This is a genomic window from Promicromonospora sp. NPDC050249 (assembly GCF_040656015.1).
Taxonomy (GTDB): Bacteria; Actinomycetota; Actinomycetes; order Actinomycetales; family Cellulomonadaceae; genus Promicromonospora.
Window position 1 is genome coordinate 54,458 of the sequence record NZ_JBFAKY010000025.1, and the last position, 42,593, is coordinate 97,050.

Here is a 42,593-nt window from a genome sequence, read left to right on the forward strand (position 1 = left end):
GGCACGGTCTCTCACGATGATGGCTCGCATCGTCATTCCTTCCAGAACTGTTTCAGGGTCGTCTCGGAGTCGCTGTCAGCTCGGCCACGGTGCGCCGATGATCCGCTCGACGGTCGTCGAGCGCTGAAAGCCGGGGATGAAGTGTTCGAGGATGTCGGCGTTCACGGTGCCGTTCGCCGTCTCGGGGCGGTGCCTGAGACCCTCGACGGTCGCCCGCAGGAACTCACGCTTGAAGTCCCCTCGCGGATGGGCAGCGACGATCTCCTCGACCTGGTCATGCTCGAGGGCGTCCAGGCCGAACCCGAGCACATCGGTCAGGACGCCGAGCTGCGTCATCGCGATCTCCGGGGCCATCCGGCCGGGAATGCCCGGTGTGGTGTGCAGTGCTATCGCCGTCCAGACCCTCTCCGCTGCACTTGCCGAGAACCCCCTGCGCAGGAGGAACTGGCGGGCATGGTCGGCGCCGTCGACCTCGAACCGCTGCTCGATCTCGGAGAAGGGCATCAGCAGGCCGACGTCGTGGAACATCGCCGCCACGTAGAGCAGCTCCGGGTCCAGATCCACACCGAGCCTGCGCGCGTGGAGCAGGCCGAAGAAGAAGACTCGCTGCGAGTGGTGATAGATCAGCGGGCTGGTCGCCTCCTGGGCGAGCACGGTCGCTTCAGCGACCGCTGCTGTCTCAGGGATCTCCAGCCAGGCGGTGAGCTCTGACATGGCCTCGTGCTCTCAGGATGTCGTTCCGTGGACCGTGTGTCCTGCCTCCATGCTGCCCCCTGGACACGGCCCGGCGCCGCCCTCGTCCGGCCAGGAATCCCTGATATCCGGACAGAGCATGTCGACGGCCATGTGCTACCAATGAACAGTGCCAACGCCCCTGCCCCACGACGTCGCGATCCTCGTCCATGACGGGGTGACGCTGCTGGACTTCGCCGGTCCCGCGCAGGCGTTCACCGAGGCGAACCGGCTGGGTGCGACCTACCGGACGACCCTGGTCTCACCAGCCGGCGCCGACGTCACGTCGAACATCGGCGTCCGGGTCGCCGTCGACGGTGCGGTGACCTCTCGACGTGTCGACACGTTGCTGGTCCCGGGCGCCGACATCTATCCCGGCGCCCCGGTCCCTCGTGATCTGGCGGATGCCGTCCGGAAGTCGGCGACAGCGGCCGGACGGGTCGTGTCGGTCTGTACCGGGGCGTTCATCCTCGCCGCCGCCGGACTCCTGGACGGCAAGCGCGCGACCACCCACTGGAAGGTCACGCACGAGCTCGCCGCCCGGTGCCCGACCTGCAGTGTCGAGCCCGACGCGATCTATGTCCGCGACGGCACCACGTACACATCGGCCGGGATAACCGCCGGTATCGACCTCGCGCTCGCACTCGTCGAGGAGGACCACGGACCTGACCTGGCCCGTGAGGTCGCCCGTGCCCTGGTCGTGTACATGCAACGAGCCGGCGGACAGTCCCAGTTCTCGGCACCACTGCACGGCCCGCCGCCACGCTCGCCGGCGCTGCGCACGGTCACCGACCTCGTCACCGCCAACCCAGGCGGGCAGTACTCCCTGGGCGACCTCGCGAAGCACCTCAACGTCAGCACCCGGCACCTGACACGCCTCTTCCACGACGAGCTGTCCACCACGCCCGGCCGCTACGTGGAGAACATCCGGTTCGACCTGGCCAGAGCCCTGCTCGATCAAGGACACACCGCTACCCGCGCCGCAGAGCTCGCCGGGTTCCCCAGCTACGAGAGCATGCGACGCGTCTTCGCCAGAAAGGTGTCGTCGAGCCCGGTCGCCTACCAGCGGCGGTTCGCCTCCGCATGGGGACCAGAGGGCCAACCCAGCATCCAGATTCAGGCCTAGGGAGAAGAACTCGGGCGTGCCGAGGAGCCGGAAGCGGACCAGCGACTCGCTCATAGCCGTTGCCGTGCCGGAGGGCACGGCAACCACGGGCTCGCCCGCGACATCGGGGGCCTCGTGCCCGGGAAAAGACTGAGGCCCTGACCAGTATTTCTACTGGTCAGGGCCTCATTTTGTAGCGGGGGCAGGATTTGAACCTGCGACCTCTGGAACTCGGCGTGCCCGAGATGTCCCGCTACGGAAAGGTCTGGAGTCGGCGGGATCTGCCTTGGTTTCTCGGGAGATATCCCAACTGACAGGGACGACGCTAGCGCAGCCTGGATGGAGGCGCTTGGGCGCGGCTGGTCCTGTCAGGACTGAATCTGTTGCGTTCTTGTTGCGGGGCTCGAATCGTGGTGGAGCCAGCCGACGCTGGCACCGGTGCCCACCAGGCCGTGATCCGCTCGGCCCTCCCGCGTAGGGCTTCGGGCGTCAGACGCCGTACAGGACGGTGGTGTCACCTTCGGTCCAGGCGTTGTCGACGGTGAGGTGCTGGATGACCCAGGCGTCATCCTGTCGCACGAGGTCGACGTTGTACCGGTTGGTCATCAGGACGTGGCGTGAGTGGTCACCACGCGGCAGGTGCTGGCAGGCCACGATGGCCTCCAGGCTCGCGGTGTCGCCGTCGACGCTGGCCCGCGGGTTGCTCACGGAGTGTGTCGTGTCCAGCTTGCTGAGCGAGTCGGCCAGGGCTGCGGCGATCGTTTCCTTGCCCTGCACCTCTGGGTAGTCGAAGCCGGCCTTCCTTGTGGCGGGCCCGAAGTCGGCCACGGCGTCCTCGGCGAACGCCGACGCGAGGAGGGCTCGGTCGCGCAGGTCGAGACCGGCCGCGTAGCGGTAGAGGGCTTCGACCACGGCGAGCTTGTCCGCTGTTGCCGTCGGGGTGGTGGTGCTGTCGATGACCGACATGACGCTTCCTTGTCTGACGATGCGATGTTGAGATCAACGTAACCCTCTAATCGACACCTGTCGAATAGGGTGTGTGTCGGAAGCGCTCGTGGAGAGGAACCTCATGTACGGTGCGGCTCATGGTGAGTGAACGGTCCGCGGTGGTTGGTGAGGACCCGCGGTTCACGCGCTCGCGAGAGGCGATCGCGGAGACGCTGGCCGACCTCATGCAGCGGACGGACACGTGCCCTTCGGTCTCCACACTGGCGGAGGCGGCTGGGATTCATCGGGCGACGTTCTACAACCACTTCGACTCGGTCGAGCACGCCGCTGTGCACGTGATCACGAGCGACTTCCGTGCCCTGCGGGCCCTCGATTTCGGTGATCGTCAGCTCGGCGCGGACCCGGCCTCGGTGGCGTTGGCGACACTGAACACGATGCTCGAGACCCTTCGGCGACGCAGAAGCCTTTTCCTGCTGGCTTCGACGTGGCAGTCACCCAGTGGACTGATGGGTATCGGGGATCTTCTCGTGGATCAGATCCGGAATTTTCGGCACGAGTTCGGCGGCGACGAGCAGCAGTCCGACGCCGACAGCGCGGTCGAAGACATCTACACGGCCTGCGGGATGAACGGCGTCCTGTCGGCCACGCTCGGGGACGGTCTCGACGGCAAGCCGGAGGAAATTGCTCGCCGCCTGTACGCCGCCCTGCCCGACTGGATGCAGCACCCGCGGACGGCGGCGCCATGACAAGCTCCCGGCCTGATCCTGCCGTCCGCCTGCTGGCCATCACGCTCGACTGCCCGGATCCAGTGAGGCTCGCGCAGTTCTACAGCGAAGCCCTCGACCTGCCCGTCACGGTGTCCACGCCTGGCTTCGTCCTGGTCGGCCGCGAGGGCTCGCCCGGGTTGGGCTTCTACCGTATGGACGACTACCGCCCACCGACCTGGCCGGACTCCGCCGTGCCGAAGCAAGTCCATCTCGACCTGGGCGTGGACGACCTGGACGCTGCCCAGGCCCGGCTCCTCGCTCTGGGGGCGGTCGAACCTGACGTGCAGCCACTGCCCCACAAGCGCCGGGTTCTGCTGGACCCCGCCGGCCACCCGTTCTGCATCACCCGCTGAGGACCGACCGAGCGCCACGCTGAGAATCGTGCCCGTGTCCGCTGGATCACACGACCAGCGCCGCTTTGCGGACCCGACCTGTCCTGGTCGGTCCATAACGTGCAGGTGAACCGGGAAAGGCCCGGCCTGCGAGAGGAACCTCAGCTATGAGCGGACGACTGCTGATCTACGGCGCGACCGGGTACACCGGTCGTCTAGTCGCGGAGCGGGCGGTGCAGATCGGTCTGGACGTGACGGTGGCCGGACGGGACGCCGGAAAGGTCCGCGAGCTGGCAGGCGTGCTGGGCGTCGCGTCTCGCGTGTTTGACGTCGATGACGCCGACGCGGTGCGCGACGCGCTGCAGGACGTCGACTGCGTGCTCAATGTCGCCGGACCGTTCCGGCACACGGCCCGCCAGCTGATGGACGCGGCCATCGAGGCCGGCGTGCACTATCTCGACACGACAGCGGAGTTCGACACCTTCGCGCTGGCTGAGTCCAAGGACGCCGAAGCGTCTCGTGCCGGCGTCATGATCATGTCCGGCACAGGTTGGGACGTGGTCCCGAGCGACAGCCTCGCCCTGCACACCGCCCGCCGGGTGCCTGGTGCCGAGAAGCTCACGATCGCGCTGCGCGTGACCGGCAGCTTCTCCCGTGGGTCGCTGGCCAGCTCTGCCGGAATCGAGGACCTGGGCACCCTGGTACGCAGGTCCGGAGAGCTAACCCGGCTCGACACGGCCACCACGCGGTCGTTCGACTTCGGCAACGGCCCGGAGGACTGCGTGCCGGTCCCGATGGGCGACCTGATCACGGGACTGAGGTCGACCGGCATCGGGAACATCGAGGTGTTCCTGGGCACCGACGCGGGCTTCCCCGACGTCGACCCCGCTGACGCCGGACCCACCGCGGATGAACGCACCCAGGGCCGCTACCTGGCCATCGCAGAGGTGACCGGCCGTGACGGCGGGGCGGCACGGTCGCTGATCGACACCCCCACCGGATACACGTTCACGCAGCTCAGCTCGGTGGAGATCGCGCGGCGGGTGCTCGACGGGCAGTTCACCGCCGGGTTCCAGAGTCCCGCCTCGGCCTACGGCCCGGAGCTGGCCACCAGCATTGCGGACACCACCATCGTCGACCTCTGACAGCAGCCCCGGGCGACGGCGCCTGCGCTATGGCCGGGGCGACGAGCTCGTCGCCCCGGCCGAGCCGTTGCTCTCGACCAGTGCCACGGCGCGTCGTCGCACCGCCTCGCGCACGGACTCCGGGGAGAGGACCGTCAGCGGAACCCCCAGGCGCATCAGGTACTCCCCGAGCGACTCCGCGTCCGTGCCGCCGATCCGCACGATCGTGGCGTGCGGCCCGTCCGGCTCATGCGTACCGGCCGTTGGCGGCACCGTGCGCATCGCGTCGTCGAGCGAAAGCGGCAGGCGCACGACGGCGTAGATCGGGTAGTCGCTGACGAGCATCTCGGCAACCATCCGTGCGGCGTCGGGCGGGTCCTGCAGGCGCACCACCCGGCCGGTGGGGTGGACGTCGACCACGCGGTCGGCGCGGAAGGTCCGCCAGGCTCCCTTGGCCACGTCCAAGGCCACGAGGTACCAGCGGTTCCCCGTGAAGACCAGGCGGTACGGATCGACGTCGCGCACCGTATCGGTCCCCTGCATGCTCCGGTAGGACAGCGTGATCCGCTCGCTGCGCCGGCAGACCTGTGCCAGCCCGGCGAGCATCCCGGGAGAGAGCGGCTGCCCGCAGACCCGCGTGGTGTGCTCGAAGACGTCGTCCATCGCGCCGAGCCGGGACGCCACCCGGGCCGGCAGCAGCTGGCGCAGCTTCAACAGCGCCGACAGCACCGCCTGGTCGTCGCCGAGCACCCTGGTCTGCGCGGCCTCGCGCAGCGCCACGCTGACGGCCAGCGCCTCCTCGTCGTCGAGCACGAGGGGCAGGTGGCTGCGGCTCTCCCGGAGCCGGTAGCCACCCCAGTGGCCTGGATCCGACTCGACGTCGTAGCCGAGGTCGCGCAGGCGGGCGACGTCGCGACGCACCGTGCGCTCCGTGACGTCCATGCGCTGCGCGAGCTCGCCGGCCGTCCAGCTCGTCCGCGACCACAGGAGGGACAGCAGCTGGAGCAGCCGCGAGGAGGTGCTGATCACAACTGTCCAGCATAGGAGCGGACCCGTGCTCGGCCGGGACGCGGGCGGCCGCGCGGGTCGCGCCGCCGTACGGGTACTCCAGGCGCTGCCTGGGTGCACCGCACCCAGGCAGGTACACCCCGGCTCGATGACGCGCCCGCGCGTAGCCTCGAACGCATGGCGACACGAGAGAACGCGTTCGGGGAGTTCCTCACCGCCCAGCGCGCCCGGGTCTCCCCGCAGGACGTCGGCCTGCCGACAGCCGGCTCCCGGCGGGTCAAGGGCCTGCGGCGGGAGGAGGTGGCCGTCCTGGCGGGGGTCAGTGCCGACTACTACGCACGCCTCGAGCAGGGGCGCGAGCGGACGCCGTCGGCCCAGGTCGTCGAGGCGATCTGCACCGCCCTTCAGCTCGGCCCGGACGCGCAGGCGCACGCGTTCCGGCTGGCCCGCCTGACACCGGCCACGCTGCCCACGAGCGACCGGGTGGGCCCGGACATGCTGCGCCTGCTCGACAGCATGCCGGACGTCGCCGCGTACGTCGTCAACCCAGCCTTCCGGATCCTGGCGACCAACCCCGTCGCCGGGGAGCTGCTCGGCACCGAGCAGGTAGCCCAGGGGGCCGTGCCCTACCTGTTCACCAACCCCGCCTCACGCAGGTACTTCATGGACTGGGAGCACATCGCGCGCGCCGCGGTCAGTGCGCTTCGTCTGGCGGTGGGATACAACCCCGTGCACCCGGAGGTGTCCGCACTGGTGACCCGGATGAAGGACGAGAGCCCGGACTTCGCGCGCCTGTGGCGGGACCACCGTGTGACCGGCCTGAGCGCGACGACCAAGCGCATCGACCACCCCGCCGTCGGGCAGCTGGAGCTGGTCTACCAGACGTTCGAGAGCCGGGACGCGCCGGGGCAGCAGCTCACGGTCGCCACCGCGGCGGCCGGGTCGCCCAGCGCTGACTCGCTCGCGCTGCTCGGCACCATCGCGGCCGACCGCGCGGCCTCCACGAAGCACGCCGACCCGAAGTAGGACGCCCTCTGCAACCAGGGTGTGGCACACCCCGGGAGCCACTGCCTTCTCCACCGTCCCGTGCACCGCAGGCTGGAGCCGTACCGGACCCCCGGTGCGCACCACCACGAGAGGGCACTTCGATGGCACAGATTCTGGAGATCACCACACTCCGCCCCGCCCCCGGGCTCACCCCCGAGGACTTCGTCACCGCGAACGCCGACATCGACGAATACCTGCGGCGGCAGCCCGGATTCCAGTGGCGGCGGATCACCGTCCGCGACGACGGCACCGTCGTCGACATCGTCGCCTACGACAGCATGGCCCACGCCCGGGCCGGCGCCGGCGGCATCACCAGCGAGATGGGCGACTCCCCCGTCCACGCCACGATCGACCACAGCAGCGTCGACTGGCAGCTGACCACCGTCCTGCACGGCGTCGAAGCCTCCGCCGTCGCGGGGAGCTGACCAGGTGTGACCGGGCGCTCCCTGCTTCCCGGACCGGACCTGTCCGGGAAGCGACCTAGCGTCGAAGCACGTTCACGACCGAGAGGAATCAACATGACCGGCATCAAGTCCCCGGACACAGGCAGTGGGGCCGAGCACGACGCGGCCCGGCTGACCCTGGCCGACGCCGACGCCACCGCGCTGGAGGTGCGTGCGCTGTACGAGCAGATCGAGCAGCGCATCCTGCAGCGCACCTGGACCCTGCCCGAGCTGGCGGTCGGGTTCACCAACGACGCCGCCTACGTGGGCCGCCTCGTCCTGGCCGCCGAGCGCACCTGGGACATCGCCGGCGACGTCGACGCCGAGCTCAAGCACAAGCTCGCCGAGTGCATGTGGTGGCTCTTCGTCCTGGCCGACAAGCTCGACGTCGACCTCCCCGCCGCCTACGCCGAGACCATGCAGAAGATAGGAGGTGGGCTCCGTGGCTGACGCGCTGCCCCTGACCGATCACTTCGCCGCGTCCGACGAGCCGGAGCTCGTCCGTTCGCCCGCGGCTCGCTACGTCTTCGTCACGGGAGCGGGAGCCCCGGGCGACGACGAGTACTACCGCAAGAAGGCGCTGATCGTCGACGTCGCCCGGGCGCTCGCCCCTGCGTCGTCGCCCGGTGCGTCGGAGCCGGTGGCCGAAGGCCAGTACTGGTACCCCGAGGGCTCGACGCCGGTCGGCATCGCGGACTTCTACAGCGTGAACCCCGTCTCGGAGCTGCACTACCGCCTCATGGCCGCCGTCGGAGCCACAGCCAGCGACGAGGACATCGCGGCTGCTCGTCTCGCGGCGGGGAGCCCTTCGGACACCGCGCAGGACCGGCTCGAGCTGTTCGACCTGCCCGAGGAGACCGCCGTCCAGGTGATGCACCACGGACCTTTCGCGGGCGAGCTCGCCACGCTCGACCGGCTCGGCCGGTTCGCCGAGCGGACCGGCGTGGCTCGCAACGGGCCCCACCGGGAGATGTACCTCGACGCCTACACCAGCGAGACCCCGCAGGACACGCTGCGCACGATCCTGCGGGATCCCGTGGCCTGACTGTCGCCGACCGCTGTCAGGCGGCCCGCTCCCGGTCCGAGCAGGCAGCGGTACCGACCACTACGGCCGGCACCGCTGCCCCAGTGTTGGCAACGGAAAGCTCCTGGGCTTCTCCTGGTGTCTGAACCCCTACGGGGTCGCACACACACCTTCCTCCCAGGCGCCTCGGGATGAACTCCGTGCGAGATGACACCCGCGCGGAGGCGGTACGAGGCGAGAATCTCGCATCCAGGGTGTGGCACTCCTAGGCAGCTGCGTCCTTCCCCGGCCGCTGCCGCGGCCGAAGACTCAGGGTTATGAACATCGTGATCATCACCGGCGGCAGCCGCGGCCTCGGCGCCGCTACCGCACTCGCCTGCGCCCGACGCGGCCTCGGCGTCATCATCACTTACAACAGCAACCCGGCCGCGGCCGCGGCCGTCGTCGACAAGATCAAGGCCGACGGTGGTAAGGCGGTAGCGCTGGAGCTCGACGTCACGGACACCACAACCTTCCCGGCCTTCGCCACGAGCGTCAGCAGCACTCTGCAGGAGACCTGGGGCCGGACCGACTTCGACTACCTGGTCAACAACGCCGGCTACGGCCTCTACAACCCCATCGCCACGGTCACCGAGGAGCAGTTCGACGGCCTGTTCCGCGTGCACCTCAAGGGCCCTTTCTTCCTCACCCAGACCCTGCTGCCCCTGATCACCGACGGCGGTCACATCGTCAACCTCGTCAGCGCGACAAGCCGCGTGGCGACCATCGGTGTCGCGCCGTACGCCAGCTTCAAGGGCGGCCTTGAGGTGCTGACCCGCTACATGGCCAAGGAGTTCGGCGACCGCCGGATCCGGGCCAACTCAGTCGCACCCGGCGCCATCCGCACCGAGCTGGGCGGCGGCCTGAACGACGAGTTCGAGGCGCAGCTGGCCGGCCGCACCGCACTGGGCCGGGTCGGCGAACCCGAAGAGGTCGGTGGTGTCATCGCGAGCCTGCTCTCCGACGACAACCGCTGGATCAACGCCCAGTCGATCGAAGTTTCCGGAGGGTTCGACATCTGATGCTCGACCGTGGCCTCTTGCGGGTCAGCCCTTCCGGGTGCTCGATCGCATTCACAGCGCGGTAGGAGTCGGCCCACGTCGTGCAGCGGTTTCACCACAAGCCCTCCAGGCACGACAGACCCTGCCTGGAGGGGAGATGGCCTAGCTCAGGCGCATCGGATCCGCCCTTCAGGAACTCACAGTCCCAGCGACCGGCTCGACGTGTTTGCCATCGCGTCCAACGGGCGGATGTAGTGCCGGACGAGCGTGGAGATCTCCTTGTGGCGGGTCTGGGCGGCGATCCTGTCCAATGGGACACCGGCAAGGGCGGCGGCCGTGGCGTGCCCGGCACGTAGCGAGTGCCCCGAGACCCGTTCGCTCTCGATCCCCGCAGCTGCAGCCCGAGTGCGGATGATGCACCTGACGGTGTGGCCGCTGATACGTTCGACGGTCGCGCGGCCGTTCGAGCGAACCCTGGTGAACACGTTCCCCGGCCTGGTCCCCCGCACGGCGATCCAATAGCGGAGCGCGGCCACCGGATCGGTCCCGGCGTTCACACCGCTGGCGACCGCGACCACCTGCCCCTCCGCATCTGGGTCTCCCTTGGACCGCCGGATGTTCAGCAGGACACCGTCTCGCACGAACAAGACATCGTCGAGCGCCATCTCCGCCAGTTCTGACCGGCGCAGGGCTGAAGCGAAGCCGAGCAGGAGCAGCGCCCGGTCCCGTGCGCCCGCCGCGGTGCGCTTGTCGATCTGATCGACGATGGACCGGATGTCCTCGGTCAGCAATGCACGGGCCTGCCGACGGGGCGCGACGCCGAGGATGCGTCGCAGGCCCCGTCGCACCCTCCCGACAGTCGGGTCTACGATCGGGTCCGGGACGCCGGCCCGCTGGTGCTCGTACCCGATCGCAGCACAGCACGCCGTGATCGTGGCGTTGGCCAGACCACGCTCTGCCCGCTCTGCCAGGTAGGCACACACCGTCGCCGGATCGGCAGGCAACGACGCCAGCCCACGGCCCGCGCACCATCTGACAAAGAGGCGCCAGGCCGAGGCGTACGAGGCCAGCGTCGACGGAGCGCGCTCAGCAGAGATCGCTGCCGCCACACGGGCTGCGTCCTCAGCCGTCAGGCCGGAAAAGCCGCGGCCGGTGTGGATCGGGACAGGTTCGAGAAGTGTCGTCATGCCCGAACTACTACGGGGCGGCCAGTGCGCTCGCACGCTACTTACGGAAAGTTGCGTTTCTGTTGCGGTGCTCAAGTTCTACAAACCTTTCAGGCCCGGAGATCCGCAGATCTCCGGGCCTGACTTTGTAGCGGGGGCAGGATTTGAACCTGCGACCTCTGGGTTATGAGCCCAGCGAGCTACCGAACTGCTCCACCCCGCGGCGGTAACCCCTACTTTACGCACGCCCGGGGGCTGAGTGCAAACCGGGTCGGGCGGTAGAGACGCAGGTCACAAGCGATCGAACCGATGCGGCCGTGGAACGATCATCCTCATGCCGACGGAGCTGAGCGCCACCACCCTGACTGCCGACCGGATCGTCCGTCTCACCGACCAGCTTGCCGCACTCCCCCACCTGCGACCGGACCCCCGCACCAACGCGCTCTTCGGCGAGCTGGTGCAGACGGTCCTCGCGGCGCCCGACCGTCAGGCCCTCGAGATCCTCGCGCACCCGGAGATCAAGGATCGCAAGGACGTCGTCCGCGAGCTCTCGGCACGCGGCGAGACCGCGCTCGAGCACACCTGGGCGGAGCGCATCACGACGGCGCCCGATCCGGTGTCCGCACTGGGCGAGTTCCCGTACCTCGACAACTATCACCGGCTCACCGCCCTCGAGGTGCGCCTGCTCACCCATTCGGGCGGCACACCGGCGTCCGTCGCAGTGCTCGGCTGCGGGCCGCTCCCCCTGAGCACGGTGGGGTACGCCGACGCGCTCGGCTGCCCCGTCGTCGGCCTGGACCGGGACCCCGTCGCGGTCGCCCTCGCCCGACGGGTCACCACGCGGATCGGAACCCCACAGGTCCGGTTCGAGCAGGCCGACGCCGCCGACGTCGACCTCGCGGCGCACGACGCGGTGGTGCTCGCCGCACTGGTAGGGGCGACGCCGTCCGCCAAGGCGGCGATCATTGCGCAGATGGCCGGCTCGATGCGGCCCGGCGCCATGCTGCTCGCGCGGAGCGCGCGCGGCCTGCGCACCCTCCTCTACCCGCCGGTGGACCTGCGTGCCATGCCCGGATTCGAGGTGCTGGAAGTGGTCCATCCCACCGACGACGTCGTCAACTCGGTGGTGGTGGCCCGCCGGCTCGGCCGAGCATGACAGAGGCTCCCCGGTGCGAGCACCGGGGAGCCTTCGTCATGGTGCGCTCAGAGCGCGTCGGCTGGTGTCAGCCCGCCGAGCCGCTCTGCGCTTCCTCGGCCGCTATCGCGTCCTCCAGCGCCTGCTGCAGGCGGTCCTGCGCCTCGCCGTAGGCGGCCCAGTCACCGTCACGCTGGGCGGCGTTGGCGTCCGCCATGGCGTCGGCTGCCTCCTGCAGTGCGGCGTCCAGCGACCCGGTGCCACCCGCGCCGGCGCCGCCGGTGGGTTCGCCGCTCGGCTCACCCGAGGATTCGCCCGACGGTTCGGGCGTCGGATCGGTACCCGGTTCGCCCTCACCTGTCGGCGGAGCGATCGGCGCCTCGTCCTCGGCCGTACCCGCGTCGCCCGCCTGGGCACCCGAGTCACCGCCGAACACCTGGTCCAGCGCCTCGTCGAGCGTGTCCGCGAACCCGATGTCGTCACCGAAGGCGACGAGCACCTTGCGCAGCAGCGGGAACTGCGTGCCACCTGTCGACTGGATGTACACGGGCTGCACGTACAGCAGACCACCACCGACCGGCAGGGTCAGCTGGTTGCCTCGCCGCACCGTGGACGCACCGATCTGCAGGATGTTCAGCTGCTCGGAGATCGTCGGGTTCGAGTCGAAGTTGTTCTGCACCTGACCGGGGCCGGGCACCGTCGTGTCTCGTGGCAGCTCCAGCAGGCGGAGCTTCCCGTAGTCCTCTGCCTTCTTGCCCGCCTCGTTCCCCGCATCGGCATCCACGGCGAGGAAGCCGGTGAGCACCTCGCGGTCCGTGTTACCGCCCGGGATGAAGGTGGACGTCAGCGAGAACGACGACTCCTCCTGCCCAGGCATCTTCAGCGTGAGGTAGTACGGCGGCTGGAGCGGCGCGGTGGCAGCGTCCGACACCGGGTCGGCCGGGTTGTTCCAGAAGTCCTGACCGGAGAAGAACTCGGCGGAGTCCGTCACGTGGTACTGGCTGAGCAGCGTGCGCTGCACCTTGAACAGGTCCTCGGGGTAGCGCACGTGGCTCATCAGGTCCGCGGAGATGTCCTCCATCGGCTTGACCGACGTCGGGAAGACGTTGGTCCAGGCCTTGAGGATCGGGTCCTCGGCGTCCCAGGCGTACAGGTCGACCGAACCGTCGTAGGCGTCGACCGTGGCCTTCACCGAGTTACGGATGTAGTTGACCTCCTCCGGCAGCTCGACCGGAGCGCCGGAGGCAGTGGTGAGCGTGTCCGCGACGGCCTCGTCGAGCGGCGTCGACGTGGAGTAGGGAACGGCGTCGCTGGTCGTGTACGCGTCGACTATCCACTTCACGCGACCGTCCACGACCGCCGGGTACACCCGGTTGTCGAGGGTGAGCCACGGAGCGACCTTGCTGACGCGCTGCTGCGGGTCACGGTCGTAGAGGATCTGCGACTCGCTCGTCACACGGTCGGAGAACAGGATCTGCTCCTCGCCGAACTTCAGCGCGTACAGCAGCTTGCTGCCGAACGAGCCGACCTCCGGGCCGGCGTCACCCGCGAAGGTCGTGTTGACCTGGCCGCCGTCGTCCGCGTCGTCGGCCTGGTAGTCGAGCTCCCAGGGGTCGCGGGGGTCACCCTCCGGCTTGCCGACGACCGAGTACGTCTGGGTGCTCGGGCTGAAGTAGATGCGCGGCTCGTACTCGCCCTCCATGTCGGTGATCGCACCCTGCGACGGGATGCCACCCTCGAAGAACGCAGGACGGCCGTCCGGGCCGGGCTGGTTGCCGTACGCGGCGACGACGCCGTAGCCGTGCGTGTACACGGTGTGGTCGTTGACCCAGTTGCGCTGGTCCTGACCGAGGCCGTCGAGGTTCAGCTCGCGCACCGCGATCACGGTGTCGCGGGACTCGCCGTCGATCTCGTAGCGGTCCACGGACAGCGAGTCGTTGAAGTTGTAGTACTGCTTGTTCTGCTGCAGCTGACGGAACGACGGCGACACGATCTGCGGGTCCAGCAGGCGGATCGAGGCCGCGGTGTCGGCGTCCGCACGCAGCGCACCCTCCTCCGCCTCCGTCGTGGCGTCGTACTGTTCCTTCTCGATGTCGTCGATGTCGAACGCCGTCAGCGTCGCGTCGATGTTGCGCTGGATGTACTCGGCCTCCAGCTCCTGCGCGTTCGGGTTCACCTGGAACCGCTGCACGACGGCGGGGTAGATGCCGCCGATGGCGATGGCGGACACGACCATGAGGCCGACGCCGATCGCCGGCAGGCGCCAGTCGCCACGGAACGCGGTGACGATGAACAGCGCGGCGACGAAGATCGCGACCACGGTGAGGATGCCCTTGGCAGGGATCACCGCGTGCACGTCGGCGTATGAGGCACCGTCGAACCGGTCGCCCGCGTTCGTCAGGATCGAGTACCGGTCCAGCCAGTAGTTGCCGGCGATCAGCAGCAGGCCCACCGCGCCGATGATGGCCAGGTGGACGCGCGCCGCGGTGGTGGTCCGCGGACCGCCCGCCGCGGCCGGGCCGACCCGGAGGCCGCCATAGAGGTAGTGCGTGATCAGCCCGGCGATGCCCGCGATCACGACCACCGAGATGAGGAACCCGACCGTGAACCGCAGCGCGGGCAGCAGGAACACGAAGAACCCGAGGTCCATGCCGAACTCGGGGTCGGTCTCGCCGAAGGGCTCGCTGTTGAACGCCAGCAGCACCGTCCGCCACTGCGCGGAGGCAGCGACACCGGCGAAGAAGCCGACGAGGACCGGCGCGGCGACCATGACGACCCGGCGCAGCGGCTCGACCGCCTCACGGTACTGGTCGAGCGTCGCCTGCTCGGGAGTGCTGGGCGCGTAGATGGGGCGGGACCGGTAGGCCGCGGTGAACGACCAGAACACGGATCCGGCCATCAGCAGGAATCCGCCGGCGAACAGGGCGGCGCGCATGCCCCACTCGGTCCAGATCACCCGGGAGAACCCGAGCTGACCGAACCACATCACCTCGGTCCAGAACTGGGCTAGGAGAAGCAGGGCTGCGATCACGGCGGCGACCGCGACTATCGCCACCCCCAGCGGACTGCGTCGTCGGGCTCGGGGGGCGCCGCCGGAAGGGCGGCGAGGTGCTGCGGCGAAGGACACGACTGCGTTACCTCACGTCATCAAATGGTTGGGCCGTACCCAGGTGGAACGGCCGGGCTCTGCTCAAGGTTCCCAGCACAAGGTTCCCACATCCTCCAGATGTGCAACACACGGTCAACTACTCCACCGGGAGGTCAGGAACACGTCGGGAGGTCGCTGCCCTCGCCCCGTCCGATCTGCTCGACGGCGTCGCGGGCCTCGGCCAGCGTCGCGACCTTCACGACGTTCAGCCCGGCGGGCACGTTGCCGACCACCTGGGCGCAGTTGTCCGCCGGTGCGAGGAACCACTCCGCGTCGTCCCGGACCGCCCCGTACAGCTTCTGCTCGATGCCCCCGATCGGGCCCACCGTGCCTTCGGGGCTCATCGTCCCGGTGCCGGCGATCACCTTTCCGTTCGCCTCGTCCTCGGCGGTCAGCTTGTCGATGATGCCGAGCGCGAACATGGTGCCCGCGCTGGGCCCGCCGATGTTCTCGATCTCGATGGAGACGTCGACGGGGAAGTCGTAGCGCGGGTCGATGAAGACACCGAGCACCGCCCGCTCGCCGTTGCCCGACGTGGTGATGACGACGTCGGTCGTGCGCTTGCCCCGCTGGACCCCGAGCGTCACGTCGTCCCCCGGGTTCGTCTCGGCGAGCCCGTCGATGAGATCGGCGTAGGTGCCGACGGGCTCACCCTGGAACTCGACGATCACGTCGCCCTCGGAGAGCTTGCCCTCGGCCCCGGAGCCCGGCTCCGTCCCGGCCACGTCGAGGACGGCGGGCACGTCGTAACCGAGCTCGGTCAGTGCAGCCGCCGTCGCGGACTCCTGCGACGACACCATCTCCGCCTGGCTGAGCTCCTTCTGCTGCTCCTCGGTGGTCGCCTCGGGGAAGATCGCCTCCACCGGCAGCACCGAGCGCTTCGGGTCCAGCCAGCCCTGGATCACCTGGCCGGACAGCATCGGATAACCCGGTCCGCCCAGCACGGACACGGTCGTGAGGCGGAGCTCGCCCGTCGACTCGTACGTCCGGGCGCCCTCGATCTGGATCAGGTTCCGCTGCAGCGTGTCCTCGGTGGGCCCCGGCGAACGCATCGCGTACGGCGTCGGCACCACCAGCGCCACCGCGGAAAGGACCGCGGTGGCCAGCAGCGAGACGCCGAGCGTCACCGTGCGGCGCGAGATCGGTGCGACCTCTACCGGCGTGTCGTCGAACGGCGACGGGTCGGGCTGCGGGGCGTGCTGGCGGTCGCGCATATCGGTCACCGGACCATCATTCCTCACTTGGCTGAGGTTTCCGTGAAAGCCGCCCGACGGCGACGCGGCGCGGATCGCAGGGTGCCGATCGCCACGCCGTCCCTCTACGCCAATCCCTATGCCGTCGTGCAAAGATTTTCCACTTGAACGGTGTGTTATACCCCACGTCGCGCCGATAACACGCTACGGTCGTTCCGTGGCCCACGACGCCCTGACGTCCGTGGAGGTGCGCCGGAGCCGCCGTCGCACCGCGACGGTGAGCGCATACCGCGACGGTGGACGGACCATCGTCGCCATTCCCGCGCGCTTCTCTCGGGCCCAGGAACGTGAGTGGGTGGCCAAGATGGTGGCCCGGCTGGAGGACAAGGAACGGCGCCGCCGTCCGTCCGACCAAGAACTGATGGACCGCGCCGGCGAGCTCTCCGCCAAGTATCTCGACGGCCATGCCAAGCCCTCGAGCGTGCGATGGTCCACGAACCAGGGCCGGCGCTGGGGGTCGTGCACCCTGCTGGACGGTTCCATCCGCATCTCGACCCGCCTCCAGGGCATGCCGTCCTGGGTGCTCGACTACGTGCTGCTGCACGAGCTGGCGCACCTCCTGCATGCCGGCCACGGCCCGGAGTTCTGGAAGATCCTGGAGGTCTACCCCAAGACGGACCGGGCGCGCGGGTTCCTCGAGGGCGCGTCGTTCGCACAGGACGACCCGGGGGACATCACGTCCGACGACGGGGACGACTGACCCCTACGGGTGAGTATCCCTAGGACGTGAGCGGGGTCAGTCCTCGCCGAAGATCTCCTTGAGGGCCGCGTCGACGTCGGCGTGCTCGTTCTCCGCGGCCTCGCGGCGCACGAGGTAGCTCGACGGGTCGTCGAGGTCCTGCGTGCCCGGCAGCAGGTCCGGGTGGTCCCAGACGGCGTCGCGCCCCTCCGGGCCCTGGGCGCGGGAGACTATCGAGAACAGGGTCGCCGCGTCGCGCGACCGGCGTGGCCGCAGCTCCAGCCCGACCAGCGTCGAGAACGTCTGCTCGGCGGGACCGCCCGCGGCGCGCCGGCGTCGGATCATCTCGCGCAGCGGGATGGCGTGCGGCAGGTGCGGCAGGGCTGCGATGGCGCTGACCTCGTCGACCCAGCCCTCCACCAGGGCGAGCGTGGTCTCCAGGTTCAGCAGCACGGCCTTCTGCTCGTCCGTGTTCTGCAGCCCGAACACGCCGCCGGACAGTGCGCTGCGCAGGGCGTCGGAGTCGGCGAGGTCGATGTCGCGCACCTGCGCCTCGAGCGCGTCGAGGTCGATGGTGATGCCGCGCGCGTAGCGCTCGACTATCGACAGCAGGTGGGAGCGGAGCCACGGGACGTGGGTGAACAGGCGTGCGTGCGCGGCCTCGCGGACGGCGAGGAACTGCCGGACCTCCTCCAGCGGGGCGTCCAGACCGTCGGCGAACGCGGCGACGTTGGTGGGCAGCAGCACGGTGTCGGAGCTGTCCAGCAGCGGCAGGCCGACGTCGGTGGCGCCGAACACCTCCTGCGAGAGCGTGCCGGCGGCCTGACCGACCTGCATGCCGAACACCGCCGAGCCGAGCCGGCGCATCATCTGGGTCGGGTCGATGGAGCCACCGAGCCCGTGCAGGACACCGGCGGGCATCCCGGGGATCGCCTCGCCGTCGTCGATGCCCTCGGGGAGCTGGTCGCGCAGCACCGTGGCCAGCGCCTCCGAGACGGACGAGGCGACGGGCGCCGCCAGCTCGTTCCAGACGGGCAGCGTGGCCTCGACCCATTCGGACCGGTTCCACGCGTGCCGCTTCCCGCCGGCGGGCGGGAGGTCGGTGACGGCGTCGAGCCAGAGCTCGGCCACCGCGAGCGCGTCCGTGGCCTCCTTGGCCTGCTTGCCGGTCAGTGACGGGTCGCCCTTGCTGACGGCGACCTGCCGCGCGACGTCGTGCGCGACATCGGCGTTGACCGGTCCGGTGCCCTCGGCCGAGAGCATCTTCTGCACCTGGGCCAGCGCGTACTGCATCATCACGGGGTCGGGTGGTCCGCCGAGCGCGGTCGGGTCGATGCCGCGTTCACGCATCTCGGCCATCACGTCGTCTGCGCCGTCGCCGAGCATCGAGCGCAGCATCTCCTCCCACGACTGGGGGGCATCGCCGGGCTGGTGCTGGTCGCTCATAGGGTCACCGTAACCGGGTGGGCAAGCTCTGCGCCGTCCATTTGGCTCTGGGCGCACACGGGAACTTTCCGGTCCGCGCGCTGCGCTGGATATACCTCTGGAACTGTGGATGAGGGCCGGGGGCGTGCGACGCCGTCGTGCATGGTTGTCGCCATGAAGCCCCCTCCCCTGCTCCGGCTGCGCCCGGGCACACCGGTGCTCAGCCGCGGCGGCGGCCAGATGCAGTGCGGTTCGGACCCACGCTGGTCGTTCGTGCTGACCGGGCTCACACCCGCCGAGGAGACGTGGCTCGAGGAGATCGCCGAACGGCGGCACGTGACCGTCGAGCAGTCGGCTGCGCGGTGCGGTGTTCCCGCCGACCGGCGCGACGAGATCATGACCGCCCTGTTCCGGGCGGGCGTGCTGGTGCCCGTGCCGGCAACCGTCGGCGCGGTGACGGCTCCGGCCGACGGCGCCGCGGACGCGACGGTGCTCGGCATGCTGCGGCCCGACGGCGCGGGGCTCGCGACCCTGGCCGACCGCGCACGGCGGGTGGTCGGCGTCGTCGGGCTCGGGCGGCTCGGCACGGCGGTCGCGCTGCACCTGGCGACGGCGGGTGTCGGCGGGCTGCTGCTGCACGACCCGCTGCCGGTGCAGATCACCGACGTCGGGCTGGGCGGCCTGCGGGCCGTCGACGTCGGACAGGCGCGCGACGACGCCGTCCGGTCCATGCTGGCGGAACGTTCCCCTCGGGTGACGGTGCGGGTCGACGACAGCAGGGCGGGCGGGACGGGGCTGGACCCGACGACCCTCGATGTCGTGGTCGTCACCGAGCCGCACGCCGCGCACCCTGCGCGGTACCAGCGGCTGCTCGGCCTCGGGGTACCGCACCTGCCGGTGGTGGTACGGGAGGCGGACGTGGTGGTCGGGCCGTTCGTCCGGCCGGGCCGGTCGGCCTGCGTCACGTGCGTGGACCTGGCCCGCACCGACGCCGACCGGGAGTGGCCCGCGCTGGCCACCCAGCTGCGCAAGGTGGCGGAGCCGACGCACGAGGCGACGCTCGCAGCGGTAGGAGCGGCGACGGCCGCGAGCCAGGTGCTCGCCCAGCTGGACGGGCACCGGCCCGCGGCCGTCGGTGCATGCCTGGAGATCTCGCTCCCGGCGGGGCTCCCCCGCGTCCGACCGGCGGAGCCGCACCCGCGCTGCGGGTGCGTGGTCCTGCCAGCTTGACGCCTTACGTCCGGACGCCTCGCGTGCGGGCGCCCTACGTCGAGTGCGGGATGTCCGCCCGACCAATGGTCGTTGACCGGGCGAACATCGCGCACTCGACGCTGCGGCTGGATCAGGCCGCTGCGACGTTCTCCGACTTGCGCGGCCGCCCCCGGCCACGCTTGCGGGCGACAACGGCGCCGTCGACGAAGACCTCGCCACCCCAGACGCCCCAGGGCTCGTTCCGCTCGAGGGCGCCGGCGAGGCAGCCCTCGATCAGGGGGCAGGTGCGGCACAGGGCCTTGGCCTGCTCCACCTGAGTGCTGTGCTCGGCGAACCACAGCTCCGGGTCGTTGGTACGGCACGGCAGCAGTGTGTCCATCAGCCGGTTGAACTCCGCCGAGTCCGAACCGATCCCGCTCGTGACGGGGTGTTGAGGTGGGTCCCAGGGGCCCGAACCGCCCTGGGGAAGAGTGTCGAGGAGCGCAGTGAGGCGCACGGTTGTCTCCTGTGTCCTGTAAAGAGAACGTCGTCGATGAACGTCTGGGGGAACAGGACCCCGAGCTAGATCTCGGCCGGCCGGCCCTGGCGGGGCCGGGTCTCCGGGCAAGAATTAAGGCCGCGGGTCCTAGATGGACTCCGCGGCCTGGATGACTCGGTCGTTAGACCGGCGAGTCTCCTGGAGATGCGGAGTCGGGTGCGAGAGCGGACGGCTTGTTGCCTCCGCGGTGAGTGCGCGCGCGGAAAGGCAGAGCTGCGCCGATTGCCTGAACGGGCTCGTTGCCGAGCACGTACGTGCACGCGTGCAGATCCGTCTGCGGAATCATGTTCATCTCCAAGACACCCACCTCCTCACTCGAATCCGGGCCAGACCTTAAGGTCTCGCCCACTGCCGTCAGGGACATGTGAACACTATGCCGGGGCACCGGGGCGAGCCAACTCTTTTTCCAAACTTTCTTGAGAAGTTTTTCGCCGGTCCCGGAACGGCCCACCCTGCAGCCATTTCGGGGCCTCCGAACCACTCGAAAGTTCCCCTCGCCGGACCACCTGACAGCCACTACGGGCCGATCAGGTGCTCGGTGCGCTCGCCACGATCGCGAGGATCGTGGCGCCGTACCTGTCGATCTTTGCCGGACCTATCCCGTCCACGCGAGCAAGTTCGGCTATGGCCGAAGGTCGGATCTCCGCGATGGCCGCCAGCGTCGCGTCGGTGAGCACCGTGTAGGCGGGCTTGTCCGTCTCACGGGCGACCTCGAGGCGCCAGTCGCGCAGGGCGTCGAAGAGCGCGACGTCGTGCTCGCCGGTCAGCAGTGCCCGGGCCTGACCCTTCGTCGTGGTGCGCGCCCTGGGCGAACGTGGGTCCTCCGGCCACAGCCCGTCGAGGAACCTGGTGCGCTTGCGTGTGGGCCGGCCGCCCGGGTTCCGCGCCCGCCCGAACGACACCTCCAGGTGCTCGCGCGCGCGGGTGATCCCGACGTAGAGCAGCCGGCGCTCCTCGTGCACGGCGTCGTCGGACTCCGCGAGCGAGATCGGCATCAGCCCCTCGCTCATGCCGGCGAGGAAGACGGCGTCCCACTCCAGACCCTTCGCCGCGTGCAGCGAGGCGAGCGTGACGCCCTCCACCGTCGGCGCATGCTGCGCCGCTGCGCGTTCGTCGAGCTCTGCGACGAGCAGTGCGACCGTCGCGGGAGCCTCGGGGGTCGCGGCGGCGGCCAGGTCGTCCGCGAGCGAGACGAGCGCCTGCATGGCGTCCCAGCGCTCCCGGGCGGCGCCACGCGCTGTGGGCGGCTGGTCGGCCCACCCTGCGGTGGCGAGGATGTCGCGTACCTGGTCCGGCATCGGGAGCTCCGGGTCGGCCGATCGGGCGGCGCCGCGCAGCAGGACTATCGCGTCGCGCACCTCCTTGCGCTGGAAGAACCGCTGCCCGCCGCGCACGAGGTAACCCACCCCGGCGTCGGCGAACGCGGCCTCGAACGCCTCGGACTGCGAGTTGGTCCGGTACAGCACGGCGATCTCGCTCGGCTTCACGCCCGACTGGATCAGGCGGGCCGCCCTGCCGGCGACGCCCTTCGCCTCGGCCTCGTCGTCGTCGTACGCCGTGAAGGTGACCGGCGGGCCCGGCTTGCGCTGCGCGATGAGCTCCAGCGCCTGGTGCGCGCCGCCCCCACGGCCGGCGCGCTTGAGCACCTCGTTGGCGAGGTTCACCACCTGCGGCGTGGAGCGGTAGTCACGCACGAGCCGGATCTCCTGCGCCTCGGGGTAGGTCCGCCGGAACTCCAGGAGGTGGCGCGGCGAGGCACCGGTGAAGGAGTAGATGGTCTGCGACGGGTCGCCCACCACGCACAGCTCCTTGCGCCCGCCGAGCCACTGGTCCAGCAGGAACTGCTGCAGCGGCGAGACGTCCTGGTACTCGTCCACGACGAAGCGCCGGTACTGCGAGCGCACCTCGTCCGCCACGATCTTGTGGCTGTTCAGCATGTCCCCGAGCATGAGGAGCACGTCCTCGAAGTCGATGACCTCGCGTTCCGTCTTCACGTCCTCGTAGGCCGTGATGAGGCGGGACACCGTCTGCGGGTCGTAGCCCGACGGCGCCTCGCGGCCGGTCGCGAGCAGCGCCTTCTCGTAGTCGTCGGCGGTGATGAGCGAGACCTTCGCCCACTCCACCTCGCTGCTCAGGTCGCGGACGGCGACGCGGTCCACGCTCAGGCCGAGACGGCGCGCCGCCTCCGCGATGATCTGCGCCTTGTGCTCCACCAGCCGGGGCGGGGCGCCCCCCACCACACGCGGCCAGAAGTACCCGAGCTGCCGCAGCGCCGCGGCGTGGAACGTGCGGGCCTGCACGCCCTGGACGCCGAGCTCGCGCAGCCGCGTGCGCATCTCCCCCGCCGCGCGGGCCGTGAACGTCACCGCGAGCACGCTGGTCGGCGCGTACACGCCGATGCGCACCCCGTAGGCGATGCGGTGGGTGATCGCACGCGTCTTGCCCGTGCCCGCACCCGCGAGCACCATGACCGGCCCGTTGAGCGCGAGCGCCACCTCGCGCTGCTCGGGGTCGAGGGCGGTCAGGATGTCGTCGGGGCTCATCGGTCCAGGATGATTCGAACCGGCAGCGGAGTTGGTCTGGGTGAGCATCGTCTGCGATTCTCGCAGCACCCACCGACAAGGAGTACTGATGTCCGATACGACCACGTCGAACCACCCGCCCCTCCCGGCGGACGGCACGGTCCTGATGTACTCGACCACCTGGTGCGGGTACTGCCGTCGGCTGCGTACGCAGCTCGACTCGGAGGGCATCGGCTACACGGTCATCGACATCGAGGAGCAGCCCGAGGCCGCCACCTACGTGGAGCAGGTCAATGGCGGGAACCAGACGGTTCCCACGGTGGTCTACCCGGACGGCTCGGCGGCGACCAACCCGAGCCTCGCGGACGTCCGGCTGGCGCTGGCGAACTGACCCGGCCCTGGGGCTCCCGGATGGTCGGCAGAATGTCAGGTAGTCGGTAGTCCGAGGTGCCGACCACCTGACGAACTGCCGACCACTCGCGTCTCCGCCCGACCGCCTCAGTCCTCGATGCGGGCGCCATACCAGTCCTCGATCAGGGAGCGGGCGATCGAGGCGCGCCCCGGTAGGCCCAGGTCGCCGTCGGCCACCGCGGCGGCCACCTCCGCGCGGGTGAACCAGTCCGCCTCTGCGATCTCGTCCTCCTGCCGTACCAGCCGCGTGGTGGTCCCGCGAGCACGGAAGCCGAGCATGAGCGACGCCGGCAGCGGCCAGGACTGGCTGCCCCGGTACTCGACGGTCTCGGGGTCGACGACGACCCCCACCTCCTCCATCGTCTCGCGCACCACTGCCTGCTCGAGCCCCTCGCCGGGCTCCACGAAGCCGGCGAGCACTGACCGTCGGCCCGGACCCCACTGCGGGCCACGGGCCAGGAGCAGCCTGTCGTCGGCGTCGGTGATCGCCATGATCACCGCGGGATCAGTGCGGGGGAAGTGGTTCGTGCCGTCCTTCGGGCAGTGCTGGACCCAGCCACCCTGCACGACTTCGGTCCGCGTGCCGCACCGCGGGCAGTGGGTGTACACGGCGTGCCACTGGGACAGCGCGATGGCCTCGACGACGAGCCCTTGCTCCAGGTCCGGCTCGTCGAGGCTCCGCAGCCCCGCCCAGTCGACGTCGAGCCCGGGCTCCGCCTCGGCGTCGGCCAGGACCGCGGCGAGGTAGGCCACGCCGTCCGCCTCGCCGAGAAAGAGGTGCAGGCCGACGGCGAGGTGCGCGACGTCGTCGGGCGCGAAGAGCGCCACGCGCTGACCGGCCATCGCCACCCGGTTCCCACGGACGACCAGCAACTGGGTGCCGCGCTCCTTGAGGAGGTCGCCGACGAGGCCGGGTTCTTCGCGGCGGTGGGCGGCGCGGTAGTGGGCGGCACGCGCGAACGGGAGGTCGAGAGCTGACACAGGGTCGACAGTAGTCGGCCGTCCCGGCACCCGGATCGCGGCTGCCCGAGCATCTGCCGTCACGCTCGCCCGGGCCTTGCCTCACAAGACTTGTATTGCAAGTCTTGCTACGCAAGGTTAGAGTTCTCCACATGACCGAAGAGCGCATCGCAACGAACCTCCGTAAGGGAGTGCTCGAGTACTGCGTGCTCGCGCTGCTCTCCCGCGGTGAGAAGTACGGCCTCGAGCTGGCCGACGACCTCACCGCACGCGGGCTCATCGCAAGCGAGGGCAGCCTCTACCCGCTGCTGGCCCGCATGCGTGAGAACGGACTCGTCGAGCCCCGGTGGGACTCGTCCGGTACCGCGCGCCCCCGCCGCTACTACGCCATCACCGAGGACGGCACCAAGCAGCTCGCCGCGTTCGCGCAGGTCTGGACGTCGCTCGCCGCGCAGGTCAACGCACTGCTGGAGGGATCACGATGACTGAGAGGACCGCGATGAAGGCGAACACCGAGGACGCCTACCTGCGTGACGTGGGCAAGCGCCTGCGCGCGCTCACCCGTGAGCAGCGCGACGCGGTGCTCGACGACGTCCGGGCGCACTTCGCGGACGCCGCGGATGCGGGCCGCACCCCGGAGCAGGCCGCGGAGAGCCTCGGCGATCCCGCGCAGTTCACCGAACGAGTGCGGGCCGAGCTGGGCCACGCGCCTGACCGGACCGAGCGCATGTGGCGCATCCTGCAATGGCTCGCGGCCGGTGTCGCGGTCTTCACCGCGATGTTCGTGACGTACCTGTTGCCCGACACCCGTGGCGACGAGTTCAACGAGCCGGGCTTCGAGGTCGTCCTGCTCCACCTCATCCCCGCACTGATCGCCGCGCTGCCTATCTTCGTGCCCGCGCGGGTTCGCAGGGTCGCCACCACGGCGGTGGCGATCGTGCTGACGGTGGCGAGCTTCGTCGTCTTCCAGGGCGCGTCCGACCTCTCCTTCTTCCTCCCCAGCGCCATGCTCGCGTGGGCCGCGCTCATCGTGCCGATCATCGCCAGTCACGGTCGCCCCGCGGCCGGGTGGCGCATCACCGCCGGCGTGCTCACGGCTCTGCCCGCATCGCTGGCCCTGGTCGGCGGGCTGGTCGGCAGCTGGGAGGTGACGGTCGAGATGGTGGTCTACACCGTCGCATTCCTCCTGCTCGGCGTACTGATCGCTCTCGGCAGGTCGTGGGCGGGCATCGTCCTCGCCGCGGCAGGCGTGGCGCTGCTGGTCGAATCCACCCTCAGCCCGGGACTGCTCGTGCTCGCCGCGTGGTGGGCGGGCGGGCTGCTGCTCACCGTCGGTGTGAGCCACACCCTCGCGTACTCCCGGCCACGCAAGCCCGCAGAGAAGTAGCGGCGCCAGGAACCACCAAGCCCACCAGCCTCCCCCGAGGTCTGGACGCAGCTCGCCGCGCACACCGATGCCCTGCTGGAGGAATCACGATGAGCACCACGATGACCGAGAGAACCAAGAGGGCCTCGATGAAGGCCGAAGAGTCCTACCTGCGCGACATCGGCAGGCGCCTGAAGGCGCTCACCCCCGAACAGCGCGACGCGGTGCTCGACGACGTCCGGGCGCACTTCGCGGAGGCCGCCGACGCGGGCCGCTCCCCCGAGCAGGCCGCGGAGAGCCTCGGCGACCCCGCGCAGCTCACCGAGCGGGTGCGGGACGAGCTCGGCCACGAATCGGACCGGACCGACCGCATCCGGCGCGTCCTGCTGTGGCTGACGACCGGTGTCGCGGTCTTCACCGCGATGTTCCTCTCCTTCTGGAACTCGGACGGATCCGTCTCGATGCCGAACACCCAGTTCGAGGCGCACGGCTTCGGTGGCGTGCTGTTGAACCTGGCACCCGCGCTGGTCGCCGCGCTCCCGATCCTCGCGACCACGCGTGCCCGCCCTGTCTTCACCGCAGCCGTCGCGATCCTGCTCACCGTTGTGAGCTTCGTCTTCCCCGAGAGCTGGGCCTTTGTCCCCACCGCCATGCTGGCGTGGGCAGCGCTCGGGACGCCGGCCGTCGTCCGGAACGGCCGGCCCGCTGCTGCCTGGCGCATCGCCGGCGGCGTGCTCACGGCCCTGCCCGCGTCCCTGGGCTTCATCGGCATGCTCAACGGCGCCTTCGGCACGGACGTCTGGTCCCTGCTCATCACCGTGATCTCCCTCGGCCTCGGCGTGCTGATCGCCCTCGGCAAGCCGTGGGCCGGCATCCTCGTGGCCGTGGGCGGCGGGGCGCTGCTCGTCTACTCCGCGCTCGATCCGGGGTACATCGTCCTCGCCACCTGGTGGGCAGGCGGACTCTTCCTCACCATCGGCGCGAGCCACGCCCTCATGCTCACCAGGCTGCGTACACCCGCACGCCAGGGGTGAGATGGCACAGGGCGGGAGCAGGGACACACCACCGCCCTGTGCCATGGCACGCGAACACTGCAATACGGTTGAGCACGTGTCCCGCACGCCCCTCGCTCTCGCCGCCCTCTCGACCGCCGCCGTACCTGGTCTCGACGCCCAGTCGGTGCGCGTCGGCGAGCTCGCGGGCGACTACGACGTCGCCGTCGTCACGGGGCAGGACGACCAGGAGTGGGTGGTGCGCGCGCCCCGGAGCACGGTGGCAGGCGCGGCGCTCGAGGCCGAGATCGAGCTGCTGGACGCGCTTCGGCTGTACATCGACACCGGCGTGCTCCCGTTCGTCGTGCCGCAGGTCGCCGGCTACGCGCTGCTGCCGGAGGGTGGCCGGGCCGTGGTGCACCGGCGGATCATCGGCAGCACCCTCGACGTCGAGTCGCTGGAGCCGGGCCCCGGCCTGGCGGCAGACCTGGGCCGGGCGATCGCCGCGATCCACGAGCTGCCGACGTCGGTCGTGGAGACCTGCGGCCTGCCCAGCTACACGGCGTCCGAGTACCGCGAGCGTCGCCTCACCGAGGTGGACGAGGCCGCGCGGACCGGCCGGATCCCGCCCACCCTGCTGCGGCGCTGGGAGGCGGCGCTCGAGGACGTCTCCCTCTGGAAGTTCAAGCCGGTGGTCGCGCACGGCGACCTGGCGCCCGACCAGCTGCTCGTGGACCGGCAGCGGGTCGTCGCGATCTCGGGCTGGGCGGAGGCCCGCGTGGCAGACCCCGCCGACGACCTCGCATGGCTCATCGCGGCGGCTCCGCTCGAAGCCGTCGACTCGATCATGGAGGCGTACCAGCTGCGCCGCACCGAGCTGAGCGACTCCCGCCTGGCCGAGCGCGCGATGCTCGTGGGTGAGCTCGCGCTCGCGCGGTGGCTGCTGCACGGCGTGCGGCACCGGCTGCCCGAGGTGGTCGAGGACGCGACGTCGATGCTGGAGGACCTGGACGAGGCGACGCTCGAAGAGGGCGCGTAGTCACTCGCCGCGGATGAGCGCCTCCAGCTCCGCCTCGTCGAGCAGGCGCTCCGGCCGGACCGTCGTGTCCGAGCCCACGTAGTAGAACGCGGCGCTCACCTGCTCCAGCGGCAGCCCCGTCCAGCGCGACCACGCCAGCCGGTACACCGCGAGCTGCACCTCGCGGGCGCCGCGCGCCGCGGCGTCGAGCGGCTCGCGGCCGGTCTTCCAGTCCACGACCACCACGGCGTCCGGTCCTGTGGCCGGGTCCCGGAAGACGGCGTCCATACGGCAGCGCAGCATGACGCCGGCCACCGGCGTCTCGACGTCGACCTCCACCGCGACGGGCGTGCGGGCCGCCCACTCCGAGCCGAGGAAAGTGTCGCGCAGCTTGTCGAGGTCGGTGTCCTCCGGGAGGTCGTCGTCCTCGGCGCTGGGCAGGTCGTCGACGTCGAGCAGTGTGGCCGACGTGAAGAACTGCTCCACCCACTCGTGGAACCGGGTACCCCGGCGGGCGTGCACCGTCGGCTGCACCGGCACGGGGCGGCGGAGCTGGAGGGCGAACGCCTCGCGGTCCGCGGCGAGCCGCACCAGGCCGGACGCCGAGACGTGCGCCGGGAAGGCGATCTCCCGGTCGGCGTGCCGGTCCCGCTCGGCAAGGAGCATGCGGGCGAGATCGACCAAGTCGTGGCCCGCGGCGTCGGTGACGGCGCCCCGCGGCGCGGTGAGCGCGTCGGCAGGCAGGCGCATGGCGGCCAGTGCGACGAGGCGCTCCTCCGCGGCCTCGTCCACGAGCTCGGCGGTGGCGCGCAGCACGTCACGGGCGGTCAGCAGCTGGCTCCCAGCCGCGTCTGGCCGCGTCCCCGCCTGGTCCTGGCCGCCGTCCGGAGCGGGCCAGACCGCGGTCAGCTCCTCCGCGTTGCGCGGGTTCTCGGCGTCCGGGGCCGGCATGGGGGCCCAGAGGTCGGTGTTGACCAGACCCGCGTCAGCCAGCTCGGCGAGGAACGGGGAGACGCCGCGCGGGCGGCTCGCCGAACCCCACCACGAGGCCGTGAGGAAGAGCTCGCGCCGGGCGCGCGTGAACGCCACGTACGCCAGCCGGCGCTCCTCGGCGAGGCGGTGCTCACCACACTCGTACTTGAACTCGTCGCGCAGCGCGATGAGGTCCTTGGTGTCGGAGGCGCGCTCCCAGCCGAAGTTCGGCAGGTCGTCCGCGTCGCCGCGCAGGTGGTAAGGCAGCTCGCCCAGGTCGGACAGCCAGCCCGACGACGACTCGCCCGACCGCGAACCCCTGTCCCACGTCGGGAAGGCGCCGTCGGCCAGTCCGGCAACGGCCACCGCGTCCCACTCCAGCCCCTTGGCTGCATGCGCGGTGATCACCTGGACGGCGTCCGGGTCGGGCTCGTGCACGGGCATGTCGAGGCCGCGCTCCTTCTCCCCCGCCACACCGAGCCAGGCGAGGAACGCGCCGAGCGTCGCCGTGTCCGACGACTGCGCGAACGATGCGGCCACGTCCCGGAACGCGTCGAGATGCTCGCGGCCACGGTCGCTCACCGCTCCGCCGACACCGGCGCTCGTCAGGGCGGCCGCTGTGGCCGCCTCGACGTCGAGGCCGAGCGCACGCTCCGCCTGGACCACCAGCTCGGGCAGCGACAGGTACGTGAGGCCGCGCAGGTCCCGCAGCAGCTGGGCCAGCGCGGTCAGCCGCAGGTGAGCGTCCGGGGACAGCACCCGGCCGTCGCGAGCCGGCTTCCCGGCCGGCGGCAGATCGTCGAGCGCGTCGACTATCGAGCGGTGGTCCGAGATGTCGCCCTCGACGACACGGGGGTCCTCGTCCGTATCGCCGTCAGAACCGTCCGCGCCGTCCACCCGGGCCGCGGACGCCGCGGCCGTGCGCGGGTCGTCCATCCGCGCCAGGTCCGCCGCCCAGGAGCCCAGGGCGTGGAGGTCGGCGGCCCCGAGGTTGAGGCGCGGGCCGGTCAGGAGGCGCATCAGCGAGTCACCGCGGGACGGGTCGTGCGCGGCCTGGAGCAGCGCGACGACGTCGACCACCTCGGGCGTGGACAGCAGACCACCCAGGCCGACCACCTCCACCGGGAGGCCACGGCGGCGCAGCGCCACCTCGAGGGTGGGGAACTGCGCTCGAGCCCGGCAGAGGACGGCGGCGGTCGACCGCCCGTCCGGGTGGGCGCCGGAGCGCCAGCGTGCGGCCACCCACTCGGCGACCGCCTCTGCCTCCTCCTCCAGCGTGGCCGCCACGTGCGCCGACACCACTCCCTCGCCCGCCCCTGGCCGCAGGTCCAGCGGGGGCACCTCGACGTTCGTGCCGGCCCCGGTCCGCGAGCGCAGCGGGCCCGACACGATGTTCGCGGCGGTGAGCACGGCGGCGTCGTTGCGCCAGGACGTGGACAGATAGTGCACGGCGGCGGGGACGCCGTCGTCGCGCTGGAAACGGCCTGGGAAGCGGGCGAGGCCCGCCGCGGAGGCGCCGCGCCATCCGTAGATGGACTGGTGCGGGTCGCCGACGGCGGTCACGGGGTGGCCGCCGCCGAACAGGCCGGACAGCAGCTCGACCTGGGCGTAGGACGTGTCCTGGTACTCGTCGAGGAGCACGACCTCGAACCGCGCCCGCTCGGCGGCGCCCACGAGCGGCACCTCGCGGGCGAGCTGGGCGGCGAAGGCGACCTGGTCGCCGAAGTCGAGTGCCTCTGCGATGCGCTTGCGGCGGCGGTACTCGACGACGAGGTCCACGAACCGGGCCCGTTCGGCGACCGAGCTGATGAGCTTGTCGACGTCCTTGGTGCGCTTCTTCTGCTTCGGTCCGAGCGGGATGGACTCGAGGTGCTCTGCCATCTCGGTCAGGCGGTCGCGGGCGTCGGCGGGGTCGACGAGGTGCTCGCCCAGCGCGCTGGACAGGGCCACGACGGCGCCGGTGACGGTGCTGACCGCCTTGTCGGTGCCGAGGTCCTCGTCCCAGGACTCGACCACCTGGGAGGCGAGCTGCCACTGCTCGGCCTGGCCGAGCAGGCGGGCGCTCGGTTCGACGCCGAGGCGGAGGCCGTGGTCGGCGACCAGGGAGGCGGCGTAGGCGTTGTAGGTGGCGACGGTGGGCCGGTCGAGGTCCAGGCCGGCGAGTGCCTCGCCCGACTCCTCGCCCAGCGCCCGGTTGAGCTGCGCCAGCCGCGTCTGCACGCGCTGGGTGAGCTCGCCCGCGGCCTTGCGCGTGAACGTCAGGCCGAGCACCTGCTCGGGCTGGACCAGCTTGTTGGCGATGAGCCATACGACGCGCGCGGCCATGGTCTCGGTCTTGCCGGAGCCTGCACCCGCGACGACGAGCGCCGGCTCCAGGGGCGACTCGATGACCCGGACCTGCTCGTCGGTGGGCTCGTGGCGACCGAGCAGCCGGGCGATCGCGCGTGCGGACAGCCGGATCTCCGGCTCGTGCCTGGTCACTCGACCACCTTCCGTCCCTCGGGCTGCAGCGGGCAGGAACGCCGCACCGGACACACCTCGCACAGGTCGTTGTTCTTCGCCGCGAACTTCGCAGCGGCCATCGTGTCGGCGGCACCCTCCACGGTGTCGCGCGCCCAGCTGTTGCCGTCCTCGTCCGGGACCAGGGCGGGCTGGTTCCGCACGCTCGCCGAGACGGTCTCGGTGCCGACGTAGACGAGGCTCGCACCCTTGCTGACGGTGCCCTCCGGCAGGTCGAGAGCGCCCTCCTCCACGGCGAGCTGGTAGGCGCCGAGCTGCGGGTTCTCCGCCGCCTTGTCCTTGCTGGCCGCGGACTTGCCGGTCTTGAGGTCGGCCACCGTCACGCCGCCGTCGCCCGCGTCCTCGACACGGTCGACCTGGCCGCGCAGCCGGGCGCGCCCCACCTGCAGGTCGAAGTCGGCCTCCACGAGGAGCGGTTCACCCGAGTCGGCGAGGTAGTCCGCGAGCCGCTCCACCATGCGCTCGGCCCGTTTGCGGAGCTGCAGCGACGGCCAGCCCTCTGGCAGAGCGAGCTCCGGCCAGCGCCGGTCCAGCTCCTTCTTCAGCTCGGTGAGCGAACCCTTCGGATAGCTCTGCGCTATCGAGTGCAGCAGCGTGCCGAGGGTCTGGTGCGTGGCGTCGGGCTTGGTGCCGCCCGCGGCCTCGAGCGCCCAGCGCAGGGCGCACGTGGTCACCGTCTCGACCTTCGACGGCGACACCTTTACCGTGTCCTGGACACCCCACAGCGGAACCTCGCTCGACACCCCGGCGACGCCGTACCAGGTGCTCGGGTCCGCCTCGGCGACGCCCGCCGCCGAGAGGTCGGCAAGGAGGGCGGCGGCGGGCTGGTTGCCCGGCGTCGCGAGCGCGGCCGCGCGCACCAGCTCCGACCGGGCGGCGGCCACCACGCCGCGCAGGTCGAGCGGCGGGCCGACCGGCACGCGCCGGGGGTCCGGCCCGTCGCCGCCGTCGTTCCGTGGCGACACGAGGTCGCAGAACACGCTGGGTGCTTCCTCCGTGTCCTCCACGGCGGTGACGAGGAGGCGACGTCGGGCGCGGGAGACCGCTACCGCGAAGGCACGCAGCTCGTCCGTGAGGACCTGCCGCCGAGCCTCCGCGCCGACGACCCGGCCGTCCTCCGACCGGCCGGCGATGAGCTCGACGAGCGCCTGCGAGCCGAGCAGGGAGTCGCGCAGCCGCAGGTCGGGCCAGACGCCGTCCTGCACACCGGCCACGACCACCACGTCCCACTCGCGCCCGGCCGCCCCGGGCGGTGTGAGCGCCTCCACGGCGCCCGCACCCTGTGCCGACGCCGCCAGCGAGTCGGCCGGGAGGTCCTGCGACGCGAGGTAGTCGACGAACGCGGCGACCGGCGCGCCCGGCATCCGGTCCACGAAGGTCTCCGCCGCGCGGAACAGCGCGAGCACGGAGTCGAGGTCACGGTCGGCGCGCAGGCCTGCCGGACCACCGGCGAGGGCGTAGGCGCTCCACCGCTCGGCCAGGCCTGTCGCCGCCCAGACGGCCCAGAGCACCGTCTGCGCCGTGGCGCCCGGCTCCCCTGCGGCCTCGCGCCCGGCGGCCAGCACCCGTGCCACGGCGAGCGGCCCGCGCCGCACCTGCGTGGGCAGCAGAGCCGCGCGCGCCGGATCGGCCAGCACCTCGACCAGCAGGGTGTCCGACGTGCGGCCCCCGCCCGCCGACAGCTCCTCCGACCGCAGGGCACGCCGCAGCCTGCGCAGCGCCACGGCGTCGAGCCCGCCGATCGGCGAGACCAGCAGGTGTGCGGCCGTCTCGGGGTCCAGGACCGGCTCGGCGCCGTCGAGCTCCTCGGCGATCAGGGCCTCGAGGCTCCCGCGCGGCGCGCCTGCGCACGTCTTCACGGCCGCCAGCAGCGGCGCCACGGCGGGCTCGTCCCGCAGCGGGAGGTCCGACCCGAGCAGCGCGACCGGCACCGACGCCGAGACCAGCTCACGCCGCAGTGCCGCCAGCCGCGTACCGCTGCGGGCGATCACCGCCATCCGTTCCCAGGGCGTGCCGCGCAGCAGGTGCTCGGCCCGCAGCTCACGGGCGATCCAGGCCGCCTCCTGTGCCGCACCCGAGAGCACCGCCACCTGGACGGACGACGCGACCCCGGCGGGTGCCTCCGAGGTGGCGGGCGCCTTCGCCGCGGCGGAGCCATCCGCCGCGGACCCGGCACCGGTCGGCGCCCCAGCGGCCGGCTCAGCCTCGGCAGGCTTCGGCGCATACGCCGTGGCACGCCGGTGCATCGCACTCGCAGACACCGGGATCCGGTTCGTCACCGCGCGGGTGACCGCACGCAGCTCGGGCAGCTGCCGCCAGACCGTCCCGAGCACGATCGTCTCCGCGTCGAACGCGCCGAAGGCACGACCGGGACCGGCCGGCGCGGCGGCACGGCCCGTGAGCCCCGGCGCGGCGCCACGGAAGGTCTGGACCGCGGAGTCCGGGTCGGACAGCAGGACCAGCCGCGCGCCGTCGTCGTGCAGCACCCGCAGGAGCCGGACCGTCGCCGCAGTGGCCTCCTGGTAGTCGTCGACCACCACCAGGTCCCAGGTGGGCCGCGCCATGCCCGGCACCTCGTCCTCCCAGGAACGCAACGACTCGGCGGCCTCGTCGATGACCACCGCGGGGTCGTAGCGCGGCCCGGCGTCGGGCGTGCCGAGCCGCAGCGCCGTCGTGTCGAGGTACTCCTCGTAGATCTGCGCCGCCATCACCCACTCGGGGCGGTCGTTCGCGCGCCCCATCTCGTCCAGCTCGACCGGGCCGAGCCCTCGCTCGGCGGCCCGCATGAGCAGGTCACGCAGCTCCTGCCGCAGTCCACGCAGGCCGAGCGACTCCTCCGGCAGACCGGCGGGCAGCGCGAGCGGCCGCCCTTCTCCGGCCACGTGACCGGCAAGCAGCTCGGCAAGCACCAGGTCCTGCTCCGGGCCCGAGACCAGGGTGGGCGTCGGCTGCTCGAGCGCGGCGGCGCGCTTGTGCAGCACCGCGAACGCGGCCGACGATGCCGTGCGAACCATCGGCGCACCGACCGTGCGCCCGGCCCGAGCAGCTACCTCGTCTCGCAGACGCGCCGCGGCGCGTCGGGAGGACGCGAGGACCAGTACACGCTCGGGCTGCACGCCCGAGTCCAGCGCCCGCACCGCGACCTCGCAGGTGACGGTGGTCTTGCCCGACCCGGGCGCCCCCAGGACCAGCGTCGCCCGGTTGCTCAGCGCAGCCTCTACGGCCGCCGACTGGGTGTCGTCGAGCGGCACACCGCCCTCGACCAGCACAGATCCCGCCGCGCCGGGACGGTGCCCGGGCGGCGTCAGCCGAGGTGCGAGGGAGAGGGTTGGTGTCACGCGAACGATCGAACCACGAGCCACTGACACTCCCCGACCCCCCGCGCTGGGACGTCGGCAATGCCCGTTTCGTCCTGTGGAAAGGCGTTCAGTCCTCGTCCGGTACCGGCGCGCCGGGAACGGGCCAGGGCTCGGGGATGCAGCCGCTGGTGGTGGTGGTCTGCTGCACCATCACCGTCGCGTGCTCACCCTCACCGGCACACAGGTCGTGGTGGTAGCCGATCACATGCCCCACCTCGTGGTTCACGAGGTACTGCCGGTAGCGCTCGGTGCTCTCCCACGCCTGGGAGCCCTTCGCCCAGCGCTTGAAGTTGAGCACCGCGGTCTCCTCGATGCCGCACGAGAGCTCGCCGATCGTGTCCAGCGGGAGGCAGAGCCGGTCGGTCGTCGCGGGGCTGGCGAGCACCACACGCGCGTCGTACCTGTCGGAGTCGGTCCAGGCAAAGGTGGATCCGTCGGCGGCGTTCCAGCCGCGCGGGTCGTTCAGGGTGGCCAGTACCGACTCGGCGAAGACCTCCGGATCCACCGGGAGCCCCTTCTCGACGGCGATCTGGACCCGCCAGACCTTGCCCTCCGCGGGCGCGGGACGAGACCCGCGGACCACGACGAGCCTGCCGGACAGCTCCTCCTTCACCGCGACCCTCGTACCGAGCAGGCCGGAACCCGGCTCCGGCGTCGGCCCGACGGCAGCGCGAGGGCTCAGGCTGGGCGACGGCGGCGCCGACTTCTCGGCGGACGGCGCTCCCGCCGAGGCCGCGGCCCGGGGTTCGGGCAGCTCGGGGCCCGGAAGCTCGGTCAGCCCCTCAGCAGCGGTGCCGACGCCTGCACCGGTCCCCGAGGCGGCCCCGGTTCCCGAGGCTGCTTCGGCCGCCGAGGCGGCACCCGCCGACGCCGCGGTCGCGGGGGGCGACGTCCGTTCGCCGGACCTGGCCGCTTCGTACGCGTTCCGCACCGCGGCGGCCGCCTCGGCACCCAGGCTGTCCTCGACGGCTCCTGCGACGACTGCGGCGGACGCGTCCGGCTCCGTGCTCATGGTGACCGCGATGCCTCCGCCCAGCCCTGCCGCCAGGCAGAGGCTGAGCGCGACCGCCGCCCGCCGAGGGTCCTGCGCGGCGCGGCGGCGCACCTTCCGCGCCACGGAACGGCTAGCGGCCACACCCTCCGTCAGGAGGCCGGCGGGCGCACCTCCACGGGCGTGCCGGCCGGCGCGCCGTGCGGAGGACTGTCTGCTCACGCCGACCATGGTGCCACGCGCCCGGCCGCACGCCCATGCCCTCGTCCACAGGAATGCGAGACCGGCAGGCCCGCGCCTCCTCGTTCCCGGCCCCGTGTCGTCTCTCCTGTCGGCTCACGGCGAAACCGAGGGCAGACGGCGCCGACGCGTGACTAGGATCGACAGGCCGGGCCCCCGGATCACCGGGCGCACGGCGCAATCCCCGACCGAACTGGAGTAAAAGTGGACGTCACCATCGGTGTGCAGAACCTGCCTCGCGAGGTCGTGGTCGAGACGGAAGCGAGCGCGGACGCCGTCGCGACTGCCGTCAAGAAGGCCCTGGCCGGTGGCACCCTCGAGCTCACCGACTCGCGCGGCCGCCTCGTGATCGTCCCCGGCGCCGCGATCGGCTACGTCGAGATCGGTTCCGAGGCGCAGCGCAAGGTCGGCTTCGGCGCGGTCTGAGCACGTTGTACCCCACGCCATGTGGCGGACGGCACACCCGCACGCGCCGTCCGCCACGTGGCGTTCATTACTAACGGGGCTGTTCACCGTGTTTCGCTAACCACTCGGAAACATCGTGCGCGTACCATGAATCCCGTACATCGGTTGCCCGGTCGTCACGTTCCGACCCCCGAGCCTGTGCTTCGGCCTCCCAGAGGCCGCCCCGACAGGACGCGCAGCCTGGGTCCATCCCGGCGCGCGATGATTTTCACGATCGGCTGCCGCACGAAGGCGCGATCGCCGGGCCATGAGGGCCCACCGCGCCGCGAGAGATGAAGGCGCCAGTGACTACCACAGACACCCCGGCCGCAGACGCGGTCATCACGACAGATCCCGAGCCCACGATGAGCTCAGGACCCGACTACTCCAGCCCGTCCGCCATCCAGGCGCAGAACGTGACGTTCGCGGACTTCGGCGTCCGCCCCGAGATCGTCGAGGCGCTCAAGGACGCGGGCATCACCCACCCGTTCCCGATCCAGGCGATGACGCTTCCCGTCGCGATGAGCGGGCACGACATCATCGGCCAGGCCAAGACCGGTACCGGCAAGACGCTCGGCTTCGGCGTACCGCTGCTGCACCGCGTCGTCGCCCCCGGCGAGCCCGGCTACGACCAGCTCGTCGCCCCCGGCAAGCCGCAGGCGGTCGTCGTGGTCCCCACGCGCGAGCTCGCCGTGCAGGTGGCGAACGACCTGAGCGCGGCGTCCTCGCGGCGCAGCGTGCGGATCGTGCAGGTCTACGGCGGCCGTGCCTACGAGCCGCAGATCGAGGCCATGAAGACCGGCGTCGACGTGGTTGTCGGCACGCCGGGCCGCATGATCGACCTGCTGAACCAGGGTCACCTCAACCTGCTCCGCGCGGCGACCGTCGTGCTCGACGAGGCCGACGAGATGCTCGACCTCGGGTTCCTGCCCGACGTCGAGAAGATCCTTGCCCGCACCCCCGCGCAGCGGCACACCATGCTGTTCAGCGCGACCATGCCGGGCGCAGTGGTCTCCATGGCCCGCCGCTACATGAAGCAGCCCACGCACATCCGGGCCGCCGAGCCGGACGACCAGGGCGCGACGGTCAAGAACATCAAGCAGGTCGTGTACCGGGCCCACGCCCTGGACAAGATCGAGGTGCTCGCCCGCCTGCTCCAGTCCGAGGGCCGCGGCCGCAGCATCGTGTTCGCCCGCACCAAGCGCACTGCCGCCAAGGTCGCGGACGAGCTGCAGACGCGCGGCTTCGCAGCCGGCGCGATCCACGGCGACCTGGGCCAGGGCGCACGCGAGCAGGCACTGCGCGCGTTCCGCAACGGCAAGATCGACGTGCTCGTCGCGACCGACGTCGCCGCCCGCGGCATCGACGTCGACGACGTCACGCACGTGGTCAACTACCAGTGCCCCGAGGACGAGCGCATCTACCTGCACCGGGTGGGCCGCACCGGCCGCGCGGGCAACACCGGAACTGCCGTCACCTTCGTGGACTGGGACGACGTGCCGCGCTGGTCGCTCATCGACAAGGCGCTCGAGATCGGGTACCCCGAGCCGGTCGAGACGTACTCCACGTCGCCGCACCTGTTCGCCGACCTGAGCATCCCCGAGGGCACCAAGGGCCGCCTGCCGCGGTCCGCGCAGCACCTCGCAGGGCTGGACGCCGAGGACGTCGAGGACCTGGGCGAGACGGGCAAGCGCAACAGCGGCTCCCGATCCGGCGGTTCGCGCTCCGGCGCGCCTCGTTCAGGGGCGCCGCGCTCCGGTGCACCCCGTTCGGGCGGGCGGCAGGGCGGCTCGCACGGCGAGCCTCGCGCCACCTCGCGGCCCGACGGCGGCGCCGTCGCCGGCGGCAGCACCTCGGCCAGCAGCAGCGTGACCAGCGGTGACAGTGCTGCGGCGTCGGCCGAACGCCCGGCGTCCGGTGGCGACGAGGACGGTCAGCGCCGCCGTCGCAGCCGCAACCGCCGTCGCACGCGGGGCGGCCAGCAGGAGAGCTGACCCCGGCGATCCGCGAAGTAGAGCGCCTGTCCGAGACTCCCGGCTTCACCCGGGAAGTCTCGGACAGGCGCTCTACTTCGCGGATCGCGTAGGTTGCTACCCGTGCAGATCGAGTTCACCGCTCCCCTGTGGCAGTGGCAGGTACGTACCGACTCCTGGTGGTTCGTGACCGTGCCGCCCGACCCTTCCGACGAGCTGGCCGACCTCCCGCTGCCTCCGCGCGGGTTCGGCTCCATCCGGGTGCGTGTGACCGTAGGGAAGACCACCTGGACCACCTCCGTCTTCCCGAGCGACAAGGACGGCGGCTACGTGCTGCCCATGAAGAAGAAGGTGCGGGAGGCCGAGAGCCTCGTCCCGGAGAAGCCGGTCTCGGTGACCCTGGAGACCATCGACATCTGATCCGTCCGACCCGGCGCTGACCCGGCACTGGCAGGGTCCGGGAGGTCGAGGGATCAGACCGTGCGGACGAACTCGATGACGCCGTTCGCGATCATCTGGGTGGCGATCGCCGCGAGCAGCACGCCCGCGATGCGGGTCACCAGGGTCACGCCGGAGTCCTTGAGCACCCTGTGCACCAGACCGGCGAACCGCATGGCCGCCCAGGTGCAGACGCACACCGCGACGATGCCGATGCCGATCGACGCGTAGTGCCCGGTGGCGGACTCGCCCGCGCTCACACCCTGCTGCACGAACACCATGGTGGCGACGATCGTGCCGGGGCCGGCGAGCAGCGGGGTCGCGAGCGGCACCAGGGCGACGTTCTTGGCGGCCCCGCCGGCGTCCGTCCCACCGGCGTCCATCTTGCCCATGAGCAGCTCCAGCGCGACCAGGAGCAGGAGCAGCCCGCCCGACGCCTGGAGCGCCGCGAGCGAGATCCCCATGTGCTCCAGCAGCAGCTGGCCGAACACCGCGAACACCACGATCACGCCGAAGGCCACGAAGATCGCGGTACGCGCAGCGCGCTTGCGGTCGTGCGCGGTCATCCGCGAGGTCAGCGCGAGGAAGACCGGCACGGTGCCCGGCGGGTCCATGATCACGAAGAGCGTCACGAAGACCTCGGTGAAGAGCGCTACGTCGAACCAGCTCACCGGAGCACCTCGAGGGTGCCCTGCTCCACGATCGCCTCGAGCACCTCGGGCTCGGTCGTGTTCTCGCCGATGAGGTTGCGCTTGCCCGACCCATGGAAGTCGCTCGACCCCGTCACCAGCAGGTCCAGTGACTCGGCGATATCGCGCAGCCGGCGGCGCGTGTCCGGGGTGTGGTCGCGGTGGTCCACCTCGAGCCCCGCGAGCCCCGCAGCGGCGAGCTCCTCGATGGTCGAGTCGGGGACCACCCGGCCACGTGCGTCGGCCCCGGGGTGCGCGAAGACCGGCACCCCGCCCGCTGCCCGGACCGCCTTGACGGTGGCTACGGCGTCGGGCGCGTAGTGGCCCACGTAGTAGCGGGTGCCGGTGCGGAGCATCGTGGCGAACGCCTCGTCACGGTCGCGCACGACACCGGCCGCCACCAGCGCGTCTGCGATATGCGGGCGGCCGATCGTCGTGCCGGACTGCGTCTGGGCGAGCAGGTCGTCCCACGTGATCGGGTAGTCCTCGCCGAGGAGGGCCACCATGCGCCGGGCGCGGGACGTGCGGTCGTCGCGCGTCCGCTCCGTCTCGGCCACCAGGTCGGGGTGCGTCGGGTCGTACAGGTACGCGAGCAGGTGCACGCCGGTGCCCCAGCCGGTGGTGCGGGCGATCGCCGAGATCTCGGCGCCGCGCACCAGACCTATCTGGAAGCGCCCGGCCGACTCGGCGGCCTCGGCCCAGCCCGATGTCGTGTCGTGGTCGGTGATGGCCAGCGTCTTGATACCGGCGAGTGCGGCGACCTCGACCAGACGCGCTGGCGAGTCGGTGCCGTCTGACGCGGTGGAGTGCGTGTGGAGGTCGATCACTCCACAAGGGTAGAGAGCCGAGGGCCTGTCGGGCGTCGCGAGCGGCGTGAGGTGCGGCACCCCCGCCGTCGTCGGCCCCTGTTGGCGGAGAAGCATCAGGCCCACACAGACCGTTCACCGACCGTTCCGCCGTCGTACGCCGCCTGCCCCAGCCGATCCCGCATCATCGAAGGGATGACGAGCAGCAACCAGACCCCGCAGGGCGCTCGGACGAGCGTCGTCTTCGTGCACGGCATGCGCAGCTCCGGCGCCATCTGGGAGAACCAGGTGCGGCACGTGCACGCAGCCGGCCACGAGGCCGTCGCCGTCGACCTGCCGGCGCACGGCGCGCGTCGCCACGAACGGTTCACCATGGACGGCGCCTTCGAGGCGCTAGACGACGCCGTCGCGAGCCTCCCCGCCGGGCCGGTAGCACTGGTCGGGCTGTCCCTGGGCGGCTACACCTCCCTCGCCTGGGCCGCTCGGCAGGGAGCCACGGACCGCCTCGTGGGCATCCTCGCGGCGGGCTGCACCTCGGACCCGAAGGGCAAGCCCGTGCGGCTCTACCGGGACGTCGCCAGGGGCGTCGCGAACGCCGCCTACCTCGGACGCCGCCTGACCGGCCGGGTGGTGCACCCGAGCGTGCACCGTCCGCGCCTCTCCGTACCCACGGTGCGCCTCCCGTTCCGCCCGCTGCGGAGCGCCCCCGGCGGCTCCGACCTGCGGCAGGTCGAGATCGCCCCGCAGCAGACCGCCGAGATGTACCGGCCCACCTGGGACGTCGTGACCGACGCGCTGACCCACCTCGCGGGACGCTCCTCGATCGCCAACGTGCGTGCCGCACGGATCCCCCTCTGGTTCGTCAACGGCGCCCGCGACGCCATGCGCATCGAGGAGCAGCGCCACCTCGCCGCGGCCCACGACGGGTCGCTCGTGGTCATCCCCGGTGCCGGGCACGACGTCAACATGGAGGCACCCTCGGCCTTCAACCGGGTGCTCACCAGGGCGCTTGCGGACTTCAACCGGCGTGCGTGAAACACTGGGCGCATGAGCGAACCCACCACCACTTCGCAGCCTGACGAGCAGGGAACCGCCGACCGCGGGGCCAACCGTTCACACCGCCCGGGCTCCGCCGCCTTCAAGAACTTCGTGATGTCGCAGTGGGCACCGCGCGCCGAGCTCGGCCTGACGGCGTCGGCCGCCGCGCGGTACACGGTCGCCCGACGCGCGGCGCTCTCCGAGCGGCTGCCGGGCATGCGCCTCGTGATCCCGGCGGGTTCGCTCAAGACCCGCTCCAACGACACCGACTACCGGTTCCGGCCGCACTCGGCGTTCGCACACCTCACCGGCCTGGGCACCGACCACGAGCCGGATGCCGTGCTGGTGCTGCACCCGGTCGAGGACGGCGCCGGCGACGGTGGTTCCAACCACCACGCCGTGCTGTACGTGCGTCCTCTCGCCCCGCGCGACAACGAGGAGTTCTACGCCGACGCCCGCTACGGCGAGTTCTGGGTGGGCGCTCGCCCGTCACTGGCCGACGTCGAGGCCCTCACCGGCATCGAGGCCCGCCACATCGACGAGCTGGGCGACGCCCTGGCGAAGGATGTCGGCGACGGCGGTGTGCACCTCCTCGTGGTGACCGGCGCGGACGACGCGGTCGAGTCGCTCGTCGAGGAGCTGCGCCTGGAGGCCGGCGAGGACGAGGACGCGCTCACCGACGAGACGCTCGTCGAGGCCACGTCCGAGCTGCGGCTCATCAAGGACGAGCACGAGATCGAGCAGATGCGCGAGGCCGTGGCCCGCACCATCGAGGGCTTCGAGGCCGTAGTGCGCGCGCTGCCGGCCGCGAAGGAGCACCGCCGCGGCGAGCGCGTCGTGGAGACCACCTTCGACGGGCACGCCCGGCTCGAGGGCAACGCGGTGGGCTACGAGACGATCGCGGCCTCGGGCGAGCACGCCACCACCCTGCACTGGATCCGGAACGACGGCGAGGTCCGCTCGGGCGACGTGCTGCTGCTCGACGGCGGCGTCGAGGTCGACTCCCTCTACACCGCGGACATCACGCGCTCCCTGCCGGTCGACGGTGAGTACACGGACGTGCAGCGCAAGATCTACCAGGCGGTGCTGGACGCGGCCGACGCGGCGTTCGCCGTCGCGAAGCCCGGCGCCAAGTTCCGCGACGTCCACGCGGCGGCCATGGAGGTCATCGCGGCCCGCCTCGAGGAGTGGGGCTTCCTGCCCGACGGCGTCACCGCCGCCGAAGCGCTCTCCGACGACGGCCAGCAGCACCGGCGCTGGATGGTGCACGGCACGTCGCACCACCTCGGCCTGGACGTGCACGACTGCGCGCAGGCGCGCCGCGAGCTCTACCTCGACGGCGTGCTGGAGCCGGGCATGGTGTTCACCATCGAGCCGGGCCTCTACTTCAAGGCCGACGACCTCGCCGTGCCCGAGGAGTTCCGCGGGATCGGCGTGCGCATCGAGGATGACGTGCTGGTCACCGCCGACGGCAACGAGAACCTCTCGGCGGCACTCCCCCGGCGTCCGGAGGACGTCGAGGCGTGGATGGCGTCGCTGCGCTGAGGCGCTGCGGGGGCTGCGGCGCGGCAGCGCTGACTTCGGTCGGTTGCACGGTGCGGACAGCTGACTTCGGTCGGTTGCACGGTGCGGACAGCTGACTTCGGTCGGTTGCTCTGAGATCGGTCGTTTGATTGACCTCGTCACGCTGTGTCCCACCGTGGTTCCCCCTTGTGTCGTGCTCCTCGC

38 protein-coding genes and 1 tRNA gene (1 of these 39 cut by a window edge) are annotated in these 42,593 nt (G+C 71.3%); 22 read left to right on the top strand and 17 right to left on the bottom strand.

What is annotated here, in order from left to right; translation table 11 throughout:
• Positions 1 to 30 carry the start of an NADP-dependent oxidoreductase gene (locus AB0I32_RS19665; RefSeq protein ID WP_357509039.1) on the bottom strand. It extends 909 nt beyond the left edge of the window, so the window shows 30 of its 939 coding nt (coding positions 1–30); its start codon is at positions 28 to 30; its stop codon lies beyond the left edge, outside the window.
• A 45-nt stretch (positions 31 to 75) separates the two neighbouring features.
• The gene (locus AB0I32_RS19670) at positions 76 to 714 is read right to left on the bottom strand and encodes an HD domain-containing protein (protein WP_357509041.1); all 639 of its coding nucleotides are present in this window, start codon (positions 712 to 714) and stop codon (positions 76 to 78) included.
• Between the two features lie 148 nt (positions 715 to 862).
• Between AB0I32_RS19670 and AB0I32_RS19675 the strand changes: the two genes are divergently transcribed.
• Entirely contained in the window at positions 863 to 1,858 is a 996-nt protein-coding gene (locus AB0I32_RS19675; protein ID WP_357509043.1) for a GlxA family transcriptional regulator, read from the top strand.
• A 468-nt stretch (positions 1,859 to 2,326) separates the two neighbouring features.
• On the opposite strand, the gene AB0I32_RS19680 is transcribed toward AB0I32_RS19675, so the two are convergent.
• On the bottom strand, positions 2,327 to 2,803 hold the full coding sequence (locus AB0I32_RS19680) for a nuclear transport factor 2 family protein (protein WP_357509045.1): 477 nt from the start codon (positions 2,801 to 2,803) through the stop codon (positions 2,327 to 2,329).
• A 206-nt stretch (positions 2,804 to 3,009) separates the two neighbouring features.
• On the opposite strand from AB0I32_RS19680, the gene AB0I32_RS19685 reads away from it, so the two are divergent.
• The 3 genes from AB0I32_RS19685 (at position 3,010) to AB0I32_RS19695 (ending at position 5,029) form a co-directional block, all read left to right on the top strand.
• Entirely contained in the window at positions 3,010 to 3,531 is a 522-nt protein-coding gene (locus AB0I32_RS19685; RefSeq protein WP_357509047.1) for a TetR/AcrR family transcriptional regulator, read from the top strand.
• Positions 3,528 to 3,905: a VOC family protein gene (locus AB0I32_RS19690; RefSeq protein ID WP_357509049.1), complete on the top strand. Its 378-nt coding sequence runs from the start codon at positions 3,528 to 3,530 to the stop codon at positions 3,903 to 3,905. The genes AB0I32_RS19685 and AB0I32_RS19690 overlap by 4 nt, the downstream gene beginning before the upstream one ends.
• A gap of 146 nt (positions 3,906 to 4,051) precedes the next feature.
• On the top strand, positions 4,052 to 5,029 hold the full coding sequence (locus tag AB0I32_RS19695; protein WP_357509051.1) for a saccharopine dehydrogenase NADP-binding domain-containing protein: 978 nt from the start codon (positions 4,052 to 4,054) through the stop codon (positions 5,027 to 5,029).
• A gap of 27 nt (positions 5,030 to 5,056) precedes the next feature.
• Here AB0I32_RS19695 and AB0I32_RS19700 read toward each other — a convergent pair whose 3' ends face one another.
• Entirely contained in the window at positions 5,057 to 6,037 is a 981-nt protein-coding gene (locus AB0I32_RS19700) for a YafY family protein (RefSeq protein ID WP_357509053.1), read from the bottom strand.
• Positions 6,038 to 6,193: 156 nt separating this feature from the next.
• On the opposite strand from AB0I32_RS19700, the gene AB0I32_RS19705 reads away from it, so the two are divergent.
• The 5 genes from AB0I32_RS19705 (at position 6,194) to AB0I32_RS19725 (ending at position 9,591) form a co-directional block, all read left to right on the top strand.
• Positions 6,194 to 7,042, top strand: coding sequence for a helix-turn-helix transcriptional regulator (locus tag AB0I32_RS19705; protein WP_357509055.1), 849 nt, complete (start codon positions 6,194 to 6,196; stop codon positions 7,040 to 7,042).
• Positions 7,043 to 7,164: 122 nt separating this feature from the next.
• Positions 7,165 to 7,488: a hypothetical protein gene (locus AB0I32_RS19710; protein ID WP_357509057.1), complete on the top strand. Its 324-nt coding sequence runs from the start codon at positions 7,165 to 7,167 to the stop codon at positions 7,486 to 7,488.
• Between the two features lie 93 nt (positions 7,489 to 7,581).
• Positions 7,582 to 7,956, top strand: a complete 375-nt coding sequence (locus AB0I32_RS19715) for a hypothetical protein (protein WP_357509059.1) — start codon at positions 7,582 to 7,584, stop codon at positions 7,954 to 7,956.
• Positions 7,949 to 8,551: a GyrI-like domain-containing protein gene (locus tag AB0I32_RS19720; protein ID WP_357509061.1), complete on the top strand. Its 603-nt coding sequence runs from the start codon at positions 7,949 to 7,951 to the stop codon at positions 8,549 to 8,551. Before AB0I32_RS19715 ends, AB0I32_RS19720 begins: the two co-directional genes overlap by 8 nt.
• Positions 8,552 to 8,847: 296 nt before the next feature.
• Positions 8,848 to 9,591 (top strand): SDR family oxidoreductase, encoded by a 744-nt coding sequence (locus tag AB0I32_RS19725; protein WP_357509063.1) that lies wholly within the window; start codon positions 8,848 to 8,850, stop codon positions 9,589 to 9,591.
• A 176-nt stretch (positions 9,592 to 9,767) separates the two neighbouring features.
• Here AB0I32_RS19725 and AB0I32_RS19730 read toward each other — a convergent pair whose 3' ends face one another.
• Both AB0I32_RS19730 and AB0I32_RS19735 read right to left on the bottom strand, forming a co-directional pair.
• Complete coding sequence (locus AB0I32_RS19730; protein WP_357509065.1) at positions 9,768 to 10,757, bottom strand: tyrosine-type recombinase/integrase; 990 nt, start codon at positions 10,755 to 10,757, stop codon at positions 9,768 to 9,770.
• 128 nt (positions 10,758 to 10,885) lie between these two features.
• Positions 10,886 to 10,959 (bottom strand) — tRNA-Met (locus tag AB0I32_RS19735).
• Positions 10,960 to 11,070: 111 nt separating this feature from the next.
• Between AB0I32_RS19735 and AB0I32_RS19740 the strand changes: the two genes are divergently transcribed.
• The gene (locus tag AB0I32_RS19740; protein ID WP_357509066.1) at positions 11,071 to 11,892 is read left to right on the top strand and encodes a nicotianamine synthase family protein; all 822 of its coding nucleotides are present in this window, start codon (positions 11,071 to 11,073) and stop codon (positions 11,890 to 11,892) included.
• Between the two features lie 67 nt (positions 11,893 to 11,959).
• Here AB0I32_RS19740 and AB0I32_RS19745 read toward each other — a convergent pair whose 3' ends face one another.
• Positions 11,960 to 14,998: a UPF0182 family protein gene (locus AB0I32_RS19745; RefSeq protein WP_357509068.1), complete on the bottom strand. Its 3,039-nt coding sequence runs from the start codon at positions 14,996 to 14,998 to the stop codon at positions 11,960 to 11,962.
• Between the two features lie 134 nt (positions 14,999 to 15,132).
• Positions 15,133 to 16,233, bottom strand: a complete 1,101-nt coding sequence (locus tag AB0I32_RS19750; RefSeq protein WP_357509106.1) for a PDZ domain-containing protein — start codon at positions 16,231 to 16,233, stop codon at positions 15,133 to 15,135.
• Between the two features lie 196 nt (positions 16,234 to 16,429).
• Between AB0I32_RS19750 and AB0I32_RS19755 the strand changes: the two genes are divergently transcribed.
• Positions 16,430 to 16,972 carry a M48 family metallopeptidase gene (locus AB0I32_RS19755; RefSeq protein WP_357509070.1) on the top strand — a complete coding sequence of 181 codons (543 nt, stop codon included), beginning with the start codon at positions 16,430 to 16,432 and terminating at the stop codon, positions 16,970 to 16,972.
• A gap of 36 nt (positions 16,973 to 17,008) precedes the next feature.
• Here the strand turns inward: AB0I32_RS19755 and AB0I32_RS19760 are convergent, their stop codons facing one another.
• Positions 17,009 to 18,397 (bottom strand): zinc-dependent metalloprotease, encoded by a 1,389-nt coding sequence (locus AB0I32_RS19760; RefSeq protein WP_357509072.1) that lies wholly within the window; start codon positions 18,395 to 18,397, stop codon positions 17,009 to 17,011.
• A 153-nt stretch (positions 18,398 to 18,550) separates the two neighbouring features.
• On the opposite strand from AB0I32_RS19760, the gene AB0I32_RS19765 reads away from it, so the two are divergent.
• Positions 18,551 to 19,606 carry a ThiF family adenylyltransferase gene (locus tag AB0I32_RS19765; RefSeq protein ID WP_357509074.1) on the top strand — a complete coding sequence of 352 codons (1,056 nt, stop codon included), beginning with the start codon at positions 18,551 to 18,553 and terminating at the stop codon, positions 19,604 to 19,606.
• A gap of 112 nt (positions 19,607 to 19,718) precedes the next feature.
• Here the strand turns inward: AB0I32_RS19765 and AB0I32_RS19770 are convergent, their stop codons facing one another.
• Both AB0I32_RS19770 and AB0I32_RS19775 read right to left on the bottom strand, forming a co-directional pair.
• Positions 19,719 to 20,084 (bottom strand): WhiB family transcriptional regulator, encoded by a 366-nt coding sequence (locus AB0I32_RS19770; RefSeq protein ID WP_116673785.1) that lies wholly within the window; start codon positions 20,082 to 20,084, stop codon positions 19,719 to 19,721.
• Between the two features lie 569 nt (positions 20,085 to 20,653).
• Positions 20,654 to 22,669, bottom strand: coding sequence for an ATP-dependent DNA helicase UvrD2 (locus AB0I32_RS19775; protein WP_357509076.1), 2,016 nt, complete (start codon positions 22,667 to 22,669; stop codon positions 20,654 to 20,656).
• 88 nt (positions 22,670 to 22,757) lie between these two features.
• Between AB0I32_RS19775 and AB0I32_RS19780 the strand changes: the two genes are divergently transcribed.
• Positions 22,758 to 23,039, top strand: coding sequence for a mycoredoxin (locus AB0I32_RS19780; RefSeq protein ID WP_357509078.1), 282 nt, complete (start codon positions 22,758 to 22,760; stop codon positions 23,037 to 23,039).
• Positions 23,040 to 23,146: 107 nt separating this feature from the next.
• Here AB0I32_RS19780 and nudC read toward each other — a convergent pair whose 3' ends face one another.
• Complete coding sequence (gene nudC, locus AB0I32_RS19785; protein ID WP_357509080.1) at positions 23,147 to 24,040, bottom strand: NAD(+) diphosphatase; 894 nt, start codon at positions 24,038 to 24,040, stop codon at positions 23,147 to 23,149.
• 131 nt (positions 24,041 to 24,171) lie between these two features.
• Here nudC and AB0I32_RS19790 point away from each other — a divergent pair, with 131 nt between their 5' ends.
• From AB0I32_RS19790 to AB0I32_RS19805, 4 genes are all read left to right on the top strand, one after another.
• On the top strand, positions 24,172 to 24,504 hold the full coding sequence (locus tag AB0I32_RS19790) for a PadR family transcriptional regulator (protein ID WP_357509082.1): 333 nt from the start codon (positions 24,172 to 24,174) through the stop codon (positions 24,502 to 24,504).
• Positions 24,501 to 25,406: a DUF1700 domain-containing protein gene (locus AB0I32_RS19795; protein ID WP_357509084.1), complete on the top strand. Its 906-nt coding sequence runs from the start codon at positions 24,501 to 24,503 to the stop codon at positions 25,404 to 25,406. Before AB0I32_RS19790 ends, AB0I32_RS19795 begins: the two co-directional genes overlap by 4 nt.
• An 89-nt stretch (positions 25,407 to 25,495) precedes the next feature.
• Positions 25,496 to 26,419, top strand: coding sequence for a DUF1700 domain-containing protein (locus AB0I32_RS19800; RefSeq protein ID WP_357509086.1), 924 nt, complete (start codon positions 25,496 to 25,498; stop codon positions 26,417 to 26,419).
• A 76-nt stretch (positions 26,420 to 26,495) separates the two neighbouring features.
• A complete protein-coding gene (locus AB0I32_RS19805; protein WP_357509088.1) occupies positions 26,496 to 27,416 on the top strand; it encodes a macrolide 2'-phosphotransferase in 921 nt (306 codons plus the stop codon).
• On the opposite strand, the gene AB0I32_RS19810 is transcribed toward AB0I32_RS19805, so the two are convergent.
• The 3 genes from AB0I32_RS19810 to AB0I32_RS19820 form a co-directional block, all read right to left on the bottom strand.
• Positions 27,417 to 30,848 carry an ATP-dependent DNA helicase gene (locus AB0I32_RS19810; protein WP_357509090.1) on the bottom strand — a complete coding sequence of 1,144 codons (3,432 nt, stop codon included), beginning with the start codon at positions 30,846 to 30,848 and terminating at the stop codon, positions 27,417 to 27,419. It lies immediately after the preceding gene.
• Entirely contained in the window at positions 30,845 to 34,225 is a 3,381-nt protein-coding gene (locus AB0I32_RS19815; protein WP_357509092.1) for an ATP-dependent DNA helicase, read from the bottom strand. Before AB0I32_RS19815 ends, AB0I32_RS19810 begins: the two co-directional genes overlap by 4 nt.
• 88 nt (positions 34,226 to 34,313) lie before the next feature.
• The gene (locus AB0I32_RS19820) at positions 34,314 to 35,459 is read right to left on the bottom strand and encodes a DUF3152 domain-containing protein (protein ID WP_357509094.1); all 1,146 of its coding nucleotides are present in this window, start codon (positions 35,457 to 35,459) and stop codon (positions 34,314 to 34,316) included.
• Between the two features lie 222 nt (positions 35,460 to 35,681).
• On the opposite strand from AB0I32_RS19820, the gene AB0I32_RS19825 reads away from it, so the two are divergent.
• From AB0I32_RS19825 to AB0I32_RS19835, 3 genes are all read left to right on the top strand, one after another.
• Positions 35,682 to 35,903, top strand: a complete 222-nt coding sequence (locus tag AB0I32_RS19825) for a DUF3107 domain-containing protein (protein WP_357509096.1) — start codon at positions 35,682 to 35,684, stop codon at positions 35,901 to 35,903.
• A gap of 383 nt (positions 35,904 to 36,286) precedes the next feature.
• Positions 36,287 to 37,915, top strand: coding sequence for a DEAD/DEAH box helicase (locus AB0I32_RS19830; RefSeq protein ID WP_357509107.1), 1,629 nt, complete (start codon positions 36,287 to 36,289; stop codon positions 37,913 to 37,915).
• Between the two features lie 102 nt (positions 37,916 to 38,017).
• The gene (locus AB0I32_RS19835) at positions 38,018 to 38,314 is read left to right on the top strand and encodes a DUF1905 domain-containing protein (protein WP_357509098.1); all 297 of its coding nucleotides are present in this window, start codon (positions 38,018 to 38,020) and stop codon (positions 38,312 to 38,314) included.
• A 53-nt stretch (positions 38,315 to 38,367) separates the two neighbouring features.
• Here the strand turns inward: AB0I32_RS19835 and AB0I32_RS19840 are convergent, their stop codons facing one another.
• Positions 38,368 to 39,003, bottom strand: a complete 636-nt coding sequence (locus AB0I32_RS19840; protein WP_357456272.1) for a MarC family protein — start codon at positions 39,001 to 39,003, stop codon at positions 38,368 to 38,370.
• Entirely contained in the window at positions 39,000 to 39,848 is an 849-nt protein-coding gene (locus tag AB0I32_RS19845) for a PHP domain-containing protein (protein WP_357509100.1), read from the bottom strand. The genes AB0I32_RS19840 and AB0I32_RS19845 overlap by 4 nt, the downstream gene beginning before the upstream one ends.
• A gap of 174 nt (positions 39,849 to 40,022) precedes the next feature.
• On the opposite strand from AB0I32_RS19845, the gene AB0I32_RS19850 reads away from it, so the two are divergent.
• Both AB0I32_RS19850 and AB0I32_RS19855 read left to right on the top strand, forming a co-directional pair.
• Positions 40,023 to 40,862, top strand: a complete 840-nt coding sequence (locus AB0I32_RS19850; protein ID WP_357509102.1) for an alpha/beta hydrolase — start codon at positions 40,023 to 40,025, stop codon at positions 40,860 to 40,862.
• A gap of 12 nt (positions 40,863 to 40,874) precedes the next feature.
• Positions 40,875 to 42,410 carry an aminopeptidase P family protein gene (locus AB0I32_RS19855; RefSeq protein ID WP_357509104.1) on the top strand — a complete coding sequence of 512 codons (1,536 nt, stop codon included), beginning with the start codon at positions 40,875 to 40,877 and terminating at the stop codon, positions 42,408 to 42,410.
• Positions 42,411 to 42,593 lie beyond the last annotated feature (183 nt).

Excerpts from the sequence above, each read along its gene's own strand:
- AB0I32_RS19750 (WP_357509106.1), bottom strand. The coding sequence starts at position 16,233 with ATGCGCGACCGCCAGCACGCCCCGCAGCCCGACCCGTCGCCGTTCGAC.
- AB0I32_RS19715 (WP_357509059.1), top strand. The coding sequence starts at position 7,582 with ATGACCGGCATCAAGTCCCCGGACACAGGCAGTGGGGCCGAGCACGAC.
- AB0I32_RS19670 (WP_357509041.1), bottom strand. The coding sequence starts at position 714 with ATGTCAGAGCTCACCGCCTGGCTGGAGATCCCTGAGACAGCAGCGGTC.
- AB0I32_RS19765 (WP_357509074.1), top strand. The coding sequence starts at position 18,551 with ATGAAGCCCCCTCCCCTGCTCCGGCTGCGCCCGGGCACACCGGTGCTC.
- AB0I32_RS19690 (WP_357509049.1), top strand. The coding sequence starts at position 3,528 with ATGACAAGCTCCCGGCCTGATCCTGCCGTCCGCCTGCTGGCCATCACG.
- AB0I32_RS19760 (WP_357509072.1), bottom strand. The coding sequence starts at position 18,397 with ATGAGCGACCAGCACCAGCCCGGCGATGCCCCCCAGTCGTGGGAGGAG.
- AB0I32_RS19855 (WP_357509104.1), top strand. The coding sequence starts at position 40,875 with ATGAGCGAACCCACCACCACTTCGCAGCCTGACGAGCAGGGAACCGCC.
- AB0I32_RS19680 (WP_357509045.1), bottom strand. The coding sequence starts at position 2,803 with ATGTCGGTCATCGACAGCACCACCACCCCGACGGCAACAGCGGACAAG.
- AB0I32_RS19725 (WP_357509063.1), top strand. The coding sequence starts at position 8,848 with ATGAACATCGTGATCATCACCGGCGGCAGCCGCGGCCTCGGCGCCGCT.
- AB0I32_RS19790 (WP_357509082.1), top strand. The coding sequence starts at position 24,172 with ATGACCGAAGAGCGCATCGCAACGAACCTCCGTAAGGGAGTGCTCGAG.
- AB0I32_RS19710 (WP_357509057.1), top strand. The coding sequence starts at position 7,165 with ATGGCACAGATTCTGGAGATCACCACACTCCGCCCCGCCCCCGGGCTC.
- AB0I32_RS19740 (WP_357509066.1), top strand. The coding sequence starts at position 11,071 with ATGCCGACGGAGCTGAGCGCCACCACCCTGACTGCCGACCGGATCGTC.
- AB0I32_RS19795 (WP_357509084.1), top strand. The coding sequence starts at position 24,501 with ATGACTGAGAGGACCGCGATGAAGGCGAACACCGAGGACGCCTACCTG.
- AB0I32_RS19730 (WP_357509065.1), bottom strand. The coding sequence starts at position 10,757 with ATGACGACACTTCTCGAACCTGTCCCGATCCACACCGGCCGCGGCTTT.
- AB0I32_RS19830 (WP_357509107.1), top strand. The coding sequence starts at position 36,287 with ATGAGCTCAGGACCCGACTACTCCAGCCCGTCCGCCATCCAGGCGCAG.
- AB0I32_RS19695 (WP_357509051.1), top strand. The coding sequence starts at position 4,052 with ATGAGCGGACGACTGCTGATCTACGGCGCGACCGGGTACACCGGTCGT.
- AB0I32_RS19685 (WP_357509047.1), top strand. The coding sequence starts at position 3,010 with ATGCAGCGGACGGACACGTGCCCTTCGGTCTCCACACTGGCGGAGGCG.
- AB0I32_RS19780 (WP_357509078.1), top strand. The coding sequence starts at position 22,758 with ATGTCCGATACGACCACGTCGAACCACCCGCCCCTCCCGGCGGACGGC.
- AB0I32_RS19850 (WP_357509102.1), top strand. The coding sequence starts at position 40,023 with ATGACGAGCAGCAACCAGACCCCGCAGGGCGCTCGGACGAGCGTCGTC.
- AB0I32_RS19775 (WP_357509076.1), bottom strand. The coding sequence starts at position 22,669 with ATGAGCCCCGACGACATCCTGACCGCCCTCGACCCCGAGCAGCGCGAG.
- AB0I32_RS19800 (WP_357509086.1), top strand. The coding sequence starts at position 25,496 with ATGAGCACCACGATGACCGAGAGAACCAAGAGGGCCTCGATGAAGGCC.
- AB0I32_RS19705 (WP_357509055.1), top strand. The coding sequence starts at position 6,194 with ATGGCGACACGAGAGAACGCGTTCGGGGAGTTCCTCACCGCCCAGCGC.